Below are 57671 nucleotides of genomic sequence, written 5' to 3' on the forward strand. Positions count from 1 at the left end.
AATGAAAACAGATCTCTGACAGCGCACCGTAAAAAAGAGGCGGTGCCTTGCTCTGTGGATGGAGCCGACACCGCCTCTTTTAAACTATAATCAAGTTATTCTTTGACACAGTTCATTTTACAAACCCGTATGCTGCCCTCATTTTACCGTTATATTGTTGGCTTCATTGATATAGCAACCAGTGATGTTATTATTATCGATTGCATTTTTTAAAGCGAGGCTGATATAGGTATTGGCATCAAACATCCCAACTTCAAACAAGTCAAGTGATTTATCAAAGGTGTTATTCAAAGTAATCTTACTTGCCCATATCGTAACTGTTTTTCCTGGGTTATCGGCCTTTATTTTTTTTCTTTTTTCAATCAGCTCATCTTTTGATGCAATGGCTATCTCTCCCAGGTTATGCGCATAATTATGATAAATGAAGAAACCAGAATTACGGTAATCGACAATATCTGTAAAGTCTGAAATAACATGCATCCAATAATAATCGTGGATCTGTTTTTTATAAGAAACTTTTGCCGGGTAGAATTTATGGTTAACAAGGTTGAATCCTTCTAATACTTCTTTGAACTTTTTGCTTACCAGGAATCCACCACGGATAACAGAAACGCTAAGCAAGTCTGAAAGTTTTGCTTTAGACTGAACTATGAAATGATCCAGGTTGGGTTCAAAATCGGGGAACCCTTGTACTCTCGACAAGGCATGTACAGAATTAGCAGCCTTATAATCATACCCTGGCGACATCTTTTGTACTTGCGGAAATACTGAACCGATCTCCGGACTGTCAACTGCTGGCTTGAAAACGTAGTACATACAGAGCAGTTGTTTTTTATGCTTTTAATTTTTTGGAAGTGCTATTGTGTTGAGCTTCTTTAAGGAAGGAGTCTACGACACGTAAGATAGTGTTCCTGTCTTCTTCGGTGATCTTCTCGAGCAGCTCCAACCGATAGAGCATTTTTTTATCCTTTATCATAACGGAAGTATTACCTACGAGGTAATCGAGGGATACTTCGAGTGCTTCGGCGATCCTTGCGGCCACTTCTACGGAAGGAGTGATCTCCCCGCGCTCATAACGCCCGATGATGGCGCCTGAAGTGCCAACGGAGGCGGCGAGCTCCTCGCGGGAGATACCTGTTTTTTTACGCAGTTGTGTGAGTGTGGTAGCTAAATCCATAACTGAAAGGTGTTAAAACTGCCTGATAGATAGGTGTTTTTGTAAAATTAGGCTACCGATAAGTAATAAACAACATTAAAAAGTTTGTAAATAGGTCATCTATTTATTACCTTTATCACCAATAGGTGATGATAAAACTTTTTTATGGCGTTTATGATCAATACAGACAATGCGGAAGCGATCAGTTACCAGACGGAGGAACTGGGGTTTACGATACTGGGCGGCATCAGGCTGGATGGCCTTGACCGGTTGCGCGTAACGATGCGCATAGAGGTACTGAACAGGAAGTTCGAGCATTATGTAGGCAACCCCGATATAGCGAACCTGCCTGTACGCCATAACCTGGATCTGTACAATGATGTGCAGGTAGAAAAGCTGATCCGTAAAACAGCGGAGCGATTGGAAGTGGGTGTATCACCGCTCACCAAAGCGATCGCGGACATCACGAGCCAGTTGGAGCGATACAGGTTACAACGTATCGAGCAGCAGAACAGTAAGACTGTAAAACAACAAAAGATACTATCACTGGAGGCGCGTGAAGCGGCATTGCAATTTTTACAACAACCTGATCTGATGCAACGCACCGGCGAAGCAATAGGCAGAAGCGGCGTGATCGGCGAAGAAGCGAACAGGTTGCTCATGTACGTGATCTTTACGAGCCGCAAAAGAGAGACCCCATTGCATATCATCAGCTTCGGCAGCAGTGGAGCGGGCAAGAGCCACCTGCAGGAAAAGATTGCAGAACTGGTACCGGAAGAAGACAAGATCGAGAGCACGAGTTTAACGAGCAATGCGCTGTATTACTTTGGTGAATACGATCTGCAGCACAAACTGATACTGATAGAGGATATGGACGGCGCAGAACCTGTGCTGTATGCGTTAAGAGAACTGATCAGTAAAAAGCATATCATCAAACTGGTGCCGTTAAAAGATGCGAAGGGAGTAACCCGCACGGTAACCTTCAAAGTTAATGGCCCTGTAAGCGTATCGGGCTGTACCACGCAGGAAAGCATCTACGAGGATAATGCGAACCGAAGTTTTTTGATCTACATAGATGAGAGTAAGCACCAAGATGAACAGATCATGCAGTACCAGCGCAGAAAGAGTGCAGGCACAGTGAACACAACAGAAGAATACCATACCAAAGAACTGCTGAAGAACACACAACGGCTGTTGCAACCTGTACAGGTAAGGAACCCCTACGCAGAGCAGTTGACCATACCGCATGAAGTGTTCAAGCCGCGAAGAACGAACGCGCATTATTTACAGTTCATAGAAGCGGTAACGTTCTATCACCAGCACCAGAGGGAAAAGTGTACAGATAAAGCAACCAACGAAACTTACATCAATACCACAGCGGAAGATATAGCCGAGGCCAATAAGCTGATGAAGGAAGTGCTGTTAAGAAAAGCGGATGAGTTAAGCGGAGCCTGCCGCAACTATTTAGAGAACCTGAAATCCTTACTGCAAGTGCAAAAGCAAAGCACGTTCACCAATAAGGAGATCCGTAAATACCTGCGCCTGCCAGGCACAACGGTAAGGCGTTATCACAATGAACTGCTGCAAAACGGTTACATCAAACTGCAGGAGAGTAAAAAGCAGCAAGGCTATCGCTACGAGATCGTGAGCTATGAAGAATATGTGCAGCTGCAAAACCGTATCGGCACGGTACTCGACCAGATCCTGCAAAGGATAAAAACCACTAAGCCGGTAATGAGCCAAAGAAGAAGTGGCTCAACCAAACCCGCGCAGGTAAAGGATTTACCGCAGGGTGAGCCGGTAAAAGTCAAAAACGCCTAAGCCATCAAAAAAATGAAACGCTTACCAGTCATATCACCCTCGTACCAGTACATCGAGCAAAGCTTTAAGGAATGGCTTGCTGCGCTGGGTTATAGCTGGCAGAGTGTGTATTATATGCCGATACAGGTGCGTGGCCTGCTGCATTACTTAGAATCGCAGGGTAAGATGGAAATAGCGGACATCACCGCAGCATCCATCAAACAGTACTACTACGAGGAGTTAAAGCAAAGAAAGAACCATATGCGAGGGGTAGGGGCATTAAGCAGTGAACACCTGAACAAACATTTACAGGCCCTGCGCAAGTTTACTGAATACTTGCGGCAGACAGGCAAACTGCAGATCGCAGAACTGAACATACCGCAGGAAGCCATCATAGACGAAAAGCCAACGGTATTAAGCGAAGAAGAAATAAAGCAGTTATACCATGCCACTACACTTGTACACGAGAGAAACAAACATGCCAAAGGCGCAGAAGTGTACGAGGCATTGCAATACAGGGACAGGGCCATGCTTAGCATCTTTTACGGCTGTGGACTAAGAAGGAACGAAGGCTATCACCTAAACACCGGTGACATTAACCTGGATAGCGGTGTTGTGCATGTGGTAAAAGGAAAAGGCTATAAAGAAAGGTTCGTTCCGGTGAGCAGTAAGGGTATAAAACACATCACGGAATATATGTATGATGCGCGTCCTGTCTTACTCAAAGATGATAAACAAGAAGCGTTTTTTATCAGCTACAATGGTAAACGTTTAAGCGGCCAGATGCTGATGCTGTGTTTGCAGTCACTGGCTAAAAGAACGGACAGCACAGAACTGATGGAAAAAGAGATCGGGCTGCATACGCTAAGGCATAGTATCGCCACGCACCTGCTGGCTCATGGCATGCGCCTTGAAAAGATCCGTGATTTTTTAGGCCACAGCAGTTTAGAGAGTACACAGATATACACTCACCTTGTAACAGAAACATATGAACAGGTTTAAAGAGTGGCTCATCATAAAAGGCCATAGCAGCAGTACGGTTACAGCCACACTAAAGGCAGTGAACTATTTTATGGTGTGGTGCGAAAAAGAGAACATCAGTGATGTAGGAGAAATCCGCCACACGGATATGATCGCTTTTGTACAATCCTGTAATGTAAGGGGCGTATCGAGGAAAACAACAGCGGGCTATGTGCTGCATATCAAAAAGTATTTTGACTTTTTACAATCGGAAGAAGAAGTGACGGATAATCCATGCAGTCATATCAAGATCAAGGGCATTAAGCGCAAAGTATTGTATGAAGTATTGAGCAGGGAAGAGATGGAGAAGCTATACAACGACTACGCCACTGAAATCGTAATAGCAAAAACGGAGAACATGAAAAGCCCGCCGCCACAGCACCTGCAGGTATTGGCGCGTAAACGAAATAAGGTAATGCTGGGCTTACTGATCTACCAGGCTGTACGCAGCGAAGAACTGAACAGGTTGCAGTTGAGTGATGTAAAGCCGAGAGAAGGAAAAATACATATCCCCGGAGCGAAAAGGAGCAATGAGAGAACGCTTCGTTTAGAGAGTAGCCAGGTGTTCGATCTATTGGATTATATGAACGATACACGTAAGCAAATGCTGCAATACAGGAAAGCAACTGAACCGACACAGGAACTGCTTGTCAACATGAACGGTGGCAAGGGATTAAGTAATGCACTTGCGATACTCGTTACACATCTGAAAGCGATGAATGGAAAAATAAAAAACCTTGACCAGTTGCGCGCCTCTGTGATCGTTCACTGGCTCAAGCAATACAATCTTCGCAAAGTGCAGGTAATGGCCGGGCACCGGTATATCAGTTCGACTGAAGCCTATCAAGCCAGCCACCTGGACGACCTGAAGGAGGACATCAAAAATTATCACCCGTTCTGATTAACTTTAAAACTGATCAAAGATGAATATACGCTTGAAAAAAGAAGAGCAGATAAAGATTGGCAGTACTGATGACATGTACGCTATTATGCAGCGGATATTGCTGCGTGAAAATAAAGTTGATCGCAACCGGGAACACCTCTGGACGATCAGCCTTGATAATGCGGGCAAGATACTGAACATAGAACTGGTGAGCATGGGCAGTATCAACAGAACGATCATAGAACCGATGGAGGTATATAGTGTTCCGTTGCAGAAACGGGCGGTAAAGATCATCGTGGTACACAATCATCCGTCGGGAGAGTTAAGGCCATCGCAGGCGGATAAGGATATGACTGAAAAGTTAATACAATGCGGCCTTATCCTGCATGTACCTGTGCTTGATCACCTGATCATAACAGAGAACAAGTATTACAGTTTTGCAGACAGCGGACTGTTGCATGAGTTAGCGAATGGTAAAAGATATGTACCTGAATACAAGATCAGGGAAGAGCTGCGAAGGGAAGTGGAAGGGGTGGCGATGGAAAAGGGTGGAGAAAAGAAAGCTATGGAAATGGCGCGTGTGATGAAGGCAAAAGGATACGATGTAAAGGAAATAGCCGCATTAACCGGTTTAACGGAGGCTGTGATCAAAAGAATAAAGGAGGAAGGAATATGAGTAAAGCAATGGCGGTAAGTGAGAATATCGTAATCAGTAAAATATACCTGATACGAGGGCAGAAAGTAATGCTGGACAGAGACCTGGCGGAGATGTACGGTGTGGAGACCAGGGTGTTGAACCAGGCGGTAAAGCGAAATGCAAAACGGTTCCCGGAAGACTTTATGTTCCAGCTGACAGAGAAGGAGATGGAAGATTGGAAATCACAGATTGTGATATCCAATAGAGAGAAAATGGGCTTGCGAAAGGCCCCCTTTGTGTTCACAGAACAGGGCGTTGCCATGTTATCGAGTGTACTGAACAGCGATACGGCGATAGATGTGAATATCCGCATCATGCGTGTTTTTACGAAGCTTCGAGAGGCGTTATTGGCAAACCAGGATATATTATTGAAATTGGAACAACTGGATAAGAAGATCATCAACATGGGTCATGATGTAAAAATGCATGATGGAGAGATCGAAACCATTTTTGAGTTGATCAAAGAGATCATGGAAGAAAAGATGCGACCCAAGCCCCGCAATCCCATTGGTTTTAAACCGCAGCCACCCAAATAATAAAAAGGGTTCGATAGAACTCCCGTACAGGATACGGTACGGGAATCGAACACGCCAACGCACAGCGCCCACGCTTCCCTGCGCTTCGGTTCGTGCATGGCGCAGGTTGTATGGCGTGTTATCGTGCAGCGCCATGCACTCACCTCATCGCCCCACCCGGCCCACGCACAGGCCGGCGCCCCCTTACCCACGCGCATGTGCGGCACATTGCCATTGCGCACAAGGCCAGCGCACAGGGCCAACAATGGCAAAGAGCCGCACGGGCCAACGCACAGCGGGGGAAGCTGCGTAACATAATGTGCGTTATAGTAAAACCCTTCGGGCTCCGCTTCGCTCCGGGCTTCGCCTTTTCCTATAACAACATTATATTAAGCAGCCGCCGTCCTTCCCACGCACACCCACCCTGGATAAAAGCCAATGTGCATCACCCTGAAAGCTACCGCAGCCGCCATGATCACACCGTTATGCGAGAGTGATCAGTGGCGGCTTTGCTATGCCCGTGCTGATAGATGATTACACGTCAGCGACAGAATAAATCCCGGCTGCAGAATATGTAATCATCTATCAGCACAGGCGTTGCTTTAACCTCTCAAACATCCAGGTACAGGGTGATCCTAAGTATAATCCTCCCTGCTCCCACGCTGTACTTGTGGGTTAAAAATAGGCGCCCTCTATATTTATATGGTATATGAGCTTTATATACAACCCGGTACGGTTCACGTGAGATTATGAACCTTCACTCGTTCAAGGAATGTTGAAAGTTCGTTGCAATAGTCAAAAGCATGCGAACTATCTATGTATCCTGGAAAGGGGATATGATGAGCGTAGAGGAATCCAATATTTTTTTGAAAAAAAGGTCTTGGAAGGCTTTTGATCGATCCGGAGATATTTATAGATATCGAAATAAAAAATTATACAGATGAGTAATCAGAAATTAAAACCATTAAAACACAACAACATGGATACAGAAGAACAACTCGAAATGAGCTTTTTGGGAATGAAATTTAAATGTAGCAATCCTTCCTCCAAAACCATCATTCTAACCATAATCGTATTGACGTTTTTTACAATCTTGACGATATTATTATAGGAACCTGGTTATATTTACCCTGCTGACTGTTTTAAAAGTTCTTTGATTTTTTAGGGGAAACCATAGGACAAACTGCAAATGAAGGGGAAAGTGCAAACTTATTACACCGCCTTCGGTCTGCTCATGAGTGGGATCAGTTCCAAAGCAGCAGGTAAAATGGAGAATAGGTACAAGTATAACGGTAAGGAGTTGCAGCATCAAGAGTTCAGCGATGGCTCAGGATTAGAAATGTATGATTATGGGGCGAGGATGCAAGATCCGCAGATAGGGAGGTGGTATGTAATTGATCCTTTGACTGAGAATGGTAGGAGATGGTCACCATATACCTACGCATTCAATAACCCTATTCGATTTATCGACCCAGACGGCATGTGGTCATATAATGCGAATGGGAATTTGTCAACAAGCGATGCTGGAGAAATAAAGGAGTTCTTGAAACAGTTTAAAGAAAATGACGATGATGGTAAGAAGAAAGGTATTGCTGACATGATCAAAGACGCTTTAGTTAAAATATTCTCCTGGGGTAACAAATCTGTGCCCAAAAACGAAGAAGAAGCTGAGAGTGCACGAGATGTAAAAGAAGCAGCAAATATGGTGTTAAATGATGCTGAGAAAGTTGGAGCAACTCAAAAGGCATTGTATGGGTGGATGCCTGGAGTAAATTCTGTTTATATAGGATTAGATGCAAACAATGGTGATTTTTTGGAAGCAGGAATGAATACAGCTCTCTCTGTGATGCCCTTGCTTCGAATAGGGAAATTTTCGGTTGGTAGGGAGTTTTTCCATCGAACTTTAAAGCCAGATATTTTGCAGGATGCAGCTAAGGTGCTCGGCAAGTTTGAAAAAACGGTCGGTAAAAATCCTAATATAAATGTTAAGGATGGGTTTATTGTATTAGAAGGGACAGGGCCATTTAAAGGAAAATCAGTAACAACAACTCTGAAAGCAACCGATTATTTTAAATAAAAAATACTTTATGACTTCATATGCAATTAGAATAAACACAGAATCGCATAAGTATCCAGATTTAAGTGTACTATTTTCTTACTTTAAGAAGCAAACACTGAACTCTGTTTGGCAATATGAAATAACAGAAGAGGAAAATGATTTTACGAATGCTATCGAAATATTGACGAACCAGATTGAAGATAATCTTAATGCTTTGAGGAAACTTGATATAGAAATAGATGACGTAAGTCTATGGTATTTATATGAATATGATGGACAGTGCAATATGGAATTTTCGCCAGCTGAGTTAAGTGCAATCTCAAAATTGGGATTAACGTTATGTATTAGCTGTTGGGAAAAATAGCAGCAAATCTTAGCCCTAACTATAACCGCTCATAACTGGGCGGTTTTTTTATGCTTTTAATTTTTTGGAAGTGCTATTGTGTTGCGCTTCTTTAAGGAAGGAGTCTACGACACGTAAGATAGTGTTCCTGTCTTCTTCGGTGATCTTCTCGAGCAGTTCTAACCGATAGAGCATTTTTTTATCCTTAATCATAACGGAGGTATTACCCACGAGGTAATCGAGAGATACCTCGAGAGCTTCAGCGATCCTTGCGGCCACTTCTACGGAAGGAGTGATCTCTCCGCGTTCATAACGCCCGATGATGGCGCCTGAAGTGCCCACGGAGGCGGCGAGATCCTCGCGTGAGATGCCTGTTTTTTTACGCAGCAGGGTAAGTGTACTTGCTAAATCCATAACTGAAAGGTGTTAAAACTGCCTGATAGATAGGTGATTTAGTAAAATTAGGCCACTGATAAGTAATAAACAACATTGAAAAGTTGGTAAATAGATCATCTATTTATTACCTTTATCACCAATAGGTGATGATAAAACTTTTTTTATGGCGTTTATGATCAACACGGACAATGCGGAAGCGATCAGTTACCAGACGGAGGAACTGGGGTTCACGATCCTGGGCGGCATCAGGCTGGATGGCCTTGACCGGCTGCGCGTAACGATGCGCATAGAGGTACTGAACCGCAGGCTCGAGCATTATGTAGGCAACCCCGATATAGCGAACCTGCCTGTACGCCATAACCTCGACCTGTACAATGATGTGCAGGTAGAAAAGCTGATCCGTAAAACAGCGGAGCGATTGGAAGTGGGTGTATCACCGCTCACCAAAGCGATAGCGGACATCACGAGCCAACTGGAGCAATACAGGTTGCAACGTATCGAGCAGCAGCAGAACAGTAAGTCTGTAAAACAACAAAAGATACTATCACCGGAGGCGCGTGAAGCGGCATTGCAATTTTTTATTCTCCGCATAGTCTACTTAACCATCTAAAAATACGACTGGTCGGGCAGGCCCCTACGGGTATTGTTACACCACCTGGAAAAGCCGCGGCGATGCGGAGAAGCGGAAATACGATTTTGCCTATGATGGGGCGAACCGTTTGCTGAAAGCCGATTTTACACAGTACACCTCGGGCAGTTTCAGTACTTCGGCCATGGATTTCAATACGAAGATGGGTGATGGCAGCGATGCGAATACGGCTTATGATGCCAACGGCAACATATTGCGTATGCGCCACTCGGGACTGAAGAACGGCGCCACACAACTGATAGATGACCTTAGCTACAGCTATATTACCGGCAGCAACAAACTGCTGAACGTGAACGATGCGCAGAATGATGCGCAGACGGTTATCGGCGATTTTCGTACTTCGCAGCTGCATCCGTCTTTTGGCGCCAAGACCAGCAGTACGGAGGACTATGCTTATGATGCCAATGGCAACCTGGTCAAAGACCTGAATAAAGATATTATTGATTACAGTGGTGGTAATGGCATTAACTATAACCATCTCAATCTCCCTGCATCCATTACTGTGCGCGGTGCCTCTGGCAATAAGGGCACGATCGCGTACCTGTATGATGCACAGGGCAACAAACTGCAGAAAACAGTAACGGAAGGAAGCAGCACCATAACCCAACAATATATTTCCGGCTTTGAGTACCGTAACGATACACTGCAACTGGCGATGCATGAGGAAGGCAGGATAAGAAAGGTGGACAGCAGCCTGGTATATGATTATTTTCTGAAAGACCACCTGGGTAATACCCGCGCAGTACTTACCACGGAGAGAAAAACGGATGGCTACCCTGCGGCTACGATGGAAACAGGTAATGCATGGGTGGAGAATAGTTTGTATGAGAACATTGACAGCACGCGCAGCGGGCTGCCTGCGGGTTATCCAACGGATACGTATACGGAACCTAACGAGTATGTGGCCAAGCTGAATGCAGCGAATGGCAAGAAAATAGGACCTGCAATACTGTTAAAGGTGATGGCAGGGGACTCTGTGAACATACGCTGCAGCAGTTGGTACCGTCTCAACGGAACTACTCCTGGCGACCCTGCCAGTCCATTAACGGACTTGTTAGTGAACCTTGCCAAAGGGATTACGAGCGTAAGTGGATTGAAATATACGCAGCCGCAGTTATCGGGGACATTACTGCCACCAGGCATTACCGAATTACTGACAGAGCGCAGTTCGGGCTTTAACTCAGCGCGCCCCAAAGCGTATTTGAGTTGGGTATTGCTGGATGAACAGTTCCATTACGTAAGCGGTAGCAGTGGTTTTGAGCAGGTAGGAGCGGATACGATACTCACCACCTGGGTAAAGACGGCGTTGCCGATGAGTAAGAATGGGTATCTTTATGTGTATATGGGTAATGAGAGTGAGATCAATGTGTATTTCGACAATCTGCAGGTATCGCATGTGAGGGGGCCGCTGTTGGAGGAGACGCATTATTATCCGTTCGGGTTGACAATGGCGGGGATATCTTCTAAGGCTGCCAGAAAGTTGGAGAATAGAAGGAAGTTCAACAATAGTAGTGAGTTAGAGAATAAAGAGTTTGCGGATGGCTCTGGTTTGGAACTATATGATGCGGTACATAGAATGTATGACTCGCAAATAGGACGGTTTAATGGCATAGATGCATTAGCCGACGTCGCTATGGCAAAGACTCCATACGGCTTTGCCGGAAATAATCCTATAAGTGTCAATGACCCATTAGGGCTTGAAGAAAACAAGGTGGTTGGGAAAACAAAAGAAGGTGAGCTGATATATGGTAATGATGACCCAAACGCTGTAGTGTCGAGCGTGACAGTTACAAGTTCGAAAAAGCGGGCTATAATCCCAGTTGTGCATCATACAATATTTGGTTCTTATACAACCTATCGATTTAATAGAATTATACAAAAGGGGGCGCAAACTCAAATCCAAAATTTAATTGGGCGCTATACTCCCTTGGGAAAAGCTGTTACTCTGCTAAACAATTTATTTGATTTGACCGATAAGCCGTTTAAATTGCATACTAAGTCTGTTGACGATTTAAAAAAAGAAGGCACATCTGAAGGCAGAACAGGAAACGGAACAGAAGTGATAAAAAAAGATGGAGGAATGCAGCAAGCAGATAATGACTTTGACAATATCGCTGTTCCAGGGTCTGTGAAACCTAATCCCAGTCTTCCCAGCGGAAGAATAGGAAAGACTACTGATGGAAAGACTATAAATGTTCGAGATAAGAGCTTAGATGGCAGGCCTACATTAGAAGTTTATAACCCGAATACAAGGCAAATCGAAACAAAGTTTAGATATGAGTAAGAACTTAAAAAACATTCATAAGAAATGGACGATATTTTCAGAAAATGTGCCTCGGCTATATTTCTGGGAATTACACGATAAGGCAGGCGTATTGGTAATTTTATTAAAGAGTGACGAAACGCAGGAGAGGGTATTAAAAATTACATTTAATGGAGTGCTATCTTATAAAGTTGCGATAGAAGCCGCATGTCTTACAAGGATGCGTGATAATGAGCATAGTGGGCATAGTGGGCCATTTTATATCGTGAATAATTCAGCTTATCTTGACAGTATTATAAGTGAAGGAGGTGGGATATTTGATGATTCAGAGTTAGTGCATTATTCAATCTGGGATAGTGACAATATTATTGATATTATTAGTGGTCCACCTGTTGATGTTAAGTGGATTATATCTGATTAGTCACACACACAGAGCGTGAGTATTACCAAATCCGGGTACCTTTATGTGTACTGTTCCAATGAGAGTAACCAGGATGTGTTCTTTGATAATTTGCAGGTGTTGCATACCCGTGGACCTTTACTCGAAGAAACGCATTATTATCCGTTCGGGTTGACAATGGCGGGTATATCTTTCATTCTCCGCATAGTGTACTTAAACCGCTCTAAAAAATCGGAGTTCCCCGCAGATGTCTCTGCGTAGCAGGACTCTGCGGTGCTCGAATGGCGGGATGTTGCAACTACGAGTGGGTTAAGCGATATTGCTGCGTGAATCCGAAATGCCTGGCGGTGCAACACCGCAGAGTCCCCCTGTCGGGGAGACATCTGCGGAGAAGGCCGTCGGTATTGAATTGTGGTGAACACTCTGCGGAGAATGAAAAACGGACGGCTACCCTGCGGCTACGATGGAAACGGGTAATGCATGGGTGGAGAATAGTTTGTATGAAAACATTGACAGTACGCGCAGCGGGTTGCCTGCGGGTTATCCCACAGATACCTATACCGACCCTAACGAATATGTGGCCAAGCTGAATGCCTCGACTGGAAAAAAGATAGGCCCTGCAATATTGCTGAAAGTGATGGCGGGAGATTCTGTGAACATCCGCTGCAGCAGCTGGTATCGTCTCAACGGAACTACTCCTGGAGATCCGGCGAGTCCGTTAACGGATCTGCTGGTGAACCTTGCCAAAGGGATTACGAGTGTAAGTGGCTTGAAATATACGCAGCCACAGTTATCGAACACATTATTGCCGCCGGGCATAACCGATCTGTTGAATGACCGTAGCACTGGCTTCAATTCCTCACGTCCCAAAGCGTATCTGAGTTGGGTATTGCTGGATGAGCAGTTCCATTATGTAAGCGGCAGCAGCGGTTTTGAACAGGTGGGAGCGGATACGGTACTCACTACCTGGGTGAAGACGGCATTGCCGATGAGTAAGAATGGGTATCTTTATGTGTATACGGGTAATGAGAGTGAGATCAATGTGTATTTTGATAATTTGCAGGTATCGCATGTGAGGGGGCCGCTGTTGGAGGAGACGCATTATTATCCGTTCGGACTGACAATGGCGGGAATATCTTCTAAGGCGGCGGGTAAACTTGAAAACAAGAAGAATAAGTTCCAAGGACAGGAGTTTAATGATGACTTAGGGGTTGACATGTACGAATTTAAATATAGAATGGACGACCCTCAAATTGGTAGATTCTGGCAAGTAGATCCCCTTAGTGATAAGTATGTACATAACAGCATTTACGCTTTTAGTGAGAATAGAGTTACGGGACATGTAGAATTAGAAGGATTAGAAGCTGTTGAGGCGAATTCTGTTATGTATAGTCAAAATGGGAAAAGTAAAGTTTTACATTACAGTGCTTCAAAAGTTGATAATCCATATAATTTGGGTGGTGGTACTTTAAATAATGTTACTTTGGTCGAAGTGGATAATAACGGCAAACAAAGCATTCGCACCACTCATATCTATGAACCGACCTTTTTACAAAAAGTGTTGAACTTTTTTGATTTTGGACAGGTGCAGGTATATGGGTCAGGTGATGGAAGTGAGAGTCCTGGAAGCGAACCAGATTATAGCAAACCAATTAAGTCTGTAAATTTTGATGAAATTGCGCCATTGCTTGACCTTATTAAAAGCGGAGGAAAAGCCAAGCAAGATTATCACTCGCCGTCGTTAGATGAGTTTCCTGATTATGCTAAAAATTTAGTGGATAAAGTGACTGACGGAACAAAGGCTCATGGGAGTAGTATGCATTCATCACAAGGTCAGGACGACAATAAATCAAGTTCAAATAGTTCCAAAGGTTCGTCAACCAAAAAGACTTCGGTAAAGTATTTCTACGATGGAACCCCTGCAAACGGTCAAAAAGGAAATGGTAGCGGGTTACGAACTTCGACAGATCCTAAAAAACCAGATACAATCTTATACGACAAACCCACAAAATGATGAAAAGAAAACGTTTTCTATTAAAAAGTATTTTCCTGCTTGTGATAATAACAGGTGTTTTCTTGGCATGTTCAGATCGAGTAAAAACTGTTATTATTGATAATGAAACAAGAGCCGAAGGAAATATTAGCGAGGATAGCATATTTAATGGTTTAATCCGATTCTTCAATTTAAAATCCGGGAAGCTCGAAACAGTTGCTAATTACTCTGATAACAAGTTGAATGGAGAACGGATTGAATATAATTCTAATGGGACTATATTAAGCCGATCCTTTTATGAAAAAGGTAGGCAGAACGGTGCTGTTGATGTATACAATGAAAAAGGAATGCGGGTTAATAGTTATTTTATGTATTTTGACCTGAAAGTTGGAGATGATATCTCTTATAGGAATTCAGTCCCATTTTTGTATAATTTTTATTCTTTTGATGGCAAACGCCTCTTCAATATTAATTATGATAGTTTAGGCAACAGGAAGATTTCCGATGTTCAATCGGATTATTTTTTTTACAACAAGCGTACGTTTCTTATAACTAAATATTCTACTAATGAACGTCGTTCTGAAATATTTATTTATCTACCAAACCCACCAGGATATAATTTTAGATATAGTATTGTCACGGTTGATGATAAATACCAAATACTATCAGAAATAGAAAAACTTGATGGTGTTAATAGATGGGAAATTTTTGAAGTCAATGAATCCCCCTCCCCCCATCATTTAGCCATAAAATTGGAAATTGACGATCCAAACGTTGCTGGAAGAACTACAATGTTCAAAATTATTGAATAATAAATGTAGACTGAAAAATGGGAAAGCCGCAGAGAAGCGGAAATAATTACTGTGCACAATCCAATTAAATTGACCACCTATTCCGGCGCAAACTGACCCACATTTTTTCTGGTGAAGAATTTTACAACAACACGTTTCGGATCGGATTCAATGACCGAGGTCATTGAATTTTGGAAGCGAAAATATTGGGAATAAAGTTACAAACGCCAAAGGTGGTCAGAGTAATCATAATTTTGGATTAGCGTTTGATATTGTTGGCATTACTGATGGAAAAATGAATTACAATCTTGATTATAAAACATTATCAGAGATTGGTAGGAAACTTGGGTTTGAATGGGGGGAGACTGGAAGTCGATTAAGGATAATCCACATTTTCAGATGTTGTTTGGCAAAACCCTCAAAGACTTAAGAGAGTTGCCGAAAGGAGCAAATGGACTACCAATTTTAAAACAATAGTGATATGAGAACATTAAGCGTTGTTTTGATTACCGGTATAATATATGTGTCTTGTAACAATAGACAGCAGTCCATGCAGCCGAATAGCGTTGACTCTATAGCTGTAAATCCGACCAAAGCTGTTGCTGCTAAAGATACCTCGATTGAATATAGCATTGAAGGTGTTAGTTCGGAAGGAACAAGTGCAAAGGCGAAGTATGTTGGTGGAAGAATAAAGGAATGTGAGATCACTGTTTACGGAGAAACTGGACAGAGCAAGATTGTTTACATCTTTAGTGACAATAAAATTGATGTATCAGAGAAGCAGCTTACTTACAATACTTCGCTTGAGAACACCAAGTCGGACAAAGACATGAAGGTGAAGAAGGAAATAACTTATGTGTTAGACCTTAATGGTAATCCCATTGGTAAAGCGGACGTTGATAGGACGGATATTTTTAGCGAGTTTAAAAAGGTCGTCCCATTAGAAATAAAATAACCCAATCAATAAAAAAGCCACTCTCCGGGGTGGCTTTTTTATTGTGCAACATTTTGCTGGAAGAACTCCTGGAACTTTTGTTTGGTGAGCATGGTATCGATGATATTCATAACAGTGGACTTATCCTTGTCATTGAGTTGTGCAATAAGGCGTAACTGTTCAGCGTTGGATTTATCTTCCATTTGTACATTGGTAGGTACACCTGCATCGAGATGAACGATGTTATCGATGGTCAGGCCATAGAAGGTGGCGAGTTTATCGAGCGTGTCGATAGAGGGTTCTACCAACCCCTTCTCAATTTTATTGTAATGGGCGGGCTTTAAACCGATATGGGCTGCCACTTCCTTTTGCAACAGGTTCTTGTCTTCCCTCAGTTTCTTAATGTTATCGGCCAATGCCATGGTAAAATGTTTAGGCTGTAAAAATATCCAATAAGGGTATTATTGGCAATATTTATCTGTTTTGTAGATTTAATACTTGCCAAAATGGATATTTAATAGTAGTTTTTCCTTCTCCCCAGGGTGTACTTAAGCCACCTAAAAAGGGGAGTCTCCGCGGGGTCTCTCGAAGAGGACCCTGCGGTGCACACACAGCAACCTGCATGCTGTAAAACACGGGTATAAACCGAAATAATTTATTTTGCTCTAAGAGTCTGTCTAAAAACGATTTTATAAAAGAGCAGTATGTTGAAAAGTGGAAAACAATAGCTGCAGTCAGGGGGTTGATTTGTCGTTTTAAGTGATAACCAAACCAACTCAAAATGACAAGTTATCCAACCAACCTGAGCAACAGCCAATGGAAAATTATCTCAAAATTTTTAGATACAGAAAGATCACGAAAATATAGTTTACGAGAAGTTATCAACGCGATATTCTGCTGGAGCGGGTTTTCGGTGAACCCCTTGTAATAGCTGTTATCAGCTAAGCTTTGGATGATATAGACATAAAACGGCATACAATACAAAAGCCCCTCCGGTGAGGGGCTTTTGCGGACTGGACGGGACTCGAACCCGCGACCTCCGCCGTGACAGGGCGGCATTCTAACCAACTGAACTACCAATCCAATATTTTTAAAGAACAAATTCAATGGGCTTTCCTCGAACCCGTCCCCACAGTACTGTGGGGATGACAGGGCGGCATACCGACCAACTGAACTACCCATCCGTTCCTTCGAAGAAAACTGCCCGAAAAAGGCTGTTTTTCCCGTTTTCGGACGGCAAAGATAAGGGGAAAGATCTTTTTCAAACAAATCTTTATTAAAAAAAATCCATGTGTTAATTTTACCGCCTTAATGCCACGCAATGCCTCAGTACCCCAATAGACAATTCCTGGATTTTGAAGGTCCTATCAAGGATATTTATGAGCAGATCGACGATACCCGCAAACTGGCAGAGAAAAATCCTAAGATCGATTATTCGGCCACCATTCAACAGCTGGAAGCCTCGATATCAGACAAACGCAAAGACATTACCTCGCACCTCACTCCCTGGCAAAGGGTGCAGCTGAGCCGTCATCCCGACCGTCCCTATACGCTGAAGTACATAGAAAAAATGTGCACCGATTTTGTAGAGCTGCATGGGGACAGGAATTTCAGGGATGACAAAGCCATGGTGGGTGGCTTTGCCAGGCTGAACGGAGAAACGGTGATGATGATTGGCCAGCAGAAAGGCATCAACACCAAAGCGCGTCAGCTGCGCAATTTCGGTATGGCCAATCCCGAAGGCTACCGCAAAGCGCTGAGACTGATGAAGCTGGCTGAAAAATTCAATAAACCGATCATCTGCCTGATCGATACACCCGGCGCTTATCCCGGTCTTGAAGCGGAAGAGCGCGGTCAGGGCGAAGCCATCGCCCGCAATATTTACGAGATGATCCGGTTACAGGTGCCGGTGGTGATCGTGATCATCGGCGAAGGAGCCAGCGGCGGCGCACTGGGCATAGGTGTGGGCGACAAGGTACTGATGATGGAGAATACCTGGTATACCGTGATCTCTCCCGAAAGCTGCAGCTCCATATTATGGCGCAGCTGGGAGAAAAAAGAAGTGGCGGCCGAACAGCTCCGTCTTACCGCTACCGATATGAAAGGTTTTGGACTGGTTGATGAAATCGTACCGGAACCGCTTGGCGGCGCACACTGGGATTATGCCGAAGCCGCCGATTTGCTAAAGGATAAGATCATCAAAGCCCTGGAAGAAAGCAAACAGAAAGACCCTAAACAAAGGGTGAAGGACAGGATCGAAAAATATGGCAGGATGGGATTCTGGGAAGAAAGCACCAATGCCTGATCTGTTCAGGATGACCACTGCATGAACCATTTAAACAATCACGAATAATGTCTTTACGCAAACAACTGCAGGGTACAGGTGTGGCATTGATCACACCTTTTACCGCTGATCTGAAAGTGGATTTTGACGCGCTGGGGAAAGTGATCGATTTTCTCATCGATGGCGGCGTGGAATACCTGGTTACACTGGGCACCACCGGTGAAACACCTACTTTGGATAAACAGGAGAAGCTTGACATTGCCCATTACACCACCGGGAAAATAGCCGGCCGCGTACCACTGGTCGTGGGCATCGGCGGCAACAATACAGCGGAGATCCTGAAAGACCTGGAAAAATACCCGCTGGATAAAGCCATCGCCGTACTGAGCGCATCGCCCAGCTACAACAAACCTTCACAGGAAGGTATTTTTCAGCATTACAAAGCCATTGCCGAGGCATCGCCGAAGCCCGTGCTCCTATACAATGTACCCGGCCGCACCGGCAGGAACATGAGCGCAGCCACCACGCTGCGGCTTGCACAGGAGGTACCCAATATTGCGGGGATGAAAGAGGCCAGCGGCGATTTTGCGCAGTGTATGGAAATATTGCGCGATATGCCGGAAGACTTTCTGCTGGTAAGCGGCGACGATGCCATCGCCATGCCCCTGATCGCCTGCGGTATGACGGGCGTGATCAGTGTGGCCGCCAATGCTTTTCCCCGGCAGTTTTCGGATATGATACGCCTGAGCCTGAAAGCGGATTTTGCGGGTGCAAAAAAACTTAACGACACGCTGATGGAAGCCTACGACCTGATGTTCGTGGAGAACAACCCATCCGGCGTAAAAGCCTTTATGGCTGAAATGGGATTGATCAAAAACGAAGTGAGGCTGCCCGTAGTGCCTTTGAGCGATGCTGTTCATGATAAAGTGAAGCGGTATCTTTCAAAAAAATAGGCTCAGCCGGAAACCCGGATTTTACCAGGTTCCCCCGATCTTCTGATTTGCCCGGATTCACTGATTGACTTTACCAGGTCAGCGAATCCGGGCAAAATATTTTCAGGCGATTTTCCATATGATAACTTACCATACTGCTACCTATAAATAGGTATTTTCAAATAAAAGATCAGCTGAATTTATTACGCGATACGCAGATCAGATAATTTAGACCCATTGCAACTGTCTAAATTATTTTATGAGATACCTGTCGACGCTTTTTGTATCCCTTCTTTGTGTTACGGTAACATATAGTCAGACTGCAGGGTCTGCAACTTTGGCTTCAATCGAGTCAAAAGCGAAACAAATAGAAAAAGACCAGTCGCAAATACCGAATCTGAAGCGGCAGTATACTGAAACTTACAGTCTTGAAGCCGAAAAACTCAAGAAACTAAAATCCACGCTTGCGGATCTGCGCCGGGAGAAGGATGAGGCGCTTGATGAACTTCGAAGAGGAAGATTCTGCAATGGATGCAGCCGTACAGCGTCAGAACTTAGAAGATCCGGGGTGAATGATGTGGAAAATCATTTCAGGCAGAACGGTGGCACACATCCGGCCAGCCCTCAGCAGATAGCGCAGAAAGAGGCAGAATACGATCAGAAAATAAAGAATGCAGAGGACGCAGCGAAGGCATTCGAATTTTCAGAGAATGAATTTACCCGAAAAAGGACTGATCTCGATAAACAGCTGGCTAACCTGAACGATGAGATCGCCCGGCTCAGACAGGAGATAACGGAATTAAGTCAGCGTTATAAAACGGCTGTTATAGTGGAAGGCAAAAATATTCAGGCCAACTATATCGAACCTTTGATGCGTATTCAGGCCGAGAAGAATTTTATTGAAGACCGTTTGAATATCATCAGCGTAAAATTGAACGATCTGCAGTCTGAGGAAACCAAAGCCATGGCCGATGCAAAGGATAAGGTTGCCAGGCAGGTAGATCGGGAAAAGGCGGAAGCCGAAGAAAAGGCAAGAACGGCACAAAAGCAGTTATATGACCTGGGACAGGCATATACGAATGAGTCGCGGCTATTGAACGATAAAATTGCTGTTATTGTTTCCCAGTTAAGAGATATCGAATCGAAACTCAGGCTTACAAATTTACCTGCAAAAGAGTCGGATGAATTAAAGAACCGGCAGGCTTCTCTCCAGGCAGAGCAGAGTCGATTGCAACAGGAATTGGATACACGCACTGCACAGTACCAGGCCGCCAAAACAAAAGCAGAACAAACCATAAAAGAGCAGAATGATAAGGTATGGGAGCTAACCATCAATCTTTCCAAAAGGCAACAGGAGCTGACTGATGAATTAAAAAATGCATTTCAACTTAAAAGAAAAATATTGCAGGATGCACAGGCCGCAAGAACGGATGCCCTGAAGCAAACCGGAGACCTGCTGCTTACCAAAAAAAGTGCCTCCAGGAATAAGTTCCTCGAATGGGCTTCCATTGTAGATAAGGAGCGGGTACGGCTGATCAATGCCTGCTCGCTTGCCGGCTGTTCATGTTATGGATCGGATACCCATGGTACAGTTGTAGCCAATTATTCGAAAGCGGAGGGATGTGTGGGAGAGATGGAAGCCGCGCATCACTCCGGCGACCCGGTATATGGATGCGAGGAGGAAGGTACGGTTTACAAACAGTATTATACCTCGTTGCTGAACGGGCTTTCTGATTCAGACCGGGCTGCCCTGCAAAAGAAAACCACTAATACACGGTATGATCTGATCCTTAAAAAAGTGAATTAATTCAAACTGATATGAGAGTCTTATTTTTTATTGCTTTAGTATTTGCATGCAGTATTGTAAACGCGCAATCCGCCAACTTTGTTCAGGTTGAACAGAAGGTAAAGAACATAATCAGCAATGCACAATGGGATGAACTATTAGTGGTTGCACCGGAACTGGTTATCGAGGAACCATCAAAAGCTGACGGATATTATTATACTTCTTATGCATTTTATAAACTGAACAGCTTTGATAAAGCCGCGGAGTACCTCAAACTGGCTGAAAAATATGCAGATGAATCATGGAAAGAGAAGATCGGCCGTTTAAAGACAGATATCGAATCGGGAGCCAGAGTTGACCAGGCGGAGAAATCCATAGAGAAGAAAAAGGACGACAGCAGAAGTGCGCAGGATTATAAAAAACTGTGGGAAATGGATAAGTCAAATATTGAGCATGCACTTAATGCGGTGGAAAAATTCATCGAGAAGGAGGATTATCCTTCTGCACTTGAGATACTTAACGATCCTGCAATGCAGCAGGAGGCTGGCGCAAAAGCACTGGTAGGGAAGATCCAGAAAACACCTGCCATGATCAAACTGAATGGATATAATAAGGCCTTTAAAGAGGGTCAGGACCTTTATAACAGAGAGAACTATGCAGATGCTGTCACCAAATTCAACCAGGCTCTTTCATTCATGCCCGGCGACAGGGCTGCATCTGTAAACAAAAGCAAGGCAGTGCAGAGAAACGCCTGGAAGACAGCGCGCAGTACGCATACCATTGAATCCTATAAGACCTATCTGCGGCAGTATCCTTCCGATGAATATAGTACCGATGCGCATGATATTTTACAGCGGTCATATCTTTCGCTGGCAAGGGAAGGCGCTTCCAAAGGAAGTTTTGATGATGCTGAAAGATATTACAAACAATACCAGTCCGAATATCCTGCAGGTCCGCAGATCAAGGATGCCGACCGGGAACTCTTAGATCTCTATGTGAATGAAGCAAAAAAGCAGGAGCAACTCAAAGAAGCGTATAATATCAGCAGGGCGATCGATATGTACGCGCTTGCATCAAATCTAAATCCAGCCTCGGTAAGTAGTGAGCACGTAGAGAAATTAAAAAAGAAATACAAACGATGGAGCCGCCCGGACACCTATTTTTTTGGGTGGAGTGCGGATGAAAAAAATATGTTGGGCTTCATGAGTGGTGGATTGAAGAACAGGAAGCCGGGAATGTATTTTGCGGCTCGGACAAACGGGGATATTTCCAAAAGCAGTGATGTGAGCTGGAAAACGGATGACAAAAACAGTAACAGCGGGGCGCCGCTCCCTACCTGGAAATTCAATAATACTATAATCAATCCTGCGGTACATGTAACCATTGGGATCACCCAGAAGATAGCCTATCCGCTGTGGGCGTATGCGGGAGCGGGTGTAACCTATTATACGGATCTGCGTGAGTTTAAAAATTCCTCGAACGGAGCAACATCACTGGTAGAGAACCCGGATAGAAAATTCACCGCCCTGAATATTGAAGGAGGACTATTGTTGAAAGCCGGGTTTCTTATTCTTCGGTACGGCATCAATAAACCCATGAACGACAGGTTTCCCCAGGCGATTGTTCAGCATTTTGGAGTAGGTTTTGATTTTTAATGGTTGATCCTATTTCAGCAGATTCTTGATCTCATTCAATTTCATCAATGCCTCCACGGGAGTAAGACGGTTAATGTCCATATCACTGAGCATCTTTCGTATGTCGTCGAATGCCTCTGAGTGGGCATCGAATATGGAGAGCTGCATTTTGGGCGCGGGCATAGGGATGCGGTTGGTAAGCGATGCGCCCGTATCCACATGTTTTTCTTCCAGTTGCGAGAGAATCGCATTAGCCCGCTCTATCAGCGAGGGAGGCATGCCGGCCATCTTTGCCACATGTATACCGAAGCTATGCGTGCTGCCGCCTCTGGCCAGTTTACGCAGGAAAATGATGCGGTTGCCCACTTCCTTATTGGTAACATGGTAATTCTGCACACGCGGCAGCTTTTCTTCCAGTTCGTTCAGCTCGTGGTAATGCGTGGCGAACAGTGTTTTGGGTGCGGCAGGGGACGCGTGCAGGTGTTCCACGATACTCCAGGCAATCGAAATACCATCGTAAGTGGAAGTGCCTCTGCCGATCTCATCAAGTAAGATCAGACTGCGCGGTGAGATATTGTTGATGATGCTGGCGGTCTCGTTCATTTCCACCATGAACGTAGATTCTCCGCCGCTTAAATTATCGCTGGCACCCACACGGGTGAATATTTTATCGGTAAGCGGTACACGGGCCGCGGCTGCCGGCACAAAACTGCCCATATGCGCCATCAGCGTAATCAGCGCGGTCTGGCGCAGGATGGCGCTCTTACCGCTCATGTTCGGCCCGGTAAGGATGATGATCTGCCGCTCGGCGGGATTGAGCGTGATATCGTTCGAGATATACTGCTCTCCCGCGGGAAGGTTGCGTTCTATAACGGGGTGCCTGCTTTCTGTCAGCGCCAGTTCCTGCCCTTCGTGTATCTCCGGTTTCTTATACTGGTACTGTATCGCGTTCTCTGCAAAGCATGCCAGGCAGTCAAGGGTGGCCAGTATATTGCCGTTGACCTGCATCGGTGCGATATAATCCTGCAGGGCCAGCAGCAGCTGGTCATAGAGATCCAGTTCTATCGAGAGTATCTTTCCCTCGGCACCGGTGATTTTTTCTTCGTATTCTTTTAATTCTGGTGTGATGTATCGCTCCGCATTGGCCAGCGTTTGCTTGCGTATCCAGTCTGCAGGCACTTTGGATTTATGCGAATTGGTTACCTCAAGGTAGTAGCCGAATACATTGTTGAAGCTGATCTTCAGCGAAGAGATGCCTGTTTTTTCCGCCTCGCGCTGCTGTATGGCAACCAGGTACTCCCTGCCGCCGCTGGCGATATTGCGCAGCTCGTCCAGCTCTGCATGAATCCCTTCCCTGATCACACCGCCTTTGCCGGCCGCAACCGGCGGTGTTTCGCTGATCTCGTTCAGTATTTTTTCTACGATCAGGTGACACCCGTTCAGCGCATCGCCCAGTCTTTGCAGGTAAGCGTCGTTGGCTGTTCCGCAGATGTTTTTGATGAGTTCGGTCTGCTGCAATCCTTTTGCCAGGTGCAATACCTCACGGGGATTGATCTTTTTCAGGGGGATCTTACTCACCAGCCGTTCAATATCCCCGCATAGTTTGATCGCGTGCGACAATTGTTTGCGTGTTTCCGTACCGAGTATCAGCAACGACACCGCATCCAGCCGTTCATTGATGCGCTTGGCATCTTTCAGCGGAAACACCATCCAGCGTTTCAGCAGGCGCGCACCCATCGGGCTTACCGTATTGTCGATCACTTTGAGCAGGCTGTTACCGTTATCGATGCCTGTCTGCAGCAGTTCCAGGTTACGGATGGTAAACCTGTCCATCCACAAAAAATCATCGCGCTCCATTCTTTGTACGGATGTGATATGCTGCAGGTTGGGATGTTCGGTCTCTTTCAGGTAATACAGTATCGCACCCGCGGCGGTTACGCCGGCATGCATGCCTTCTATTCCATAACCTTTCAGCGAATGCGTCTGGAAATGCTTGAGCAGACTTTCGGTGGCAAATGCTTCGTCAAACAGCCACCCATCCATGGTATAGGTATAAAACCTGCTGCCGAACTGTTCTTTGAAATATTTCTGGTAACTGCGCTGAAAGATCACTTCGGCAGGCCTGAGGCTTTGCAGCAGCTTATCGATATACTCTTCGTTTCCTTCCGCGATAAAAAATTCACCGGTGGAAATATCGAGAAAGGCGATGCCATTGCCATTGTCGGTAAAATGGATGGCCGCAAGAAAATTGTTGCTGTTGTGCTCAAGTAATTTGTCGTTGGTGGCCACCCCCGGTGTTACCATTTCCGTAACCCCGCGTTTAACGATTCCTTTTACCTGTTTGGGATCTTCCAGCTGGTCGCAGATGGCCACGCGGTAACCGGCTTTCACCAGTTTGTGCAGGTAGGTATCCATGGCATGATGCGGAAACCCGGCCAACTCGCTCGATGAGGCAGCGCCGTTGTTGCGCCTGGTGAGCGTAATACCCAGCACTTTCGACGCAATGATGGCATCCTCACCGAATGTCTCGTAAAAATCGCCTACCCGAAAAAGAAGTATGGCATCAGGGTATTTCTGTTTGATGGCCCTGTGCTGCTGCATCAACGGTGTATCTGCGGAAGATTTTGCCATGGCAGCAAATATATTGTTTAGTCGGTAGTTTGGGGGAGGCGGTTGAGGGGTGTGTATAAAAGGCTTAGGGATTGGTGGATTAGCGGATATTGCCTCTGCGGTGAGTAGCATCCGGAAATCGGGTATCGTGTGATTCCGGATGCTATTCACCGCGGAGGCGTGGAGGAGCGGGGTTTCGCAGAGGGTTGGTGAGGGTACAGAAAAAAGGATCACAGCAACGGGTGCTGTGATCCTTTAAGAAATTCAGGGATGGCTGTTTAAAACAACAGACTGCAGACCAGACTATAAACTAAAACCGCGCACCCGCGCCCCTGGGTTGTGGCAGCGGTTTGCGGGGCAGTTTTTCCTCGCGCTGCGCGGCATTGTAGACAAATGCGGCAACAATGGTGGCAATCTGTTTCAGATCGTCTGCGCTGAGGTGATCGTATACATCCATATTGCTGTGGTGGGTACGGGTATCGTATTCCATCGGGTCCTGGATAAACTGGAAACCGGGCAGACCCAGTCCGTCAAAAGACTGGTGATCGGTACCGCCGGTATTGCTGATGGTAACGGTTCCCTCGGTGATGTCTTTGAAAGGCGCAAACCAGTCTTTGAAAATCTGGCCGCAGGCTTCATTACCCTGGAGATAAATACCGCGTATTTTTCCGGTGCCGTTGTCGATGTTAAAATACGAGGAGAATTTGGCATGCGCCGGTGTCAGCTGCATGGTGGCAGGATCGCCAAACGTCTTTTTCACATAACCTCTTGAACCCAGCAGGCCCTGTTCCTCGCCGCTCCAGAGACCGATGCGGATGGTTCTTCGGGGTTGTACGCCGATGGCTTTCAGGATACGCATGGCTTCCAGCATTACGGCAGAGCCAGCGGCATTATCCGTAGCGCCGGTACCTGTCTGCCAGGAATCGAGGTGCGCACCCAGCATCACCACTTCCTCTTTCAGCGAAGGGTCGGTGCCGGGTATTTCGGCAATCACATTATAACCCTGCAGGTCTTTTGCATGGAATCTGGTTTTTACATCCACATCCATTTTCACCGGTGTGCCCGATTTGGCCAGGCGAAGAATGGTGTTGTAGTCTTCCAGTCCCAATGCCAGGTCCAGGAAATTCTCCGGATCGGTTCCCTTGTACCCGCCGCCGCCCTGGGCAAAGATGGTGCCATCGTGGCTGCGTACGCCGCCGCTGCTGAGCAGGGCCACAGCGCCTTCTGTCCTGGCCATCTCTTTCAGGATGGCAAGCACCCTCTGCGCACCACCCGCGCTGCGCTGAAATTGCTCGCGCAGCCTGCGCATCGCGGCCGTATCGTTCGGGTTGGGAAACTGTCCCCTGTTGCCCTGTCCCTGCGCTTTGGCACCGGCCATTTCTTCCAGTTGTTTTTCGTCGTAACGTGTGGCATCCGCTTTAAAACCCAGTTTATACACGGTTGGCTGATCCAGTATAAGCACCCTGCCTTTTAACTGGCCGCGATAGGCTTCCAGCGCCGCGGTATCTTTTGCGGTGATCACCAGAACGTCTGCGCGCTGCAGTTTTTTGGTGCCGCCGGTCCAGGCTTTCGGATAGGCGAGGAGGGGTTTGTAATAAGGAGCGGTGATCGCCACATAACTTTTTTCCAGTTCCCAGCCCTTGCCGAATTCGCCCCAGGGATCGATGGTTGCCTGCTGTACGCCCCAGCCTGTCAATGCTTCTTTCGCATAGCTGGCTGCGCGCATATAACCGGGTGAATTGGTAAGACGGTTGCCGCTTTTATCGGTAAGGTTCCAGACGATATCCATTACTTTCGAATGATTGCTGTCGAGGCCTTCGGTGCGGATCTTCTGCATTACCGAGGCGTCGATTTTTTCTTGTGCGGATGCGGCAAACGGAAGCGACAGCGCCAGCAAAGCCGCAAGGGGCATGTGTTTTCTCATGGTTTGTTTCAGTTATGAAGCGTGGAAAATACTGAATAAGCAGGATTTCGCACAGGGGATTTTATGAGTGGATGAGTTTACCTTTGCGTCATGCGAAAACTGAGCATGGAGGAACTGGGCAGGCTCTCGGCCGAAGATTTTAAGCATGCCCCGAAAACGCCCGTGATGATCGTACTGGATAATATCCGCAGTATGCACAATGTGGGCAGCGTTTTTCGTACGGCCGATGCATTCCTGGCCTCGGGCATCTGCCTCTGCGGTTATACGCCGCAGCCTCCGCACCGTGATATTCATAAAACCGCGCTGGGCGCCACCGAAACTGTGGACTGGCTTTATTTCCCCACAACACTCGATGCTGCCAGGGCGCTCAGGGAAAAAGGCTATACCTTGTATGCAGTGGAACAGGCACAGGGCAGCATACCGCTTGAGCAATTTGTACCAGGCGCCGGCGATAAGATTGCGGTGATTTTCGGCAATGAAGTGGGCGGGGTGGATGCCGGGGTACTGCAGTTCTGTGATGGCTGTATTGAAATACCGCAGCTGGGTACCAAGCACTCACTGAATATTTCAGTTGCCGCAGGTATTGTATTGTGGAAACTGGCGGAACCTATTTTTTTGAACAGAGAAAAGACCACCGAATAACTATGGCCCTTGTCAAAAACTACCTGAGTCTTGTTAAGTTCTCGCATACCATTTTTGCGCTGCCCTTTGCCATGATCGGTTTTGTATTGGGTGTATCACGCGAAGGATACCGGAGCGAAGGTACCGGCGCCATTGCCATCAAACTGCTGCTGGTACTGGTGTGCATGGTGACTGCCCGCAGCGCGGCGATGGCATTTAACCGGTACCTCGACAGGCATTTCGATGCCAGGAACCCACGCACGGCCGTTAGGGAGATACCGGCGGGTATTATTTCCGCCAACAGCGCGCTGGCGTTCACGATCGGCTGCTGCGTATTGTTCTGGATAGCCTGTTACCTGATCAATCCCATCTGTTTTTACCTTGCCCCGGTGGCCCTGTTCGTGATCCTTTTTTACAGTTATACCAAGCGATTTACGCCCTTATGCCACCTGGTACTGGGACTCGGTCTCTCGCTGGCGCCGATAGGCGCCTATCTTGCGGTAACGGGGGTATTCGACTGGCTGCCGCTGCTGTTCTCTTTGGCGGTGATCTTCTGGGTGAGCGGTTTTGATATCATCTATGCGCTGCAGGATATTGATTTCGACAGATCGCAGCAACTGTATTCGATACCCGGTTCACTGGGAAAACGCAATGCACTGCGTGTATCGGAACTGTTGCACCTGCTGAGTGCGGCCTGTGTGATTGCCGCGGGTGTATACGGCGGGTTTCACTGGTTGTACTGGACAGGTATTGCGGTGTTTATCGGTATGCTGGTTTACCAGCACTCGATCGTGCGTCCGGACGATCTCAGCAAGGTCAACATCGCCTTCATGACGGCAAACGGAATTGCCAGCGTTGTATTCGGTGTGCTGGTGATAGGAGACCTGGCGCTGCGGCATCTTTAGACCGGCATATGTTTCCGATTTCTCTTTTGCATAAACAGCAGGTAAAGCTTTATAAAAAAACAATGGCAAGAATACTGTGCATCGATTACGGCGGCAAACGAACGGGGATTGCGGTAACGGATCCCCTGCAGATCATTGCGAGTGCACTTACCACCATCCACACAAAAGACCTGTTCCCGTTTTTAAAACAGTATTGCCAGCAGGAACCGGTTGAACGTATACTGATCGGCTATCCCCGTAACCTCGACGACAGCGACACGCATGCCACACCGCTTGTCAAAGGGGCTATTACCAGGCTGAAAAAAGAATTTCCCGCGATCCCCATCCAGACCGTAGACGAACGCTACACCTCTAAAATGGCTTCCCGCGCCATGGTTGACATGGGTATGAAGAAAAAAGACCGCCGCAAAAAAGAAAACATAGACCAGATTGCAGCCACGATCATGCTGCAGGAGTATTTGGAGAGAGGAGGGGGGGAGTGAATGGGCGATTGGTGATTGCCGATTGCCGATTGGCGTATGTACGAATGATTGGCCATTTCATTATTCGCGATGCATACTCCATTTCCCTGGTGTTAAAATCATCGCTGGTACCGATTTCTCGGTTATTTTTGTCGTTCGGATCAAATCAAGAAAGAATGACCTATCCCGTGGTGGCGTATGGAGCGCCTGTTTTGAGAAAGATAAGCCAGGATATCACACCCGATTATCCCGGGCTGAAGACCCTGATCGATGATATGTGGGAAACGATGTATGCCAGTTATGGCGTGGGTCTTGCCGCTCCGCAGATCAACAAGGATATCCGTTTGTTCGTGATCGACAGCCAGCAGGTATTCGAGAACCTCGAGGAAGGGGAGAAAGGCATCTATCCCGATGCGCCGGGCGTTAAAAAAGTATTTATCAACGCCTATATCGAATCGCTGGAAGGAGAGGAATGGGCTTATAACGAGGGTTGCCTGAGCATTCCCAAGATCAGGGAAGATGTGTACAGACCCGCTTCTGCTACCATCAGCTATGTGGATGAACATTTTCAGCCGCATACCGATACGTTTACAGGCATCACGGCCAGGATCATACAGCACGAATACGATCATATCGAAGGCAAACTGTTCATCGATTACCTGAAACCGCTCCGCCGCAAAATGCTGCAGGGTAAGCTGAATGATATCAGCAAGGGAAAAGTGAAAGTGGATTATAAAATGGTATTTCCCAGGTAATGCGGCGCTGGCTTTTTATCATATCCTTTTTTAGCATGGTGGCCGTAAGGGCACAGGATACTTCCGTGCTGGTGGATGAGCAGCGGTTCACACTTTCGGAAGTGGTGGTAAGAAACCATTTTGATTACCGCACCCTGCTGACACAGATCAAGGAAGACACCACTTTTTACAAAGCTTTCCGCAACCTGCGGATACTGGGTTTTACCTCCTTTAACGATATCAGGATGCTGGATAAGAACGGCGGCACCAAAGCATCGCTGTTCAGCAAAACCAGACAGAACCGGGCCAACGGCTGCCGTACCATGGATGTGCTGGAAGAAAAAACGACAGGCGATTTTTACGATAAGCGGCAGGACTATCATTACCTCACTCCCGAATTGTATGCAGGTCTTTTTTTTACAAAAGGCACCGTCTGCGGCGAGAACAATATCGTAAAGGGTCATACCATGAGTCTTGCCAGCAAGAAGGGCATGGACAAACACCGGGAACAACTGAAGATGCTGTTCTTCAACCCCGGTAAAAAAATTCCGGGTATTCCTTTTATCGGCGATAAGCTTGATCTGTACGATGAGTCTGCGCACAGGTTGTACGATTACCGCCTGGATGTACAGGATTTTCAGGGCAATCCCGCCTATGTGTTTTCGATCACACCCAAAGAAGACAAGGTAAAAAGCGACCGTATCGTGGTTGACCAGATGATCACCTGGTTCGATATCAAAACACTGGAAGTGTTATCGCGCACCTATGCCCTCAGCTATAAAGCCGGTGTATACGATTTTGATGTGAGCATGGAAGTGGAAATGACAAAATTTGCAGGTCTTACCGTTCCAAAGATACTGCGCTACAAAGGCAACTGGGATGTGATCTTCAAAAAACGCGAACGCGCCGTATTCACGGCCACCCTGTTCGATTTTAAAAAAGAATAGAAGCTTAGGGGTTGGTTTGTTGTTTGCCAAAACGGGGGAAGCCAGTCATTCAGCCGGCAGGCCATACACCCTACAGTCCGTCAAGGAATGCTAAGATATCTTTTATGGATTTTTTCTCGGGGGTGACGAAATAGTTGGTGTTGGTACCTACATCGTTTACGTCTTTTACACCGAGATAGGTATCACCGCCGATCCGGGAGATGGTGATGACCTTCAGTTTTGTACCGCGGGGAATATTGGATGCCGCAAAAGTACGCGAACTGTATTCCGCTTTCAGGTTGACGATCGTTTTCTGGTTGGCGAATACCGCAAAGGCAGCGGTGTTCTTATTGGTGTAATTCGGCGGCAGCAACGCAAATATCCTGGTCTTGGGTGCAGTGCTGTCGATATATCTTTCCGCGCCTGTCCAGCGCAGGTTTTTTACCGGCATTTCATATCCGCGGATAACGGTGCCGGTGGTGGCAGCGGTTCGCTGAAAGACGGGTATCCAGCTGGTATCGGAATCGCGCTGCCAGCTAAAGGCGGTATCGATGCCGGAAGCGGGTATGGGATTTCCCTCGCGGCCGTTGAACACCTGCATATTGGGCCTGGGTTCGGTGTTGTCGCTGAAATTGATTTTCAGCGAAGCGCCCTGCGCCAGCGATAACTCCCTTCCTTCCCTGGTTACGCGAACAAAAAATGCACCGGCTGCTTCCAGCAGGTAGCCGTTGCTGGTGGTGGCTTTGAATGCTTTGATATAATCCCCCTTGGTACGCAGCCTGAATATTTCCAGCCTAAGCAGACCGGAAGTGGCGGGGGCTCCGCCTGTTTCGGTACATACCCCTGATTTGAAGAATACCGACAGACTGTCGCCATACACCATGGTGGTGTCTTTTGACGCATCCAGCGAATCGATGATGATGTTGGGTTTGAGCAACTGGATCAATGCGTGCACGGATGCGGAGGCAGACAGCGTCTGCGTCCAGGCAGTGTCGTTCAGCGGATGGTTGGTATAAACGTTGAAGTTGTTGTTTTCAGAAAGTTCTTTCTGGCAAGCGGTCAAAAACAAAGCGACCATGCTACACAATATCAGTCCTGCTTTTTTCATAATAATCTCAGTGGTGAATTTGATGGTTAGATACAACCGCTGTTTTCATCGCTGCCTACTGTCTGTTTAAATTTAACCTGATGCCGAGCGAAATGCCGCCTATGCTGAATTTCTGGTTATAGGCCGCACCGGGTGTGGTCATATTCGAGAGATTGTACCTGAAATAAGGCTCGGCAAACACGTGCAGGTCATCGCTCAGTTTTTTTACCAGGCTCACACTGCCGTACAGGCCCAGACCGATATTGCTCTTGTATACCGTATTGCTGTTTTTCTGGATAGGCACCGTAGCCAGTGAACTGTCGAGCATCACGCCCTGGTACCAGGAGGAAAGGTTTAGGATCACACCTGCATTGACACCGATCCTGAGATCGTCGTTGCCAAACTGGTAGCCCACGGTAACAGGAAGATCCAGCGTTCGGAAACGGTTGATCACCGTATTGTTCTTGAATCCTATCTGCTGCATACTGCTGGTATCCCTTACCACCACGGTATCGCCCGGCGAGCGGATGATGGTGCGTGTGGTCACGACCGTTATATTCTTGATCTCGTTCTCTGTGCGGTACACATATTTCTGGTTGATCTGGGAATATTGCAGTCCCGCTTTAACCAGTATATTGTCGTTGATCGGTTTCACGATACGGATGCCCGCCGAAAATCCGGGACGCATACTCTCGCTGCTGTCTTTTCTTGAAACATACTGCCGTGTTGCGCTGTTGTTGCTGAACGAGCGCAGGGCGATATCGGGAGACCCATAGGCTTCGAGGTACCAGTCGGTATTGCCGGTACGGCCTGTGGGACAAATGATGATGCTTTTGAACAGACTGGCATGGTTGCCGATGCTCAGTTTTTTGTCGTGCAGGTCAGCAAGCTGTCTGTTCACAGACGGAGAAATGGTTGCCGCCTTGCTCCACTGCAGCGCCTGGTACGGCTCGGGGAAACCCAGTGGAAGTCCGTTATCCGATGATGTGGCCGCGGTGCGGTCCGGGTTATCCGTCAATCCGCCCGCCATGCCCCTGGGATCGGTTGCAGGCCTGCCGGGCTGAGGGATAGCGGTAAGACCTTTGTTATTCGTAACTGAACCGTTAATGCCTGTTTCGGTAAACGCAGCGTTGTTTCTGCGGTTCCGGGTACCGGCATGGGTGGGGTTGTTATCGGTGATGCGGCCGGTATTTGCAGCGGGGTTGGCAGCGGCAGGGTGGTTGTCGCCTGTTATACCAACGGTGTTGTTATCGGGAATGGTTCCGTTCGTATTTTCCTGTTTGGGCGTGTTGCCCAAAACCCCGGCTGCTGCCGGCTGATTTGCCGTGCTGTCATTACCCGTACCGCCGGCGGGGTTGTCTTTCTGCGTGGTTTTATACCAGTAGTAACTGCCTGCCGCGAGCCCGGCGATCAGCAAAAAGATCGCGGCGATCCTGGCGGCATTGCGGAACCAGATCAGCCCGCCCTTATCGTCGTCTTCTTCGGGCATGATCTTCTCCCAGAGACCCGGGGGAACGGGTGCCGTGGCGTTGGCGAGTGAATCCCTTACAAAACCGTCGAACTGTCCTTCGCGTACCTTTTCCCATAAGCCGCCGGGTACGGTGGCTTCGGCTCCCGCAAGCGTGCTGCCTACAAAGCCGTCAAACTGTGCATCGGTGATCTTGTCCCACAGACCCGGAGAAACCGGCGCGTTGGCATCCTTCAGTTTATCGCCGATAAACTGGTCGAAGCGGCCATCGGTGATCCTGTCCCAAAGATTATCCGGCACGGGAACCTCATGGTCTCCGAGCCTGCCTTTGGCGAAATCATCAAATTGGCTATCGATCATTCTATACAGCAATTTTTTGCAATTGTAAGATTTGGTGTTGCAGCATCTTCCGCGCCTTTACCAACTGGCTGCGGCTGGTGCCGGGTTGAATGTTCAGCATTTCGGCAATCTCTTCATGACTGTATCCCTCTACCACATTCAGGTTAAAAACCATCCGGTATCCTTCCGGCAGCTGGCTGATCAGTTTCATCAGATCGCCTTCTCCCAGTTGGGCATAGGCCTGCGGGCCTATCTGCGGGGTGTCCTGGCTGTTCTCGTCCACATCTTTGAAATGGAGCTTCTTTTTTTCCAGGTGGCGAATGGCGGTGTTGACCACGATACGCCTGATCCATCCTTCAAAAGCGCCCTCAAATTTGAACTGGCCGATATACTGGTATACTTTCACAAACGCATCCTGCAGCATATCTTCCGCTTCCATGGAATCCTGGGCATAACGCAGACATACGGCCATCATCTTACCGGCATACCGGTCAAACAGCATGCGCTGACAGCGGCCATCCTGATCGATACAGCCCCTAATCAATTGATACTCTTCAGTCAATGCGTAATTGGTAGTTTGGGTCGGTTAATAGATACTGGGGCAAGTTAATATGCTGCCCGGGAAGTCAAAAATCAAAAATCAAAAGTCAGAAAATAAGGCATCCTTTCTCCCCAATCACTCCGAATAAACGAATCTGTTAAGTTGTAACATATTGATTATTAATTTTTTGAATTCTGAGCTCCGCTTTCTGTCTACGCTTTCAAAAACGCGTCGTGAATATGGTCCACCACTTTCACCAGGCTGCCGGTTTGCTGGTATACGGCCAGCTGCCTGTCGGCGCCGGTTCCGGTTTCGAATACTTTTTCCACCTGCTGAATAAATGGCCGGCTGCCGAGATCGTCCACCACATCGTCTACAAAATCCAGCAGTTCGTAAATAAGCGAGCGGGTGTTTACCTCGGTTTCCTTGCCAAAATCGATCAGGGTTCCGTCGATGCCGTACCGGCTGGCCCGCCATTTGTTTTCGTTGATCAGCGAGCGCTGGTAGATCATGAAGTTCATATTCTCCTTGCGCAGCTTGTAGATCTTGGCGCTGATGGCCTGGAACAGGGCCGCGATCATCATCGTTTCGTTGATGGTCATCGGCACATCGCAGATACGGTATTCCACGGTATTGAAAAAAGGGTGTACACGCAGGTCCCACCATATTTTCTTGGCGTTATCGATGCATTTGGTCTTGATCAGCAGGTTGACATAGTTTTCATAAGCCTCGATGCTTTCGAAGAAATCGGGGATACCCGTTCGCGGAAATTTGTCAAACACTTTTGTCCGGAAGGATTTGTACCCTGTCTGCCGGCCCTCCCAGAAAGGCGAGTTGGTGCTGAGGGCATACACATGCGGAAGAAAATACCGGGCCGTATTGGCAATATGGATCGCCATGCGGCGGTCTTCCATGCCCACATGCACATGCAGACCGAAGATCAGGTTGCTGCGGGCGGCTTCCTGCAATTCGTTGACGATCTCATTGTAACGCACATGATCCGTGATCAGCTGGTTTTCCCAGTGGCTGAAGGGGTGGGTGCCCGAGGCGCCGATCCACAGACCCAGGTCGCCGGCTATCTGTGCAATATTGCCGCGCAGCGATGCCACATCTTTAAACGCATCATCCACATTGCAGCAGATATCGGTGCCCACTTCCACCACGGCCTGGTGCATTTCGGCCTTTACCTTATCCTTGAGTATTTTCTGCCCCTCGTGCACGATACGCTGCTCATGGCTTTTCAACTCCCGGCTTACGGGGTCGATGACCATGTATTCCTCTTCCACACCTAAAGTAAAATGTTTGTAATCTGTCATAAGAGCCGCTTGGTTTGGCGATGGGTGTCAGGGGTACAGGGTTTTGCCGCCACTGCTTCTTTTTACATATTCGCCCCAGGTAAGGTTATCCGCGCCCGGTTTGAGGGACTGCGCTTTCTCGATCGCAAAACTGGCGGCGGTTTCCACCACCCATTCAAAATTCTCCGGCCCCACGCTTTTCAGATCCGCGTCGGGTGCGGGGTTGCAGAAATCGATGGCATAGGGAACGCCATCGCGGAGCGCCAGCTCCACCGTATTGAAATCATAGCCCAGGAAACGGTTGATCCGGAGCACGATGTCTTCCATCTGTTTCAATCTTTCGGCCGAAGGTTTGAAATCGGCCACATAACGCAGGTGATGCGGGTTGCGCGGTTCGTAAGACATGATCCGCACATGTTTTCCGCCGATGCAGTAACAGCGGTAGTATTCTTCAAAAATGATCTCTTCCTGCAGCAGCATCACCAGCTGTTCGGTTTCGGCATGCTTCTCAAAGAAATCGTTCATATCCGTAAGCTTGTATACATTCTTCCATCCGCCGCCCGCAAAAGGTTTCATATAGGCCGGAAAACCCACGTAGTCGAATATCCCTTCCCAGTCGAGCGGGTAGGCCAGGTTGCTGAACGACTGGTCCGAGGTATCCGGCGGCAGATCGCGAGAGGGCAGGATCACGGTTTTGGGTACGGGTACGCCGATCTTTGTAGCGAGACAGTTATTGAAGAATTTTTCATCGGCGCTCCACCAGAACGGGTTATTGATCACGGCGGTGCCGCAAAGCGCCGCATTCTTCAGGTAGGCCCGGTAAAAAGGAACATCCTGGCTGATGCGGTCCACGATCACATCGTAACCGCTGGGCTCACCCTGCATCACCTTATCAATACGCACCGGCTCTGCTGAAATACCGGAAATATTCTTACTGTTGATCCTTTCTACAAAAGCTGTCGGAAAACTCCGTTCCTGCCCAAACAGGATACCGATCTTTTTCATATGAGATGATTTGGTGAAATGATGAACGACGTGATATGGCTTCAATTTAAGCAAATGACAGAAAAAACACAAAAAAACGTCCCCACCAGAACACGCCCCGCAAAAACACTTACTCACTCACGACTCATGTCTCACGTCTCCCATTCCCATGCTTGCTGTTTCGGTTTCCCTGCCTACATTTGGTGTTATGTCTGAGAGCAGAACGGTTTCTTCCATCCTGATTGAACAAAAGACGATCTTTTCCGAATACCTTGAAAGGGAAGTGGTGTTTGATGTGTACCTGCCTGTATCGATCGGTTTCCCCGATGAACTGAGTTTGCTGCTGTTCAACGACGGACAGGATCTTCCCAAAATGCCTTTTGACGAAATACTGGAATCGCTGAATACCTCGGGCAGGTTGTCTCCCCTGCTTTGCGTAGGCATCTATTGCGGCGCCGAACGCAAGATGGAGTATGGGGTTGCCTATTCTGCGGACTATAAAGGCCGCGGCGCCAAAGCCGGTTTGTATACCCGGTTTATTTTTGACGAACTGATTCCGTTTATCCGCAAAACCTATAACATTCCTTCTTTCAGGGATAAATCCTTTGCAGGATTTTCGCTGGGTGCGCTCAGTGCGATGGATATTGCCTGGAACCATGGCAGTGAATTTACCCGTGTGGGTATGTTCAGCGCTTCACTGTGGTGGCGCAGAAAAAGTTACGACGAGGGTTATGACGATGAACAGGACCGGCTGATGCACCTGCAGGTACGCAAAGGTATCTTTCATCCCTGGCTCCGGTTTTTTATCGAATGCGGTGAGCAGGACGAAACCGCAGACCGCAACAACAACGGCATCATCGATTCCATAGATGATGCGCTGGATCTTATCTTCGAACTCAAAGCCAAAGGGTATACCGACGAGCATATCCATTACCTGCAAATGCCTTCCGGCAAACACGAGGTGGCCACCTGGGCCAAAGCCATGCCTGCATTCCTGAAATGGGGATGGGGTAAAACAACCTGGTAGCGAGCTGTTTACCGGACCGCTGTATTCCGAGCGATCGTTATTCTTATCAGGGTATAAAAAAAGAGGCCACCCAAAGGCGGCCTCTTTTTTATGATCAGGTAATCAGATTAGAAGATATACCTTACTCCGAGCTGCATACCCCATGTACTGAAGATAGAATTATTGTTGATATAAGTCTTATCGAGCAGCACCTGTTTGGTTGCACCCTGCGGCAGGTAAGTAGCCAGCTGGTAATTGGCCACACCACCGGTAGCGTTTACGTAGCGCAACGGTGTATTGGTGATCGCCAGGCTTCTAACGCCCCAGTTCTTGTTAAAGAAGTTGGCAGCATTCAGCAGGTCTACGCTGATCTGCAGCGTGTGCTTTCGGCTGCCGATATTGGTGAAGATATCCTGTACCAGTTTCAGATCGATCCGGTTGAACCAGGGCTGAATAACACCGTTTCTGGTGGCCACCTGTCCCTTGCGGTTTGACAGGTATTTGTCCTGCTCAAGGAATTTGAAAAAGGCATCAGACTGTTCTTTTGCAGTAAAGGCAGGAATATTGCCCGACGCTGCAATGGGAACAAAGTTAACCTGCGATGCATCGGTTGGGATGTACATCAGGTCGGCACTGTTACCATCGTTGTTTACATCACCGTTATAGATATAGCTCATGGTACCCTGTGCGGCTCCCTCATAATAAGCAGAGATGGTGGTGGCAAAATTCTTAGCGTATTCAAAACGGTAAGACAATGCACCAACTACCCTGTGCGGCACTGCGAAACTTGAATTGGACAATTCAAGATCGTTCTGTGTACGTGAGGTTGGATTGGCAGCCCAAACCGAGTTTGCCTGTGAGCCCGGGTTGGCGGTTACATCCATTGCGGAAGTGAATGTGTAAGCCAGAAAGCCCGACAGTCCTTTGGTAAGCGCTTTGGATACCTGTGCGGTAACTGACAGAGAGCTTCCTTTTTTCGTATTGTCCAGTACCACGGCATTACCGCTTGTTGTGTTCAGCTTTCTGGCAGCAGAAGCGGAGTAGCTCGGACGGGCAATACCCGGTGCCACCTGTACGGTGGCATCAGGCGCTTTCTGGTTTGCATTGAACATGTAAACCGCGTTGATGTCCTTGCTGAAGATGGCTTCCAGGCTATAGCTCCATCCCTTGTTCAGCTGTTTTTCCACACCCAGGTTGGTACGCCAGATCTGCGGGAACTTGAAGTTGTTAGAGATCAGGGCATAGGCGCCGGTGGGCACTGCTGTTCCTCCTTTGGTGGGGAACTGCGTGGGGTTAAGCGTGGTGTTATAGAAAGGATTGTATGCGTGCGGATCGGGGTTGAACAGGAAGTTGTTCAGGTCTGCCGGATTTGAAATCAGCGTGCCGAACTGGTAAGGTCCTACACCGGTTGGCAGGTTGGTCAGGTAAACAAAGGGTATACGACCGGTAAACAAACCGGAACCACCCCTGATCACCATGTTCTCATCAGGTATTTTGGCGCGGAAACCTACCCTGGGAGACCAGTAGACAGTGCTTTTTGGCCAGGCCCCTGTATTGTATTGGGTAATGGAACCGTCATTGCCATACAGCGAGAGATTATTTACCGCGGTATTGGCAAGCGGCTGCTCGGGATATACCGGTTTATCCAACCTCAGACCGGCAATCAGTTTAAAATTGTCAGAGATATTGATCTCGTCCTGCAGGTAGGCGCTCGCCTGTCCCACTTTCAGGTTGGCTGAAATAACGCCATCCTGTCCGGGAATAAGCGAATACGTAAGCGCAAACATTTTAGGCGCCCTGTTGTTCAGGAAATCATCCACGGAACCATACGCATAGTAACCCTGGTTACCCGGCATAAAGCCGTTACCCACCTTCTGGAATTCATAGCTCAAGCCGGCGGTCAGTGTGTGTTTGCCCGCATAGTAGGTAAAGTTATCCGTGATGGTATACACATCGTTGATCACTACGTTGTAGTTGCCGTTGAAGGGTTCGTTTCCGAAGCTGATATAGTTGTTCTTGGCCGTTGGCAGGTTGGCTATATCAACAAACGGGAACTGTGCACCCAGGTGTTGTTTGTCGGTTTTGATCTTGGTGATCGTTGCCAGGAACTGGTTGGCAAATTTTCCGCGGAAATTGCTGGTAAGATCCAGGCTTCCTGAACGAACAATGTCCTTTTGGGTATAGGCGGTGTTGCCGAACGCCATCGCGGTAGACGAAAAACGCTGTCCGTACGTGATGATGTTGGTAGAGTTGGCACCGTTGATGCCACCGCTCTGGCTGGGCAGGAAGGTCTGGGTGTTTACATAGTCGCTGTACTTCAGCGTAAGCTTGGTGGAGGTGCTGATGTTCCAGTCGATCTTACCCAGGATTTTGTGGTTTTTTACCGGCACATTCGGGTTGAAATTGTCGTAGGCACCCGGATCATAGCTATACTTTGATTTCAGGTAGTCAGACACTTTCTGCATATCGGAAACAGGCACAGCGGAAAGGTTACCGCCGCCGGTGCCACCTGCCGGTGTATAGTAGTTCAGCACTGCGGATTTTTCTTCGTATTCACCGTTCACAAAGAAGAACAGTTTGTTTTTGATGATCGGTCCGCCAAGGCTTCCGCCATAGGTTTTGTTATACGATTTTACGGGTTCGGGCAGTTTGAAATCGCCCACGTTACGGCCGTTGTACGACTGGTTCCTGTAAAAGGTATATATCGTTCCCTGCAGTCTGTTGGTACCGCTTTTGGTAACAGCCGAAATGTTTGCACCGGTAAACTGTCCCTGTCTGACATCGAAAGGAGCGATGCTTACGGCAACTTCCTGGATCGCATCCAGCGAAATGGGGTTACCACCGCCGCCGGGTAAGGGATCTGTAGAAAGACCGAAGTTGTTGTTCAGGTTTGCACCGTCAACGGTTACGTTGTTGTAACGGCCGTCCCTGCCTGCAAAGCTGTTTCCGTTTGACTGGGGTGTGAGCCTGGTAAAATCACTGATGCTTCTGCTGATGGTGGGCATCGTGGTCAGCAGGCGCTGGTTGATCACGGTTGTGGCGTTGTTTTTGTCCACACCCGATCTTCTTCCGGTAGCCGTAACCACCACTTCGGAAAGGGTCTTATTCGCATCTGCCAGCACGCTGTTGATGGCGTAGGGTTCGCCAAGTGCGAGGTAAATGTCCTGGAAGGATTCAGTCTTAAGACCTACATATTCGATCTTTACTGAATAAGGTCCGCCTACGCGCAACCCGGGGAGGGCAAAACTGCCGCTTTTTTTCGAAACGGTGGTGTACACCGATCCGGAAGGTGTGTGCGTAGCGGTGATGCTTGCGCCCTCCAGTTCTTTTCCATCCCCTGTTTTCACTGACCCCGTAATACTACTGGTCGTAACCTGGGCCATGGATGCTGCCGCGATCAATATTGTCGACAACATCAATGAAATTCGCTTGAAAAATCTCATAGACATAGTTTTAGATGTGCAAATATCACCCTTTCTGCTGCGCGGCAAAATTCTGCCTCTGTAGAACAGCGTGAAAACCGCTGAAATGGGGAAAAATAAAGGCTTTTAGGGGAAAATAATCCGGCCAATTCCGCTTAAAAATAGGTCAATTCCGGACCCTGCGCAGTAATGTTAAGTTTGCATTACTAATTCTGTAATAGCAGCCTGATACCCAATTGAAAAGACCAGTTACTGCCATAAACGGCGTTTAAACTCTGACTTTCGGGAAAAACCGGCCCCTGCAGCAGCACCGGATTAAGGCGGTATTGCGGCGTCAGGTCCGTCGGACCTGTATATCCTTCAAAATCAATGATCGCCAGCTGGCCGAAAGGCAGCTGGTACTTTTTACCCCAGGATGCGTTGAGCAGGTTGGCCAGATTGGCCAGCTCGCAGCTCAGCTGCAGCACCCGGCGTTTTTTTCCGGGAAGCACCAATTCCTGCACCATCTTCAGGTCCACTGTATGCATAAAAGGCCCTGCGCTTCCGTTTCTTTCGGCAAACTGCCCGCGTTTTTTCCGGAGATAGGCATCGGTTTGGAAGTAGTTTTCCAGGATGGCTTTCTGCTGCGGGGGGGTGATGACCGTTTGTCGGATGACCAGCGGAAGGAAAATACTGCTTTCCAGTTCGCCGGCGCTGGGTATGTACAGCAGTTCAAAACCGCCCGCCCTTCCATCGTCACGCACCAGGCTCTGTCCGCCATATACATAACTGAACGGGAACCCCGACTGACCGGTATAGCTGAGGGACACTGTCAAAGAGCGTCTGTTCGAGGAGAACGGGAATCGTTTCCATGCCGTAAAGCGAATGCGGTGCCCCGGACTGAAATCGGATACGGACAAGACCGGTTCGTTCCGGCCGTTCACAGATTCCGTTGTTCGCCACTGGCTCAGGTTAACGGAACTGGTTCCATCGGTTACGGTAAAAGAGCGGCCCCAGTGATAATGCAGCTCTGTCTCCCAGCGGTTCAGCCATTTTTTGCGTGCAGAAAAGCCGATCTCATAACTATACCCTTTGGCCCCTTCCTGACTGGTCAGCAGAATCACCGAACCGTAGGGATTGCCACCCGGCAGCGGAATGCGTGCGTTATTGGAATCCGTATACACCGCCCTTTCTCCCGCGCCATGCAGTCTTGCTGTCGGCGGCAGCAGGTTCACATTGCGGTAGGCAATACCGCTGAGGGTGATTCCGTACATGGCTTCCAGTGAACAGTTCCAGTCATTAACGAAGTTTTTTTCCACGGAAACGCTCATTCTTGCCAGCGCAGGCATCCGCAGGGTGGCACTGACCAGGTTAACCGGGTCTTTGTTGCCCGTTGCACCCAACTCCGCCGGCATCCATGGGTGGTGGGGGTCGGGTCTGAACCGCATGCGGTTCAGTTGCGCTTTACCGGCCGTAAAACCACCGGTGAACAGGCCGTTGTACTGGTAAACACCGCCCGGCCAGGCAAACGGCATCCGTCCCGAAAAAATTCCGATACCCAGTCTTATACGCATCTTTTGCTCCGGTAAAACATACCGCAGTGAGAGCCTGGGTGAAATGCTTACCGGCATGCTGATCCGGTTTCCGGTCAGCGCCCCCTGCAGCGGGTGATACTGTGCCAGCAAAGGCAGTACGGTATCGTTGAAAAATACATTGGTTGCGGGCTTATCGGGGAAAACATACCGGTCTGCCCGGATGCCTGCCTGCAGCGACAGGCGGGATGATATCCGGCAGTCGTCGTTTACAAACAGGGAGCCCCTGATCACCGTGAAATTTGCTGCGGCCCGGGTATTATCGTTCTGCCCTGCATCGATCATCGAAAATCCCAGCTGGTACCCCGAAGGGCTGGCATTGGTGATAAAATCGCCCGGCGAAGCATAGCTATAGCTGCCCAGCGCATACTGGATAAAAGCATTGCAGATGCGGCTGTATTCGGCATCCACCCCGGCAGACAGGCGATGCCTCCCCAGCCCGACCTGGAATTTGCCGGTAAAACTGCTGTTCCGCTGCCGCAGCAGGTTGATGCCGGAACTGATATCGGTACCGATGATGATGGAACCCGCATCGTCGTAGATACGCACCCGCGGAAAAGGTTTGCCGGCGGGCATCCTGTCGTCATTGACAATGGTATGTGTAACCGATGCAAGGATACTGGCGTTTTTGCCAAGCATGGTCTTCCATTCCAGCGAGCCCGTTGTGTTCTGCGTTGTCAACGCATAGCCCGAATGACTGAAATAAAGGTTACCGGCATCGCTTTGGTTGCTCACTGTTCGCTGCCCTGCCGTATACCGTATGCCCGCGGTCAGCGATTGCAGCGGCGAGGGTTTCCAGTCTACGCGGATGCTGATCCTGTCTGCAAACAACAGGTCATCGGCATGATCAAAACTGCCTGGGTCATAGCCATAGTTAGACAGCAGGTTGGCGGAAAGCAGCGACAGCGTTTTGGCATCACTGGTTTTGCCCTGGTACTGTTCCGTTGAAAAACTGCGGGAAAATAAATTCCGCTCCAGTTCCGTATTCAGGCAATAGAACAGGCGGTTCTTTTTAAATGCGCCCTGTGTGCGGACCCCGTACAAACGATGCGACTGACGGTTATCCTGGGTGGCAGTATTGCGGAAAAAATGATACAGCGAGGTCTGCGACGCATTCGATCCCGCCCTGGTTACCGCGTTGATGGCCGCACCGGTAAAATTTCCCAGCGAGGCATCGTAGGGTGACACCGATACCTGCAGTTGCTCAATGGCTTCCACCGCCACGGGCGAAATACCCGCCTGCCCGCCATTGGTGCCGCTGGCCGCCAGTCCAAACAGGTCGTTGTTAACAGCGCCGTCGATATAAAAGGCGTTGTAGCGGTTGTTCTGTCCGCCAAACGAAACAGCGGCTTCGTTACCGTTTACCAGCCTGGCCCGCGGTGTTGTTTGCAGGTACTGGTACAGATCCCTTCCGGCAACCGGCAGTCTTTCCATTTTTTCCCGGTCGATGATGCTGGCATAGGTATCGGTAACGCCGCGTTTGGCGGATACCGTCACTTCGGCCAGCACCTGCTGCACAGGTGTAAGGACGAATGGCACCTGCCCTTCCTCTCCCAATACCACCAGCACCGTTTTTTTTGCACCGGTATGGTTCACAAAGCCGGCGGTAAGGGTATACGGACCACCCGGTGCCAGGTTGCTGAAAACAAAATATCCCGAGCGGTTTGTCCGGGTAAAAGCCGCGGTTCCGGTTGGCTCGTGCACCAGCTGCACGGTGGCGCCCACCAGTTTTTCTCCCCCGGCAGCCCGTACCTCTCCGGCCAGGCTACCGGTGGTAACCTGTGCTGCCAGCGAATGGATACCTGACAGAACAACCAGTAAAAACAGTCGGCTGCTGAAGGAGAACATATCCTTATTTGAGAGCGAAGAAAGCAGCCGGACTCTGTCCAAACAAGCGTATTTGCCGCAGGCATACACCGTGTAAACAGTTTGCGTTATTGGTAAAAAATACGGGGGCTCCGGTAATTCTCCCTGCCGCGGCTTAATTTTGCACGATAACCATCATTGTTATGTTAAACAGGATAGAGGAAGCGATCGACGACATCCGCAACGGGAAAATGGTGATTGTAGTGGATGATGAAGACCGCGAGAACGAAGGCGACCTGATCATTGCTGCACAGCATACCACACCGGAGACGATCAATTTTATGAGTAAGGAAGCGCGGGGGCTGATCTGCATCGCGCTTACCGAGGAGCGTTGTGCGCAACTGGAGTTAAAACCCATGGTTACGTCCAATACTTCGCTGCATGAAACGGCGTTTACGGTATCGGTCGATCTTATCGGCCAGGGTACCACCACGGGTATTTCGGCGCATGACCGTGCTAAAACCGTGCAGGCCCTGATCAACCCCGAAACCAAACCCTACGAACTCGGCCGCCCCGGGCATATATTCCCGCTTATCGCCAAAAATGGCGGTGTGCTGCGCCGTAGCGGTCATACCGAAGCGGCCGTGGACCTGACCAGGCTGGCGGGACTGCAGCCCGGCGGCGTACTGGTGGAAGTGATGAACGAAGACGGTACGATGGCGCGTTTGCCGCAGCTGGTGGAGATGGCCCGCAGGTTCTCTCTCAAGATCATTTCCATCAAAGACCTGATCGATTACCGGCTGAAAACCGATTCGCTGATCGAGGAACTGGTTCGGGTGGATATGCCTACCCAGTGGGGGCATTTTAAACTGGTTGCCTTCAAGGAAAAAACAACCGGGGGCGAGCACCTGGCCCTGATCAAAGGAACCTGGGAGAAAGACGAAGCGGTGCTTACGCGTGTGCACAGCAGCTGTTTTACCGGTGATATACTCGGCAGTTTCCGCTGCGATTGCGGCGAGCAGTTACACGCGGCCATGGCGATGGTGGAGAAAGAAGGCAGGGGGCTGATCCTCTACATGAACCAGGAAGGAAGGGGCATCGGCCTGATCAACAAACTGAAAGCCTACAAGCTGCAGGAAGAAGGCATGGATACCGTTGAAGCCAACCTGCACCTCGGTTTTGGCATGGATGAGCGCGATTACGGCGTAGGTGCCCAGATACTGCGTTACCTTGGCGCCACCCGGCTGCGGCTGATGAGCAATAACCCGCGCAAACGTGCGGGCTTGAAAGGCTATGGCATCGAAATAACCGATATCGTACCCATAGAAGTGCATCCCAATAAACACAACCGCAAATACCTGGAAACAAAAAGAGACAAACTGGGCCACGAGATACTCGGAGAGCAGGGCTGAGGCCGGATTGGTTTGCTGCGCTGTTTCAGGAGCCGCGAGGAATCAAACAAAAAGGGTTGATCGGCCGGATGGCCAGTCAACCCTTTTCTTTCAGTCAATAAACCAATCTGTTTTTTAAGCAGTGCGGCTTTTGGCGGCTACCTTCTGCGGTAGCCCTGCTGCTCTTCCAATTCCGCGTCTTCTTTTTCCTTTTCCTTGTCGTAGGCCCTGATAATCGATTTTACGAGACGGTGACGCACCACATCTTCCTCTGTAAGTTCGATATGGGCGATGCCATCGATGTTCTTGAGAATGCGTGTGGCTTTATCCAGACCGCTGCGCATATTCCTCGGCAGGTCAACCTGGGTTGGATCGCCGGTGATGATGGCTTTGGCATTGGCGCCGATACGTGTAAGGAACATTTTCAGCTGCAGGTCGTTGGTGTTCTGCGCCTCGTCGAGAATGATGAATGCGTTGTCGAGCGTACGGCCGCGCATATACGCCAGCGGTGCAATTTCGATGGTGCGCGTGCTCATGTAATACCCGAGTTTATCGGCGGGGATCATGTCATCCAGCGCATCGTACAGCGGCCGCAGGTACGGGTCGATCTTTTCTTTCAGGTCGCCGGGAAGAAAACCGAGGCTTTCGCCTGCTTCCACCGCCGGCCGTGTAAGGATGATCTTCTTGACAATTTTGTTTTTTAACGCACGTACGGCGAGCGCTACGGCAGTATAGGTTTTGCCGGTACCCGCAGGGCCGATGGCAAATACGATATCGTTCCTGTCGACCGCCTGAACCATTCTTTTCTGGTTCTGTGTACGCGCACGAACGGTTTTGCCGTTGGGCCCGAATACAAGGATATCGTTGGGATTGCGGTCCACGAAATTATCGACCGTTTCCGCATCATCGCCGCCAAGGATCTGTTCAAAATAATTTTCGCTAAGGTGCCCGTTTCTTTCAAGATACTGGATGATAAGATCAATTTTCTCTTTTGCTGTTTCGATCTGTTCCGGAGCCCCGCTCAGTTTTAATTGTGTCCCGCGGGAGAGGATCTTTAACAATGGGAATTTCTTTTTCAGCAAATCAAGTTTTCCGTTGTTTACACCAAAGAACTCGATGGGATTAACGGAATCGAGGCTAATGATAGTGTCTGTCAAACTGTTCTCAATTTTTAGGTTCACAGATATGGTTCCATACTTCCAACCCGTCCTATCCAAATGTAATCCTACTTGGTCTTCTGTTCCTAATACTTCTTATTCACAGGTGTGGATAGATTGCTTAATACAAATTCCGGACCACGGGAGGAGCGGGAGGGGATATGAAATTATTGTTAACAGGAGGGGAGGAGAACGTGAGACGTGAGTTGTTGGGAGCAGCGGGTGTATGAGCTTCGTTTTGGGTTTGTTAATTTCCTGCATTTTTGAGAGCGGCGATGGTTGCCTGGGGATTGGCGGACTTAAAGACAGTGTTTCCTGCCACGATGACGTCTGTGCCTGCCTTTACGATCGCGGCGGCATTGTCGAGCGTAACACCTCCGTCGATCTCGATCAGTGTTGACAGGTTTTTGTCGATGATCATTTTCTTCAGCGTGCGGATCTTGTCGAGCGTATGGGGTATAAACTGCTGTCCGCCGAAACCGGGGTTCACACTCATCACCAGTACCATGTCTATATCCTGAATGATGTCGCTGAGCAAATGCACGGGCGTATGTGGATTTAACGCCACACCGGCTTTCATGCCCAGGCTTCTGATCTGCTGGATATTGCGGTGCAGGTGCGGGCAGGCTTCGTAATGTATCGTCAGCACATCAGCGCCGGCTTTTTTAAAGGCCTCTGCATAATTGCCCGGCTCCATGATCATTAAATGCACATCGCAGATTTTCCGGGTGGCTTTGCGGATATGTTCGATCACCGGCAGGCCATAGCTGATATTGGGCACGAACCGGCCATCCATCACATCCAGGTGAAACCATTCTGCCTCGCTTTCGTTGAGCATATCGCAATCCCTTTGCAGGTTCAGGAAATCGGCGCTTAACAACGAAGGGGCAATAATGGGCATGGGGTGAATTTTTGCAAAAATAAGAAAGTGCGGCCAAGTGCGTTTTACAAACCGTGTTTCTCCGGCATCTTTACCTGACAGCCGTGTTTATTTTTTCTCGAGCCTTGCCAGCGCCTGCCCCGCTTCTTTGAGAGCGGGGTCCAGCTGCACTGCCCGCCGGTAGTTATCGATTGCCTCTGTTTGGTTGCCCAGCGCTTCCTGGCATTTGGCAAGCCAGTAATACCCATCCGCATAGGTATTGCGGATGGTAATAACGGTTTTGAATACCTGCGCCGCTTCGTTTACCTGTTTGTTATCGAAATACAGGAAACCTTTTTCCATATAGGCTTCCATATAATTAAAATCCGCTGCGATACAGTTATCGAAACTGGCTATCGCTTTTTGCCGCTGCCCCGTTCTTGCATAGTAAACACCTGAAATGAAATGCGTATGCGCCGCATATTCCCTGCCCAGCCGCATGGCAGCCACCTGCCTGGCGAGGTACAAAGCCGTTGTATCTTTTTTCTCGGCGAACAGGTTGGCCGCAGCCAGCAGGGCATCGGGAGCGGGATAGATACGGATGGCATAACGCAGCGAATGCAGCGCACCCGCTGTATCGCGCGTAGCCTGCTGCAACATCGATTTACGGTACCAGAAACCGTAGTTCAGGCTGTCTTTCCTGATCAGCGAATCCATCTGGCCTATCGCCTGCCCGGATGCTCCCAGGCTGTCAAGCGCTTCCACCAGTTGCATACGCAGTCCCGGGCTGTCGGGATAAGTGTTGGCAGTGGTATACAGGCGCCGGATATTGTCGGGCATTTCGTCAGGACTGAGCCGGTCGGCAGGAATATCTTTTGTTTGGTTGCCGCGGCAGGCAGCCAGGCAGGCAAGCAGGATAACGGGGATCCATCTGTTCATAAGGCAAAAATACGGCTGCCTCGGTTTTGGTGATATTTTTTTGGATGCCCGCTGTTGCCGGTGACTTATTTTTGCCGCATAGTAATGTTTATGAAAAAAATCAGCATCCTGTTTTTTCCTGCGGTCATTGCTTTCACAGGCATTGTTTTTGCGCAGCCTGCCGCAGCCGATTCTGTGCTGTTTGCGGGCGAGAAGCATTTCAGGAATGTGCAGCAGCTCACTTTCGGCGGAGACAATGCGGAAGCCTACTGGAGTTACGACGGCAAATACATCGTCTTTCAGCGCACCAATCCCAAAGAAGGGTTGGCCTGCGACCAGATCTTTATCGGCAAACTGCCGGCGCCGGGAGAGAAGTTCACCTATAAAATGATCAGCCCGGGTAAAGGGCGCACCACCTGTGCTTTTTTTCTTCCCGACGGGAAACATATTATTTATGCGTCCACCCACCTGGGTGCGGATACCTGTCCGCCGGTTCCGGATCGTGCCAGGTATGGCAACAAGTATATCTGGCCGCTGTATGACAGCTACGATATATTCATGGCCGACCTGAACGGAAAGATCGTTAGGCAGCTGACTACCGCCAAAGGCTATGATGCGGAAGCCACCCTTTCTCCCGACGGTAAAAAAATGATCTACTGCAGCGATAAAGACGGCGATCTGGAATTGTATGTGATGGATATTGCCAGCGGCCGGGAAAAACGCATCACGCATACCCCTGGCTACGACGGCGGCGCATGGTTCAGTCCCGACGGTAAAAAGATCGTGTGGCGTGCCAGTCGCCCGAAAACAGAGACAGAACTTACAGCGTACAAAACGCTGCTGGCAGACGGTATGGTGGCGCCTACCAATATGGAAGTATGGGTGGCCAATGCCGATGGTTCGGGCGCCAGGCAGATCACCAGCCTGGGCCAGGCAAACTGGGCGCCTAATTTTACGCCAGACAGCAAACGCATTATTTTCTGCAGTAACCACGAATACAAAAGAGGTTTTCCCTTCAATATGTACCTGACGGGTCTGGATGGCAAGGGCCTGGAAAAGATCAGCCGCGACAAAGGCTTTGATGCATTCCCGATGTTCAGTCCTGATGGTAAAAAGATCATCTTTGCATCCAACAGGAACAATGGCGGAACCCGGGATACCAACCTGTTCGTGGCCGACTGGGTAGATTAATACCGTATACGCATACCGGCCATTGCCGGCAGACCGATAAAAGCACTATATTCAATCACGCAAAACCATACGCTATGCAAACCGGTTTTCTTCATTTACATAACCTGCTTCGCTGGGTGATCCTGATCCTGTTACTGGTATCCATCGTAAAAGCCTATACCGGCTGGCAGAAAAAGAAAGTGTTTTCACCGGGCGATAAAAAAGTATGGCTGTTTACCATGATCAGTGCGCATATTACGCTGGTACTGGGATTGTACCAGGTACTGGTGGGCCGGTTCGGGATATTCACCACACAGCTTCCGGAAGGCACCAGTGTTATGAAAGACAAATTCTACCGGTTCTACTGGGTGGAACATCCGGCAGGCATGATCATTGCGATTGCATTGATTACGATGGCGCATGGTATGGCCAAAAAAACCGTGGCAGACGAGGTGAAATACAAAAAGGCTTTTTACTATTTCCTTTTTGCACTGATCGTGATACTCGCCACCGTGCCCTGGCCGTTCAGGGAGATCGTGGGCAGACCCTGGTTTCCGGGAGCCTGATGTTTCCCGCGTTGACCATTGTCAGATGAGGCTGTAGGTGCGGATCGTTATAATAGGCTGTTGTTTTTCTGATCAACGACAAAATGCTACGCATATGAATACGCCTGCCAGGAAAAGTCCTCTGCGCATCGTACTGCTTGCCGGTTTTGTAGCCGGTACGCTCGATATTCTTGCGGCCTTTACGCAATTCTACCTCAAAACAGGCAAGGACCCGCTGGTTATTCTCAGGTACATAGCAAGCGCTGCGGTGGGTAAGGAAAAAGCCTATGGCGGTGGTGCGGAGATGTACCTGCTCGGGTTGCTGTTTCATTATATCATTGCGTATGGACTTACGATCTTTTTCTTCTGGCTGTACCCTTACTGGAACGTGTTGGGCCGCAACCGTTTTATCACCGCGGTGATCTATGGCATTTTTGCCTGGATGGTAACCGCCCTTGTGATCGTGCCGCTGAGCTTTATCGGGAAATTTCCGTCCGACCCGGGCCAGGCAGCCATAGCCATCCTGATACTGATCTGTATGATCGGGTTGCCGCTGTCTTTTATCATAGGCAAATACCACGACAGGAACGTGCATATCGATGAAGTGCTGTAGCGATGCGGCACCGGTTGAATACAGGCATGAAAACCATAAAACACCATTCATGAAAACAAGGCTGCTACTACTGACCTGCTTTTTACAGGTGAGCGTTGTGTTTGCACAGAAACAGAACAGTTCCGAATTATTTGATGGCAAAACCTTACAGGGCTGGCGTACCTACCAGCACAAACCCGCCGACTCATGGTTTGTTGTTGACGGAATGCTTGCCAACAAGGGCAACAAAGACCCCAATACCAGGCATGCAGACCTGATCACCGAAAAACAGTATGAAAATTTTGCGTTGTCGGTCGACTGGAAAATAGCGCCGCAGGCCAACAGCGGCATACTGTACCTGGTAACGGAAGACAATCCGGCTTCTTACCAGAGCGGACCGGAATACCAGCTGATCGACGACAAAGGCTATCCCGCCAAACTGGAGGAATGGCAGAAAACAGGCGCCAACTATGCCATGGATCCGCCGCTGACAGATGCCACCAAGCCTGCAGGTGAATGGAATCATACCGAGATCATCGTCAACAAAGGCAATGTAACGCATTGGCTGAACGGCAAAAAAGTAGCGGAGTATACCATCGGCAGCGATAGCTGGAACCAGCACAGGACTTCGGGTAAATGGAAAGACACAAAACCGTACGGACTTGCAAAAAAAGGCCATATCGCATTACAGGATCATGGCGGAGAAGCCTGGTTCAGGAATATCAGGATACGCGAATTATAATGCGCGGGCCGATAAGACCGATCATGCTCCTGGCGTTCCTGGCGGCCATATTGTTTGCTGCCTGTAGTCCGTACAAACTGATGCAATGGCCGGTGAGAAGCGCGGAAGCGGGCAGGGCAGGGGCAACCGAATTCTACCAGACAGTGGCCGCCTGGAAATGGCGCGAGCGGGACTCGCTGGCAAAAGCCTATATCCTCTCGGGCAATTACCCTTCTTTTCTCCGGCAATTCGCACCGGTGCATGCTTCGGTAACCGATAGCGTATCGGGGCAAAGAACCGATGCGGTGTACTATGTTTCCCAGGATTATTTATCGCTCGGCACCGATGATGACTGGGCAAGGATTCCGCTGACACCGATGGCGGCGCAGGTGATTGCAGACAGTTTTCATTGTTTTCTTCCCACCAGAAAAATCGTGAACGATATTTACGCGCAGGCAGCGGTAAAACTGGCGCCTGTTCCGATGTATGCCTTCCGCGACAGTTCTGTAACCATGTGGCAGCACCACCTGATCATAGAAGGCCAGCGCAGGGGGCGTAAGGGACTGATAGCTGGTATCAAGAAAGATGTTGTACTGTCGGGGAAACTAACCAGGGAAGCGCGCCCCGACCGCGAAGCCATTTACGGCTGGCACAAACCCGATGGCAAACCGATACAGCCTCTCTATACCGGCCATATCAGCTGGTGGGTTGATTACAGCCATGGTATCCGTCTTGTTTACCGTACCATATGGGTGAACCGTAAGCCGATGGATTATACCGAAGTGTTGAAAGATCCCAAACTGCAGCATCTGCTGTGTGATGAAGAGGGCTGCGATATGTGGCGGTATTAAGGAAGCCCTAATACCTTTCTTCGATGATTTGCTGGTGGTGCAGCAGGTGTCCGTAAATGATATAGCCGAGCGAATTGGCCGTGATGGCTTTATTGCTGGCGGTACCCGATGCTGCCAGTTGTTCCTCGTTAAGCGAAGCGATCAGCAGGTCGGTTGATTTGCGCAGCGCCAGGAACTCTTCCTTGAGCGAATCGAAACTTCTTTCATTGGCCAGTGAGTTCTCCGAAAAAAGATTTTCGTCAAAAGAAGCCAGGGGCGTTTTGTCTTTTCTTGCAATACGCAGCAGGCGGTAGCTCATAACATGCTCGGTATCGATCACGTGCTGCAGCACTTCTTTCAGCGTCCATTTATCCGGGGCATACCGGTGCAGGGCTTTTGCTTCGGGTATGGCGGTATAGAATGCCGCCAGGGCGTCGGCATATGTACGGGTTGCTTCGGCAAGGCTGTCTGTCGCCACTTTGGAGATATATTTTCCGAAATACTCGGGAAAATCGGTTGGTTTTGGTCTTGACATTATGGTTTGGCTGTTTGTACCGTGCTGTTCTGCCTGATCAGTTCCTGTGTGGCGGTTGCGCGCTGTATCCTGGTGGTATCCGCTGCTTCCACCGCCTGGTAGGCATTGATGATACCGCCGGTTTTGCTTAGCTGGTTGAAAGGGAAACCCTGTTCATCAGGACCGGGTTTGATGCTCGGCACTTCTGATCCGGGTTTGAAAACGGATTCTTCGATCACTTTTTTCACCTGCGCCGCCGTAAGATGCGGATAATACGACCTGATCAGCGCCGCCAGTCCGGTTACCACCGGCGAAGCCATACTGGTGCCCTGCAGGTTGCCATAACTGTGCGTGCCGGGAAAAGTGGAATACATTTTTACCCCCGGTGCAAACACATCCACATTGTTCTTGCCGTAATTGCTGAAAGAAGCGGTAACGCTGCCCGATATTTTCGGATCGCTGCTTGCGCCAACGGTGATGAAATTGGTGGCCCTGGCATTCCACTGGCGCAGCCAGGGATTGGGGTAACCTTCCTTGGTATCGAGATCATTGCTTTCGTTACCCGAAGCATGAACAATCAGTACATCGTGCTGCTCGGCATATTTCACGGCGCTGTCCACCCATCTTTTTTCGGGTGAGAAATATTTGCCAAAGCTCATGTTGATCAGTTTGGCACCATTGTCTACCGCGTAGCGGATGGCCAGCGCAATGTCCTTGTCGTACTCATCCCCATCGGGTACCACGCGCAGCATCATGATCTTTACATTATCCGCAACACCGTTGATGCCGATGCCATTGTTTCTTTCCGCGCCGATCAAACCGCATACATGCGTGCCGTGCTTGGCGCCGCTGGCGGGTCCCATCACATCGTTGTTGCCATAAAATCTGTCGGAGAAATTATTGTAGTTGTCCTTAATGATATCCTTCCGGTAGTCAACAGGCGGATTGGTTTTTGCCTCCAGCGCCGATTTCATCTTGTCCATTTCCTCTTCGAGATCGGCAAGCATGCTGGTGTTCTTTTCGTCGGCATCTGCCTGGAACATTTTCATACAGGAGAGATAGCCCAGTTTGGCTTCTTTCCCCGGTTTGGTCACGGGCAGAAATTTCTCCAGCTTTTCACAGGTATATTCGTCCATACCCATCTCTGCACGAAGAATTTTATCGTAACGCTTCAATGCTTTGGCGGTTACCTCCACCATCAGCAACTGCATCTGTTCGTCGGCGTTAACGTTCATCTGCGCCGACACATCTTTCCACAATTTGTATTCGTCCTGTTCCTGTGCAGACAGTGCTGCGCTGTCGATGGCCCTGCCTTCAAATTTTTCTTTCAGTCGGTAATAGGTGCGCGATTTTTCGTCGGAAGCCTTTACCACGTTGCGGCCGTCTTTGCCGCCGAGAAAATTCCAGCCATATACATCGTCTATATAACCGTTGTGGTCGTCATCGATGCCGTTTCCGGGAATTTCTTTGGGGTTCTTCCATAAAATATTCCTGAGGTCTTCATGTGTGGTGTCTACGCCTGAATCCAGCACTGCAACGATTACCTGTTTGGGGTTTTTGTTTTTTTCTTTCAGGAAAGAATAGGCTTTATCAAGACTGATCCCGTAAAACGCATCCTTTTTAGGATCAAGCTGATACCAGTCTTTCGGAACATCCGACTGTGCAATAGAGCGCAAGGAGAACAGTGGCAACGCCACCACGGCAAGTACAATCCCACGATGCATCATGTGTAAATTTATTCTAACTACAAATTTGCATAATGATAATGATAATTTAATCAGAAAAATCAGTTTTAGGAAAAAGTTAAGTGGAGATTCATTTAATTGATAATCAGTATATTATATATGTTACGGATGGTTGCAGAGAGATATTGCCACAGATGGCCGGATTGGCACAGAGCGATTGGCTGTGTAAATGGTCTGTTGGTACACAGGGTTTGTGGCGCAAAAAATCTTCTTCTGTTAATTCTTTCCTAAGAAAACTTATTTATACGAAGGCTGCGGGCTGTGAGCTGATGTTATGGCATGGATTTTTTAACGATAGCTGCGTAGATAAATCCAAAAAGATAACTAAACAGATTCCTATGAAACAAGTCATTGGCCAGATCACGAAAAGCACATTGTTTGCTGCCTTGTTGGCAGCTACCGTATTCCTGTTTTCCAATTGTTCGAAAGACGATGCAAGCGCAGGTATTTCGCTTAGCTATTCTTTAAGCGGCAATGCATCCGCAAGCCAGACAGTTCCTGCCAATAACAGCAACGGTTCGGGTACGTTCAGCGGCACCTACGATGCAAGAACAAAAGTGATGACCTATACCAGTACCTGGACCAACCTGAGCGGTGCCCCGCTGACGGCGGGTCTTTTTTCGGGTGCTTCGGGTCAGGTAGGTGCATCTATCACTGCCTGGTCGGTATCCGGCAGCGGTCAGGGTATTTCAGGAAGCATATCAGCAACCACCACGCTGAATGCAGAACAGGAAGCCAACCTGCTGGCAGGAAAAATGTATTATATGTTCACAACGGCGGCGCGTAGTTCCGGCGAGATCCGCGGACAGGTCACCGCAACCGCACAATAAATGAATGGGTTGGTTAGAAAAAAGTTGTCAGGGCCATTGAGTGATCAATGGCCCTTCTTTTTCAGCAGGCTCCATACACCTGCAAAAGGCCCTGCAGCCAGCAGCATGAATACATAGCTGCTTTGCGAATGCTGGTACACCGCGTTGATGAACTGTATACTCAGGATGGTGATGGCAAACCCGATACTGGTAACCAGTGTAATCACCGACCCCCTTACCTGGGCGGGCGCTTCCAGCGCAACGATGGAAGAGAAAAGCGGTGAATCCGCTGCGATGGCGGCGCCCCATACCAGCAGGTAAACAAGCAATACCGGTGTAGGTGCGCTGATGAATAAAGGCAGGAGCAGGCAGCAGCAGCCCGATACAGCCAAAGCCAGGGTGGCGATGTTTTTGGCGGGATAATATTTTGACAGCACACCACCCGTCATGCAGGCGATTCCGCCGATGCCGATTACCAGGAAGGCCAGCAGCGAAATATTTCCGGGATCTGCCTGTATGACCGCGAAATGCATTTTCAGGATCAGGGGAAGGAAAGCCCATACCGTATACAGCTCCCACATATGCCCGAAATAACCCAATGCGGCGGCACGCAGACCGGGCTGTTTCCCGATCAGCGACACCACGGCGAAACTGAGTTGCTGTCCCTGTTTACGGTAGGGCCCTTCCGGAACCCGGTACAAAACAAGTGTCCCTCCTGCCACACAGGCAATGGAAATAGACACGATCACCTGTTGCCAGGGAACGGTCACAGTAAAACTTCTCAGCAAATGCGGGAAAGCAGTACCCAGTACCAATGCACCCACAAGAAACCCCAGCGATCTGCCCAGTCCTTCTTTGTAATGATCGGCGGCGATCTTCATCCCCACAGGGTAGATGCCTGCCAGGAAAAATCCGGTGAGGTACCGCAGCAACAGCAACCAGGTTCCGTCCATCGACCGGTGAATGATGGCGATATTACAGACCGCTGCTGCCAGCGAACACAGGAAAAAAATCCTTGAAGGCAGAAACCTGTCCGCTACTGCGAGTATGGCAAAAAGCAGAGTGCCGCTGATAAACCCAAGCTGCACCGCACTGGTGAGGTAAGAGAGAAAAGCGGCAGGCAGCTGCAGCCGGGCAGACAGTTCCGGCAACACTGCATTGCCTGCAAACCATACCGATGTACAGAGAAACTGTGCGATGACGATCGTGGGGAGGATGCGGGTACTGGCGGGCAAGGTTAATGGGTTAAAGAGGTTTTATTGGATTGAATGGTTGCATGGTTAAATTGTTTTTGGCGGCAGCCATTCAACCATGCAGCCATTTAACTTTATCTCTACAGATCAAAACTGATTCCCTGCGCCAGCGGCAGTCTGTCACTCCAGTTAATTGTATTGGTCTGTCGGCGCATATAGGCTTTCCATGCATCGCTGCCGCTTTCCCTTCCACCGCCGGTTTCTTTTTCACCACCGAAGGCGCCGCCTATTTCCGCACCGCTGGTGCCGATGTTTACGTTGGCGATACCGCAGTCGCTGCCCGCATGCGAGAGAAACTGTTCTGCCTCGCGCATATTCAGTGTCATGATGGAGGAAGACAGTCCCTGCGGTACGCCATTCTGGAGCGCAATGGCTTCTTCCATGGTGGTATACCGCATCAGGTACAGGATGGGTGCAAAGGTTTCGTGCTGCACGATGGCCATTTCATTGTCTGCCTCCGCAATACAGGGCTGTACATAACAGCCGCTTTCATATCCTTTTCCTTCCAGCACTTTCCCTTCCACCGCAAACCGGCCTCCCTGCTGCCGGCACTGCGCGATGGCGGCAAGATAGTTTTGCACGGCGTCTTTATCAATCAGCGGACCCACATGGTTGGCTGTATCCAGCGGGTTGCCGATCCGCAGCTGTGTGTACGCTTTAACCAGCCGCTCTTTAAATGTTTCGTACACCGCTTCGTGTATAACCAGTCGGCGCGTGGTGGTACAGCGCTGTCCCGCGGTTCCCACGGCGCCAAATACGCAGCCGATCAATGCCATGTCCAGGTCGGCATGCTGCGATAGGATGATGGCGTTGTTGCCGCCGAGTTCCAGTATGCTTTTTCCCATACGCGCTGCCACGGCTGCTCCCAGCGCCTTACCCATGCGCGTGGAACCGGTTGCCGATACCAGCGCAATACGCGTATCATGGCTGAT

The 57671-nt window shown here is 48.7% G+C and carries 51 protein-coding genes and 1 tRNA gene (1 of these 52 running past the window's edge); 31 read left to right on the top strand and 21 right to left on the bottom strand.

Annotated elements, in window-relative coordinates; all coding sequences use genetic code 11:
- Positions 1-138: 138 nt before the first annotated feature.
- Together GWC94_RS03930 and GWC94_RS03935 are read right to left on the bottom strand one after the other, a co-directional pair.
- Positions 139-816, bottom strand: a complete 678-nt coding sequence (locus GWC94_RS03930; protein ID WP_161833726.1) for an imm11 family protein — start codon at positions 814-816, stop codon at positions 139-141.
- 16 nt (positions 817-832) lie between these two features.
- Positions 833-1177, bottom strand: a complete 345-nt coding sequence (locus GWC94_RS03935) for a helix-turn-helix domain-containing protein (protein WP_161833727.1) — start codon at positions 1175-1177, stop codon at positions 833-835.
- 144 nt (positions 1178-1321) lie between these two features.
- On the opposite strand from GWC94_RS03935, the gene GWC94_RS03940 reads away from it, so the two are divergent.
- The 7 genes from GWC94_RS03940 (at position 1322) to GWC94_RS03970 (ending at position 8494) form a co-directional block, all read left to right on the top strand.
- Entirely contained in the window at positions 1322-2977 is a 1656-nt protein-coding gene (locus GWC94_RS03940) for a hypothetical protein (protein ID WP_202628637.1), read from the top strand.
- A gap of 12 nt (positions 2978-2989) precedes the next feature.
- The gene (locus GWC94_RS03945) at positions 2990-3958 is read left to right on the top strand and encodes a tyrosine-type recombinase/integrase (protein WP_161833728.1); all 969 of its coding nucleotides are present in this window, start codon (positions 2990-2992) and stop codon (positions 3956-3958) included.
- Positions 3945-4877, top strand: coding sequence for a tyrosine-type recombinase/integrase (locus tag GWC94_RS03950; protein ID WP_161833729.1), 933 nt, complete (start codon positions 3945-3947; stop codon positions 4875-4877). The genes GWC94_RS03945 and GWC94_RS03950 overlap by 14 nt, the downstream gene beginning before the upstream one ends.
- 22 nt (positions 4878-4899) lie before the next feature.
- On the top strand, positions 4900-5535 hold the full coding sequence (locus tag GWC94_RS03955; RefSeq protein WP_161833730.1) for a JAB domain-containing protein: 636 nt from the start codon (positions 4900-4902) through the stop codon (positions 5533-5535).
- Positions 5532-6092 carry an ORF6N domain-containing protein gene (locus tag GWC94_RS03960; protein ID WP_161833731.1) on the top strand — a complete coding sequence of 187 codons (561 nt, stop codon included), beginning with the start codon at positions 5532-5534 and terminating at the stop codon, positions 6090-6092. The genes GWC94_RS03955 and GWC94_RS03960 overlap by 4 nt, the downstream gene beginning before the upstream one ends.
- Positions 6093-7260: 1168 nt before the next feature.
- Entirely contained in the window at positions 7261-8148 is an 888-nt protein-coding gene (locus GWC94_RS03965) for an RHS repeat domain-containing protein (protein ID WP_161833732.1), read from the top strand.
- 10 nt (positions 8149-8158) lie between these two features.
- Positions 8159-8494: a hypothetical protein gene (locus tag GWC94_RS03970; RefSeq protein WP_161833733.1), complete on the top strand. Its 336-nt coding sequence runs from the start codon at positions 8159-8161 to the stop codon at positions 8492-8494.
- A gap of 48 nt (positions 8495-8542) precedes the next feature.
- Here GWC94_RS03970 and GWC94_RS03975 read toward each other — a convergent pair whose 3' ends face one another.
- Positions 8543-8887 carry a helix-turn-helix domain-containing protein gene (locus tag GWC94_RS03975; RefSeq protein ID WP_161833734.1) on the bottom strand — a complete coding sequence of 115 codons (345 nt, stop codon included), beginning with the start codon at positions 8885-8887 and terminating at the stop codon, positions 8543-8545.
- 145 nt (positions 8888-9032) lie between these two features.
- Here GWC94_RS03975 and GWC94_RS03980 point away from each other — a divergent pair, with 145 nt between their 5' ends.
- From GWC94_RS03980 to GWC94_RS04010, 7 genes are all read left to right on the top strand, one after another.
- Complete coding sequence (locus GWC94_RS03980) at positions 9033-9479, top strand: hypothetical protein (RefSeq protein ID WP_161833735.1); 447 nt, start codon at positions 9033-9035, stop codon at positions 9477-9479.
- Positions 9480-9642: 163 nt separating this feature from the next.
- Positions 9643-11802 (top strand): RHS repeat-associated core domain-containing protein, encoded by a 2160-nt coding sequence (locus tag GWC94_RS03985; protein ID WP_161833736.1) that lies wholly within the window; start codon positions 9643-9645, stop codon positions 11800-11802.
- A complete protein-coding gene (locus tag GWC94_RS03990) occupies positions 11795-12202 on the top strand; it encodes a hypothetical protein (RefSeq protein ID WP_161833737.1) in 408 nt (135 codons plus the stop codon). Before GWC94_RS03985 ends, GWC94_RS03990 begins: the two co-directional genes overlap by 8 nt.
- Before the next feature lie 442 nt (positions 12203-12644).
- Positions 12645-14195, top strand: a complete 1551-nt coding sequence (locus tag GWC94_RS03995; RefSeq protein WP_161833738.1) for an RHS repeat-associated core domain-containing protein — start codon at positions 12645-12647, stop codon at positions 14193-14195.
- Entirely contained in the window at positions 14192-14986 is a 795-nt protein-coding gene (locus tag GWC94_RS04000; protein ID WP_161833739.1) for a toxin-antitoxin system YwqK family antitoxin, read from the top strand. The genes GWC94_RS03995 and GWC94_RS04000 overlap by 4 nt, the downstream gene beginning before the upstream one ends.
- A gap of 163 nt (positions 14987-15149) precedes the next feature.
- Positions 15150-15395, top strand: a complete 246-nt coding sequence (locus tag GWC94_RS17075; protein ID WP_161833740.1) for a M15 family metallopeptidase — start codon at positions 15150-15152, stop codon at positions 15393-15395.
- A gap of 51 nt (positions 15396-15446) precedes the next feature.
- A complete protein-coding gene (locus tag GWC94_RS04010) occupies positions 15447-15920 on the top strand; it encodes a hypothetical protein (protein WP_161833741.1) in 474 nt (157 codons plus the stop codon).
- 38 nt (positions 15921-15958) lie between these two features.
- Here GWC94_RS04010 and GWC94_RS04015 read toward each other — a convergent pair whose 3' ends face one another.
- Together GWC94_RS04015 and GWC94_RS04020 are read right to left on the bottom strand one after the other, a co-directional pair.
- The gene (locus GWC94_RS04015; protein ID WP_161833742.1) at positions 15959-16315 is read right to left on the bottom strand and encodes a helix-turn-helix domain-containing protein; all 357 of its coding nucleotides are present in this window, start codon (positions 16313-16315) and stop codon (positions 15959-15961) included.
- Positions 16316-16908: 593 nt separating this feature from the next.
- Positions 16909-16982: transfer RNA gene (locus tag GWC94_RS04020), tRNA-Asp, on the bottom strand.
- 238 nt (positions 16983-17220) lie between these two features.
- On the opposite strand from GWC94_RS04020, the gene GWC94_RS04025 reads away from it, so the two are divergent.
- The 4 genes from GWC94_RS04025 to GWC94_RS04040 all read left to right on the top strand — a co-directional run bounded on the left by GWC94_RS04025 (position 17221) and on the right by GWC94_RS04040 (position 22556).
- A complete protein-coding gene (locus GWC94_RS04025) occupies positions 17221-18204 on the top strand; it encodes an acetyl-CoA carboxylase carboxyltransferase subunit alpha (RefSeq protein WP_161833743.1) in 984 nt (327 codons plus the stop codon).
- Positions 18205-18251: 47 nt separating this feature from the next.
- On the top strand, positions 18252-19136 hold the full coding sequence (gene dapA, locus GWC94_RS04030) for a 4-hydroxy-tetrahydrodipicolinate synthase (protein ID WP_161833744.1): 885 nt from the start codon (positions 18252-18254) through the stop codon (positions 19134-19136).
- A gap of 316 nt (positions 19137-19452) precedes the next feature.
- Positions 19453-20922 carry a coiled-coil domain-containing protein gene (locus tag GWC94_RS04035; protein WP_161833745.1) on the top strand — a complete coding sequence of 490 codons (1470 nt, stop codon included), beginning with the start codon at positions 19453-19455 and terminating at the stop codon, positions 20920-20922.
- Positions 20923-20933: 11 nt separating this feature from the next.
- Positions 20934-22556: a tetratricopeptide repeat protein gene (locus tag GWC94_RS04040; protein WP_161833746.1), complete on the top strand. Its 1623-nt coding sequence runs from the start codon at positions 20934-20936 to the stop codon at positions 22554-22556.
- Positions 22557-22565: 9 nt separating this feature from the next.
- Here GWC94_RS04040 and mutS read toward each other — a convergent pair whose 3' ends face one another.
- Positions 22566-25166, bottom strand: coding sequence for a DNA mismatch repair protein MutS (mutS, locus tag GWC94_RS04045; RefSeq protein ID WP_161833747.1), 2601 nt, complete (start codon positions 25164-25166; stop codon positions 22566-22568).
- 289 nt (positions 25167-25455) lie between these two features.
- Complete coding sequence (locus GWC94_RS04050) at positions 25456-27069, bottom strand: M28 family metallopeptidase (protein ID WP_161833748.1); 1614 nt, start codon at positions 27067-27069, stop codon at positions 25456-25458.
- A 90-nt stretch (positions 27070-27159) separates the two neighbouring features.
- On the opposite strand from GWC94_RS04050, the gene GWC94_RS04055 reads away from it, so the two are divergent.
- The 5 genes from GWC94_RS04055 to GWC94_RS04075 all read left to right on the top strand — a co-directional run bounded on the left by GWC94_RS04055 (position 27160) and on the right by GWC94_RS04075 (position 30737).
- Positions 27160-27711, top strand: coding sequence for an RNA methyltransferase (locus GWC94_RS04055; protein WP_161833749.1), 552 nt, complete (start codon positions 27160-27162; stop codon positions 27709-27711).
- 2 nt (positions 27712-27713) lie between these two features.
- Positions 27714-28595: a UbiA-like polyprenyltransferase gene (locus GWC94_RS04060; protein WP_161833750.1), complete on the top strand. Its 882-nt coding sequence runs from the start codon at positions 27714-27716 to the stop codon at positions 28593-28595.
- Between the two features lie 62 nt (positions 28596-28657).
- A complete protein-coding gene (ruvX, locus tag GWC94_RS04065; RefSeq protein WP_161833751.1) occupies positions 28658-29077 on the top strand; it encodes a Holliday junction resolvase RuvX in 420 nt (139 codons plus the stop codon).
- A gap of 155 nt (positions 29078-29232) precedes the next feature.
- A complete protein-coding gene (def, locus tag GWC94_RS04070) occupies positions 29233-29811 on the top strand; it encodes a peptide deformylase (protein ID WP_161833752.1) in 579 nt (192 codons plus the stop codon).
- A 35-nt stretch (positions 29812-29846) separates the two neighbouring features.
- On the top strand, positions 29847-30737 hold the full coding sequence (locus tag GWC94_RS04075) for a hypothetical protein (protein WP_235918454.1): 891 nt from the start codon (positions 29847-29849) through the stop codon (positions 30735-30737).
- Between the two features lie 70 nt (positions 30738-30807).
- Here GWC94_RS04075 and GWC94_RS04080 read toward each other — a convergent pair whose 3' ends face one another.
- From GWC94_RS04080 to GWC94_RS04100, 5 genes are all read right to left on the bottom strand, one after another.
- Positions 30808-31824, bottom strand: a complete 1017-nt coding sequence (locus tag GWC94_RS04080; RefSeq protein WP_161833754.1) for a hypothetical protein — start codon at positions 31822-31824, stop codon at positions 30808-30810.
- A 55-nt stretch (positions 31825-31879) separates the two neighbouring features.
- On the bottom strand, positions 31880-33631 hold the full coding sequence (locus tag GWC94_RS04085) for a hypothetical protein (RefSeq protein ID WP_161833755.1): 1752 nt from the start codon (positions 33629-33631) through the stop codon (positions 31880-31882).
- 1 nt (position 33632) lies between these two features.
- Positions 33633-34172, bottom strand: coding sequence for an RNA polymerase sigma factor (locus GWC94_RS04090; RefSeq protein WP_161833756.1), 540 nt, complete (start codon positions 34170-34172; stop codon positions 33633-33635).
- Between the two features lie 191 nt (positions 34173-34363).
- Complete coding sequence (locus GWC94_RS04095; RefSeq protein ID WP_161833757.1) at positions 34364-35467, bottom strand: carboxylate-amine ligase; 1104 nt, start codon at positions 35465-35467, stop codon at positions 34364-34366.
- Between the two features lie 27 nt (positions 35468-35494).
- Positions 35495-36451, bottom strand: a complete 957-nt coding sequence (locus GWC94_RS04100) for an ATP-grasp domain-containing protein (RefSeq protein ID WP_161833758.1) — start codon at positions 36449-36451, stop codon at positions 35495-35497.
- Between the two features lie 187 nt (positions 36452-36638).
- Here GWC94_RS04100 and GWC94_RS04105 point away from each other — a divergent pair, with 187 nt between their 5' ends.
- Entirely contained in the window at positions 36639-37457 is an 819-nt protein-coding gene (locus tag GWC94_RS04105; protein WP_161833759.1) for an alpha/beta hydrolase, read from the top strand.
- Positions 37458-37564: 107 nt separating this feature from the next.
- Here GWC94_RS04105 and GWC94_RS04110 read toward each other — a convergent pair whose 3' ends face one another.
- A complete protein-coding gene (locus GWC94_RS04110; RefSeq protein ID WP_317163429.1) occupies positions 37565-40885 on the bottom strand; it encodes a TonB-dependent receptor in 3321 nt (1106 codons plus the stop codon).
- 179 nt (positions 40886-41064) lie between these two features.
- Positions 41065-44319, bottom strand: coding sequence for a TonB-dependent receptor (locus GWC94_RS04115; RefSeq protein WP_161833761.1), 3255 nt, complete (start codon positions 44317-44319; stop codon positions 41065-41067).
- 119 nt (positions 44320-44438) lie between these two features.
- Here GWC94_RS04115 and GWC94_RS04120 point away from each other — a divergent pair, with 119 nt between their 5' ends.
- Positions 44439-45647, top strand: a complete 1209-nt coding sequence (locus GWC94_RS04120; protein WP_161833762.1) for a bifunctional 3,4-dihydroxy-2-butanone-4-phosphate synthase/GTP cyclohydrolase II — start codon at positions 44439-44441, stop codon at positions 45645-45647.
- A gap of 137 nt (positions 45648-45784) precedes the next feature.
- On the opposite strand, the gene GWC94_RS04125 is transcribed toward GWC94_RS04120, so the two are convergent.
- The 3 genes from GWC94_RS04125 to GWC94_RS04135 form a co-directional block, all read right to left on the bottom strand.
- Positions 45785-46783: a PhoH family protein gene (locus tag GWC94_RS04125; RefSeq protein WP_161833763.1), complete on the bottom strand. Its 999-nt coding sequence runs from the start codon at positions 46781-46783 to the stop codon at positions 45785-45787.
- 247 nt (positions 46784-47030) lie between these two features.
- Complete coding sequence (gene rpe / locus GWC94_RS04130) at positions 47031-47684, bottom strand: ribulose-phosphate 3-epimerase (protein ID WP_161833764.1); 654 nt, start codon at positions 47682-47684, stop codon at positions 47031-47033.
- A gap of 87 nt (positions 47685-47771) precedes the next feature.
- Entirely contained in the window at positions 47772-48581 is an 810-nt protein-coding gene (locus tag GWC94_RS04135) for a tetratricopeptide repeat protein (RefSeq protein ID WP_161833765.1), read from the bottom strand.
- A 90-nt stretch (positions 48582-48671) separates the two neighbouring features.
- On the opposite strand from GWC94_RS04135, the gene GWC94_RS04140 reads away from it, so the two are divergent.
- The 5 genes from GWC94_RS04140 (at position 48672) to GWC94_RS04160 (ending at position 52439) form a co-directional block, all read left to right on the top strand.
- Positions 48672-49751, top strand: coding sequence for a TolB family protein (locus tag GWC94_RS04140; protein ID WP_161833766.1), 1080 nt, complete (start codon positions 48672-48674; stop codon positions 49749-49751).
- Positions 49752-49825: 74 nt separating this feature from the next.
- Positions 49826-50296, top strand: a complete 471-nt coding sequence (locus GWC94_RS04145) for a hypothetical protein (protein ID WP_161833767.1) — start codon at positions 49826-49828, stop codon at positions 50294-50296.
- A gap of 94 nt (positions 50297-50390) precedes the next feature.
- Positions 50391-50888 carry a hypothetical protein gene (locus tag GWC94_RS04150; protein ID WP_161833768.1) on the top strand — a complete coding sequence of 166 codons (498 nt, stop codon included), beginning with the start codon at positions 50391-50393 and terminating at the stop codon, positions 50886-50888.
- Positions 50889-50937: 49 nt separating this feature from the next.
- Complete coding sequence (locus tag GWC94_RS04155; RefSeq protein ID WP_161833769.1) at positions 50938-51609, top strand: 3-keto-disaccharide hydrolase; 672 nt, start codon at positions 50938-50940, stop codon at positions 51607-51609.
- Positions 51610-51632: 23 nt separating this feature from the next.
- Positions 51633-52439, top strand: a complete 807-nt coding sequence (locus GWC94_RS04160; protein ID WP_161833770.1) for a hypothetical protein — start codon at positions 51633-51635, stop codon at positions 52437-52439.
- Positions 52440-52446: 7 nt separating this feature from the next.
- On the opposite strand, the gene GWC94_RS04165 is transcribed toward GWC94_RS04160, so the two are convergent.
- Both GWC94_RS04165 and GWC94_RS04170 read right to left on the bottom strand, forming a co-directional pair.
- A complete protein-coding gene (locus GWC94_RS04165; protein ID WP_161833771.1) occupies positions 52447-52953 on the bottom strand; it encodes a DinB family protein in 507 nt (168 codons plus the stop codon).
- Positions 52953-54659 (bottom strand): S8 family peptidase, encoded by a 1707-nt coding sequence (locus GWC94_RS04170; protein ID WP_235918455.1) that lies wholly within the window; start codon positions 54657-54659, stop codon positions 52953-52955. Before GWC94_RS04170 ends, GWC94_RS04165 begins: the two co-directional genes overlap by 1 nt.
- 356 nt (positions 54660-55015) lie before the next feature.
- Between GWC94_RS04170 and GWC94_RS04175 the strand changes: the two genes are divergently transcribed.
- Positions 55016-55507 (top strand): CHRD domain-containing protein, encoded by a 492-nt coding sequence (locus GWC94_RS04175; protein WP_161833772.1) that lies wholly within the window; start codon positions 55016-55018, stop codon positions 55505-55507.
- Positions 55508-55551: 44 nt separating this feature from the next.
- Here GWC94_RS04175 and GWC94_RS04180 read toward each other — a convergent pair whose 3' ends face one another.
- Together GWC94_RS04180 and amaB are read right to left on the bottom strand one after the other, a co-directional pair.
- Positions 55552-56721 carry an MFS transporter gene (locus GWC94_RS04180; RefSeq protein WP_161833773.1) on the bottom strand — a complete coding sequence of 390 codons (1170 nt, stop codon included), beginning with the start codon at positions 56719-56721 and terminating at the stop codon, positions 55552-55554.
- 98 nt (positions 56722-56819) lie between these two features.
- A protein-coding gene (amaB, locus tag GWC94_RS04185; RefSeq protein WP_161833774.1) for an L-piperidine-6-carboxylate dehydrogenase crosses the window boundary here: on the bottom strand, positions 56820-57671 show its 3' portion. The gene runs 672 nt beyond the window's last position; only the last 852 of its 1524 coding nucleotides appear in the window; the start codon falls outside the window, past its right edge — the gene reads right to left on this strand; it ends in the stop codon at positions 56820-56822.

The organism is Sediminibacterium soli (genome assembly GCF_009939225.1).
GTDB classification, from domain to species: domain Bacteria; phylum Bacteroidota; class Bacteroidia; order Chitinophagales; family Chitinophagaceae; genus Sediminibacterium; species Sediminibacterium soli.

Excerpts from the sequence above, each read along its gene's own strand:
- GWC94_RS03930 (WP_161833726.1), bottom strand. The coding sequence starts at position 816 with ATGTACTACGTTTTCAAGCCAGCAGTTGACAGTCCGGAGATCGGTTCA.
- GWC94_RS03935 (WP_161833727.1), bottom strand. The coding sequence starts at position 1,177 with ATGGATTTAGCTACCACACTCACACAACTGCGTAAAAAAACAGGTATC.
- GWC94_RS03940 (WP_202628637.1), top strand. The coding sequence starts at position 1,322 with ATGGCGTTTATGATCAATACAGACAATGCGGAAGCGATCAGTTACCAG.
- GWC94_RS03945 (WP_161833728.1), top strand. The coding sequence starts at position 2,990 with ATGAAACGCTTACCAGTCATATCACCCTCGTACCAGTACATCGAGCAA.
- GWC94_RS03950 (WP_161833729.1), top strand. The coding sequence starts at position 3,945 with ATGAACAGGTTTAAAGAGTGGCTCATCATAAAAGGCCATAGCAGCAGT.
- GWC94_RS03955 (WP_161833730.1), top strand. The coding sequence starts at position 4,900 with ATGAATATACGCTTGAAAAAAGAAGAGCAGATAAAGATTGGCAGTACT.
- GWC94_RS03960 (WP_161833731.1), top strand. The coding sequence starts at position 5,532 with ATGAGTAAAGCAATGGCGGTAAGTGAGAATATCGTAATCAGTAAAATA.
- GWC94_RS03965 (WP_161833732.1), top strand. The coding sequence starts at position 7,261 with ATGAAGGGGAAAGTGCAAACTTATTACACCGCCTTCGGTCTGCTCATG.
- GWC94_RS03970 (WP_161833733.1), top strand. The coding sequence starts at position 8,159 with ATGACTTCATATGCAATTAGAATAAACACAGAATCGCATAAGTATCCA.
- GWC94_RS03975 (WP_161833734.1), bottom strand. The coding sequence starts at position 8,887 with ATGGATTTAGCAAGTACACTTACCCTGCTGCGTAAAAAAACAGGCATC.
- GWC94_RS03980 (WP_161833735.1), top strand. The coding sequence starts at position 9,033 with ATGGCGTTTATGATCAACACGGACAATGCGGAAGCGATCAGTTACCAG.
- GWC94_RS03985 (WP_161833736.1), top strand. The coding sequence starts at position 9,643 with ATGGATTTCAATACGAAGATGGGTGATGGCAGCGATGCGAATACGGCT.
- GWC94_RS03990 (WP_161833737.1), top strand. The coding sequence starts at position 11,795 with ATGAGTAAGAACTTAAAAAACATTCATAAGAAATGGACGATATTTTCA.
- GWC94_RS03995 (WP_161833738.1), top strand. The coding sequence starts at position 12,645 with ATGGAAACGGGTAATGCATGGGTGGAGAATAGTTTGTATGAAAACATT.
- GWC94_RS04000 (WP_161833739.1), top strand. The coding sequence starts at position 14,192 with ATGATGAAAAGAAAACGTTTTCTATTAAAAAGTATTTTCCTGCTTGTG.
- GWC94_RS04010 (WP_161833741.1), top strand. The coding sequence starts at position 15,447 with ATGAGAACATTAAGCGTTGTTTTGATTACCGGTATAATATATGTGTCT.
- GWC94_RS04025 (WP_161833743.1), top strand. The coding sequence starts at position 17,221 with ATGCCTCAGTACCCCAATAGACAATTCCTGGATTTTGAAGGTCCTATC.
- dapA (WP_161833744.1), top strand. The coding sequence starts at position 18,252 with ATGTCTTTACGCAAACAACTGCAGGGTACAGGTGTGGCATTGATCACA.
- GWC94_RS04040 (WP_161833746.1), top strand. The coding sequence starts at position 20,934 with ATGAGAGTCTTATTTTTTATTGCTTTAGTATTTGCATGCAGTATTGTA.
- mutS (WP_161833747.1), bottom strand. The coding sequence starts at position 25,166 with ATGGCAAAATCTTCCGCAGATACACCGTTGATGCAGCAGCACAGGGCC.
- GWC94_RS04050 (WP_161833748.1), bottom strand. The coding sequence starts at position 27,069 with ATGAGAAAACACATGCCCCTTGCGGCTTTGCTGGCGCTGTCGCTTCCG.
- GWC94_RS04055 (WP_161833749.1), top strand. The coding sequence starts at position 27,160 with ATGCGAAAACTGAGCATGGAGGAACTGGGCAGGCTCTCGGCCGAAGAT.
- GWC94_RS04060 (WP_161833750.1), top strand. The coding sequence starts at position 27,714 with ATGGCCCTTGTCAAAAACTACCTGAGTCTTGTTAAGTTCTCGCATACC.
- ruvX (WP_161833751.1), top strand. The coding sequence starts at position 28,658 with ATGGCAAGAATACTGTGCATCGATTACGGCGGCAAACGAACGGGGATT.
- def (WP_161833752.1), top strand. The coding sequence starts at position 29,233 with ATGACCTATCCCGTGGTGGCGTATGGAGCGCCTGTTTTGAGAAAGATA.
- GWC94_RS04075 (WP_235918454.1), top strand. The coding sequence starts at position 29,847 with ATGGTGGCCGTAAGGGCACAGGATACTTCCGTGCTGGTGGATGAGCAG.
- GWC94_RS04080 (WP_161833754.1), bottom strand. The coding sequence starts at position 31,824 with ATGAAAAAAGCAGGACTGATATTGTGTAGCATGGTCGCTTTGTTTTTG.
- GWC94_RS04085 (WP_161833755.1), bottom strand. The coding sequence starts at position 33,631 with ATGATCGATAGCCAATTTGATGATTTCGCCAAAGGCAGGCTCGGAGAC.
- GWC94_RS04095 (WP_161833757.1), bottom strand. The coding sequence starts at position 35,467 with ATGACAGATTACAAACATTTTACTTTAGGTGTGGAAGAGGAATACATG.
- GWC94_RS04100 (WP_161833758.1), bottom strand. The coding sequence starts at position 36,451 with ATGAAAAAGATCGGTATCCTGTTTGGGCAGGAACGGAGTTTTCCGACA.
- GWC94_RS04105 (WP_161833759.1), top strand. The coding sequence starts at position 36,639 with ATGTCTGAGAGCAGAACGGTTTCTTCCATCCTGATTGAACAAAAGACG.
- GWC94_RS04110 (WP_317163429.1), bottom strand. The coding sequence starts at position 40,885 with ATGTCTATGAGATTTTTCAAGCGAATTTCATTGATGTTGTCGACAATA.
- GWC94_RS04120 (WP_161833762.1), top strand. The coding sequence starts at position 44,439 with ATGTTAAACAGGATAGAGGAAGCGATCGACGACATCCGCAACGGGAAA.
- rpe (WP_161833764.1), bottom strand. The coding sequence starts at position 47,684 with ATGCCCATTATTGCCCCTTCGTTGTTAAGCGCCGATTTCCTGAACCTG.
- GWC94_RS04135 (WP_161833765.1), bottom strand. The coding sequence starts at position 48,581 with ATGAACAGATGGATCCCCGTTATCCTGCTTGCCTGCCTGGCTGCCTGC.
- GWC94_RS04140 (WP_161833766.1), top strand. The coding sequence starts at position 48,672 with ATGAAAAAAATCAGCATCCTGTTTTTTCCTGCGGTCATTGCTTTCACA.
- GWC94_RS04145 (WP_161833767.1), top strand. The coding sequence starts at position 49,826 with ATGCAAACCGGTTTTCTTCATTTACATAACCTGCTTCGCTGGGTGATC.
- GWC94_RS04150 (WP_161833768.1), top strand. The coding sequence starts at position 50,391 with ATGAATACGCCTGCCAGGAAAAGTCCTCTGCGCATCGTACTGCTTGCC.
- GWC94_RS04155 (WP_161833769.1), top strand. The coding sequence starts at position 50,938 with ATGAAAACAAGGCTGCTACTACTGACCTGCTTTTTACAGGTGAGCGTT.
- GWC94_RS04160 (WP_161833770.1), top strand. The coding sequence starts at position 51,633 with ATGCTCCTGGCGTTCCTGGCGGCCATATTGTTTGCTGCCTGTAGTCCG.
- GWC94_RS04165 (WP_161833771.1), bottom strand. The coding sequence starts at position 52,953 with ATGTCAAGACCAAAACCAACCGATTTTCCCGAGTATTTCGGAAAATAT.
- GWC94_RS04170 (WP_235918455.1), bottom strand. The coding sequence starts at position 54,659 with ATGATGCATCGTGGGATTGTACTTGCCGTGGTGGCGTTGCCACTGTTC.
- GWC94_RS04175 (WP_161833772.1), top strand. The coding sequence starts at position 55,016 with ATGAAACAAGTCATTGGCCAGATCACGAAAAGCACATTGTTTGCTGCC.